51 protein-coding genes, 2 pseudogenes and 1 riboswitch (1 of these 54 only partly in view) are annotated in these 55,871 nt (G+C 72.4%); of the genes and pseudogenes, 27 read left to right on the top strand and 26 right to left on the bottom strand.

From position 1 onward, the window contains the following. Positions 1–444, top strand: the 3' end of a protein-coding gene (locus ACZ56L_RS11930; protein WP_471063845.1) for an agmatine deiminase family protein. 633 nt of this gene lie to the left of the window's left edge; 444 of the gene's 1,077 nt are visible here — the last part of the coding sequence; its start codon lies beyond the left edge, outside the window; its stop codon occupies positions 442–444. 76 nt (positions 445–520) lie between these two features. On the opposite strand, the gene ACZ56L_RS11925 is transcribed toward ACZ56L_RS11930, so the two are convergent. Further along, positions 521–1,159: a nucleotidyltransferase domain-containing protein gene (locus tag ACZ56L_RS11925; protein ID WP_471063487.1), complete on the bottom strand. Its 639-nt coding sequence runs from the start codon at positions 1,157–1,159 to the stop codon at positions 521–523. Between the two features lie 66 nt (positions 1,160–1,225). Here ACZ56L_RS11925 and ACZ56L_RS11920 point away from each other — a divergent pair, with 66 nt between their 5' ends. Next, positions 1,226–1,666, top strand: coding sequence for a hypothetical protein (locus ACZ56L_RS11920; RefSeq protein ID WP_471063485.1), 441 nt, complete (start codon positions 1,226–1,228; stop codon positions 1,664–1,666). A gap of 231 nt (positions 1,667–1,897) precedes the next feature. After that, positions 1,898–2,059: pseudogene (locus ACZ56L_RS11915) on the top strand (IS5/IS1182 family transposase); the annotation flags it as partial. Positions 2,060–2,096: 37 nt separating this feature from the next. On the opposite strand, the gene ACZ56L_RS11910 reads toward ACZ56L_RS11915, so the two are convergent. After that, complete coding sequence (locus ACZ56L_RS11910; protein ID WP_471063483.1) at positions 2,097–2,762, bottom strand: MSMEG_1061 family FMN-dependent PPOX-type flavoprotein; 666 nt, start codon at positions 2,760–2,762, stop codon at positions 2,097–2,099. A 495-nt stretch (positions 2,763–3,257) separates the two neighbouring features. Between ACZ56L_RS11910 and ACZ56L_RS11905 the strand changes: the two genes are divergently transcribed. Beyond that, on the top strand, positions 3,258–3,452 hold the full coding sequence (locus ACZ56L_RS11905; protein ID WP_471063482.1) for a hypothetical protein: 195 nt from the start codon (positions 3,258–3,260) through the stop codon (positions 3,450–3,452). A gap of 2,734 nt (positions 3,453–6,186) precedes the next feature. On the opposite strand, the gene ACZ56L_RS11900 is transcribed toward ACZ56L_RS11905, so the two are convergent. Beyond that, positions 6,187–6,642 (bottom strand): DUF2000 family protein, encoded by a 456-nt coding sequence (locus ACZ56L_RS11900; RefSeq protein ID WP_471063480.1) that lies wholly within the window; start codon positions 6,640–6,642, stop codon positions 6,187–6,189. On the opposite strand from ACZ56L_RS11900, the gene ACZ56L_RS11895 reads away from it, so the two are divergent. The 3 genes from ACZ56L_RS11895 to ACZ56L_RS11885 all read left to right on the top strand — a co-directional run bounded on the left by ACZ56L_RS11895 (position 6,641) and on the right by ACZ56L_RS11885 (position 9,260). Next, positions 6,641–7,624 carry a helix-turn-helix domain-containing protein gene (locus ACZ56L_RS11895; protein WP_471063478.1) on the top strand — a complete coding sequence of 328 codons (984 nt, stop codon included), beginning with the start codon at positions 6,641–6,643 and terminating at the stop codon, positions 7,622–7,624. The two genes, ACZ56L_RS11900 and ACZ56L_RS11895, sit on opposite strands and share 2 nt — an antisense overlap. Positions 7,625–7,688: 64 nt before the next feature. Continuing rightward, complete coding sequence (locus ACZ56L_RS11890) at positions 7,689–8,810, top strand: FAD-dependent oxidoreductase (RefSeq protein WP_471063476.1); 1,122 nt, start codon at positions 7,689–7,691, stop codon at positions 8,808–8,810. Positions 8,811–8,876: 66 nt separating this feature from the next. Next, positions 8,877–9,260: a hypothetical protein gene (locus tag ACZ56L_RS11885; protein WP_471063475.1), complete on the top strand. Its 384-nt coding sequence runs from the start codon at positions 8,877–8,879 to the stop codon at positions 9,258–9,260. A gap of 99 nt (positions 9,261–9,359) precedes the next feature. On the opposite strand, the gene ACZ56L_RS11880 is transcribed toward ACZ56L_RS11885, so the two are convergent. Together ACZ56L_RS11880 and ACZ56L_RS11875 are read right to left on the bottom strand one after the other, a co-directional pair. Beyond that, positions 9,360–14,183: a hypothetical protein gene (locus ACZ56L_RS11880; RefSeq protein ID WP_471063473.1), complete on the bottom strand. Its 4,824-nt coding sequence runs from the start codon at positions 14,181–14,183 to the stop codon at positions 9,360–9,362. 57 nt (positions 14,184–14,240) lie between these two features. After that, entirely contained in the window at positions 14,241–14,825 is a 585-nt protein-coding gene (locus tag ACZ56L_RS11875; protein WP_471063471.1) for an HPP family protein, read from the bottom strand. A gap of 235 nt (positions 14,826–15,060) precedes the next feature. Between ACZ56L_RS11875 and ACZ56L_RS11870 the strand changes: the two genes are divergently transcribed. Then, positions 15,061–15,684: a CGNR zinc finger domain-containing protein gene (locus ACZ56L_RS11870; RefSeq protein WP_345227551.1), complete on the top strand. Its 624-nt coding sequence runs from the start codon at positions 15,061–15,063 to the stop codon at positions 15,682–15,684. A gap of 257 nt (positions 15,685–15,941) precedes the next feature. Here the strand turns inward: ACZ56L_RS11870 and ACZ56L_RS11865 are convergent, their stop codons facing one another. After that, positions 15,942–18,803, bottom strand: a complete 2,862-nt coding sequence (locus ACZ56L_RS11865; protein WP_471063468.1) for an ATP-binding protein — start codon at positions 18,801–18,803, stop codon at positions 15,942–15,944. A 210-nt stretch (positions 18,804–19,013) separates the two neighbouring features. On the opposite strand from ACZ56L_RS11865, the gene ACZ56L_RS11860 reads away from it, so the two are divergent. Both ACZ56L_RS11860 and ACZ56L_RS11855 read left to right on the top strand, forming a co-directional pair. Further along, positions 19,014–19,370: a VOC family protein gene (locus ACZ56L_RS11860; RefSeq protein WP_401766271.1), complete on the top strand. Its 357-nt coding sequence runs from the start codon at positions 19,014–19,016 to the stop codon at positions 19,368–19,370. Positions 19,371–19,485: 115 nt separating this feature from the next. After that, positions 19,486–19,938: a pyridoxamine 5'-phosphate oxidase family protein gene (locus ACZ56L_RS11855; protein ID WP_401766273.1), complete on the top strand. Its 453-nt coding sequence runs from the start codon at positions 19,486–19,488 to the stop codon at positions 19,936–19,938. An 18-nt stretch (positions 19,939–19,956) separates the two neighbouring features. Here ACZ56L_RS11855 and ACZ56L_RS11850 read toward each other — a convergent pair whose 3' ends face one another. The 3 genes from ACZ56L_RS11850 to ACZ56L_RS11840 form a co-directional block, all read right to left on the bottom strand. Beyond that, on the bottom strand, positions 19,957–20,391 hold the full coding sequence (locus ACZ56L_RS11850; RefSeq protein WP_471063466.1) for a VOC family protein: 435 nt from the start codon (positions 20,389–20,391) through the stop codon (positions 19,957–19,959). Between the two features lie 55 nt (positions 20,392–20,446). After that, positions 20,447–22,009, bottom strand: coding sequence for a SulP family inorganic anion transporter (locus ACZ56L_RS11845; protein WP_471063843.1), 1,563 nt, complete (start codon positions 22,007–22,009; stop codon positions 20,447–20,449). A 96-nt stretch (positions 22,010–22,105) separates the two neighbouring features. After that, entirely contained in the window at positions 22,106–22,744 is a 639-nt protein-coding gene (locus ACZ56L_RS11840) for a carbonic anhydrase (RefSeq protein WP_345227578.1), read from the bottom strand. Positions 22,745–23,103: 359 nt separating this feature from the next. Continuing rightward, positions 23,104–23,177: riboswitch (cobalamin riboswitch) on the top strand. A 130-nt stretch (positions 23,178–23,307) separates the two neighbouring features. Between ACZ56L_RS11840 and ACZ56L_RS11835 the strand changes: the two genes are divergently transcribed. Genes ACZ56L_RS11835 through ACZ56L_RS11825 form a run of 3 tightly spaced genes read left to right on the top strand, consistent with a single transcriptional unit; the run spans position 23,308 to position 26,250 of the window. Continuing rightward, positions 23,308–24,417, top strand: a complete 1,110-nt coding sequence (locus tag ACZ56L_RS11835) for a FecCD family ABC transporter permease (RefSeq protein ID WP_401766278.1) — start codon at positions 23,308–23,310, stop codon at positions 24,415–24,417. Further along, entirely contained in the window at positions 24,417–25,196 is a 780-nt protein-coding gene (locus ACZ56L_RS11830) for an ABC transporter ATP-binding protein (protein ID WP_471063464.1), read from the top strand. Before ACZ56L_RS11835 ends, ACZ56L_RS11830 begins: the two co-directional genes overlap by 1 nt. A 13-nt stretch (positions 25,197–25,209) precedes the next feature. After that, complete coding sequence (locus ACZ56L_RS11825; protein ID WP_468687280.1) at positions 25,210–26,250, top strand: ABC transporter substrate-binding protein; 1,041 nt, start codon at positions 25,210–25,212, stop codon at positions 26,248–26,250. 88 nt (positions 26,251–26,338) lie between these two features. Here the strand turns inward: ACZ56L_RS11825 and ACZ56L_RS11820 are convergent, their stop codons facing one another. From ACZ56L_RS11820 to ACZ56L_RS11810, 3 genes are all read right to left on the bottom strand, one after another. Next, complete coding sequence (locus ACZ56L_RS11820; RefSeq protein WP_471063462.1) at positions 26,339–27,808, bottom strand: vWA domain-containing protein; 1,470 nt, start codon at positions 27,806–27,808, stop codon at positions 26,339–26,341. Between the two features lie 35 nt (positions 27,809–27,843). Further along, positions 27,844–29,073 carry an AAA family ATPase gene (locus ACZ56L_RS11815; RefSeq protein ID WP_471063460.1) on the bottom strand — a complete coding sequence of 410 codons (1,230 nt, stop codon included), beginning with the start codon at positions 29,071–29,073 and terminating at the stop codon, positions 27,844–27,846. Between the two features lie 188 nt (positions 29,074–29,261). Beyond that, positions 29,262–30,602: a hypothetical protein gene (locus tag ACZ56L_RS11810; RefSeq protein ID WP_471063841.1), complete on the bottom strand. Its 1,341-nt coding sequence runs from the start codon at positions 30,600–30,602 to the stop codon at positions 29,262–29,264. Positions 30,603–30,895: 293 nt separating this feature from the next. Between ACZ56L_RS11810 and ACZ56L_RS11805 the strand changes: the two genes are divergently transcribed. Further along, the gene (locus ACZ56L_RS11805) at positions 30,896–31,822 is read left to right on the top strand and encodes a LysR family transcriptional regulator (RefSeq protein WP_471063458.1); all 927 of its coding nucleotides are present in this window, start codon (positions 30,896–30,898) and stop codon (positions 31,820–31,822) included. Between the two features lie 16 nt (positions 31,823–31,838). On the opposite strand, the gene ACZ56L_RS11800 is transcribed toward ACZ56L_RS11805, so the two are convergent. Continuing rightward, complete coding sequence (locus ACZ56L_RS11800; RefSeq protein WP_471063456.1) at positions 31,839–32,699, bottom strand: NAD(P)H-binding protein; 861 nt, start codon at positions 32,697–32,699, stop codon at positions 31,839–31,841. A 90-nt stretch (positions 32,700–32,789) separates the two neighbouring features. Between ACZ56L_RS11800 and ACZ56L_RS11795 the strand changes: the two genes are divergently transcribed. Together ACZ56L_RS11795 and ACZ56L_RS11790 are read left to right on the top strand one after the other, a co-directional pair. Continuing rightward, entirely contained in the window at positions 32,790–33,272 is a 483-nt protein-coding gene (locus ACZ56L_RS11795; RefSeq protein ID WP_468687267.1) for a MarR family winged helix-turn-helix transcriptional regulator, read from the top strand. A gap of 134 nt (positions 33,273–33,406) precedes the next feature. Continuing rightward, complete coding sequence (locus tag ACZ56L_RS11790; RefSeq protein ID WP_471063454.1) at positions 33,407–34,153, top strand: GNAT family N-acetyltransferase; 747 nt, start codon at positions 33,407–33,409, stop codon at positions 34,151–34,153. 68 nt (positions 34,154–34,221) lie between these two features. Here ACZ56L_RS11790 and ACZ56L_RS11785 read toward each other — a convergent pair whose 3' ends face one another. After that, positions 34,222–34,749, bottom strand: a complete 528-nt coding sequence (locus ACZ56L_RS11785; protein ID WP_345227598.1) for a GNAT family N-acetyltransferase — start codon at positions 34,747–34,749, stop codon at positions 34,222–34,224. 76 nt (positions 34,750–34,825) lie between these two features. Here ACZ56L_RS11785 and ACZ56L_RS11780 point away from each other — a divergent pair, with 76 nt between their 5' ends. Further along, a complete protein-coding gene (locus ACZ56L_RS11780; protein ID WP_468687262.1) occupies positions 34,826–35,161 on the top strand; it encodes a deoxyxylulose-5-phosphate synthase in 336 nt (111 codons plus the stop codon). Between the two features lie 41 nt (positions 35,162–35,202). Here ACZ56L_RS11780 and ACZ56L_RS11775 read toward each other — a convergent pair whose 3' ends face one another. Beyond that, positions 35,203–37,746 (bottom strand): FtsX-like permease family protein, encoded by a 2,544-nt coding sequence (locus ACZ56L_RS11775; RefSeq protein ID WP_471063452.1) that lies wholly within the window; start codon positions 37,744–37,746, stop codon positions 35,203–35,205. Beyond that, entirely contained in the window at positions 37,743–38,594 is an 852-nt protein-coding gene (locus ACZ56L_RS11770; protein WP_401766307.1) for an ABC transporter ATP-binding protein, read from the bottom strand. The genes ACZ56L_RS11775 and ACZ56L_RS11770 overlap by 4 nt, the downstream gene beginning before the upstream one ends. A 388-nt stretch (positions 38,595–38,982) precedes the next feature. Between ACZ56L_RS11770 and ACZ56L_RS11765 the strand changes: the two genes are divergently transcribed. From ACZ56L_RS11765 to ACZ56L_RS11745, 5 genes and pseudogenes are all read left to right on the top strand, one after another. Next, complete coding sequence (locus ACZ56L_RS11765) at positions 38,983–39,720, top strand: DUF4232 domain-containing protein (protein WP_471063450.1); 738 nt, start codon at positions 38,983–38,985, stop codon at positions 39,718–39,720. Between the two features lie 297 nt (positions 39,721–40,017). After that, positions 40,018–40,857 (top strand): annotated as a pseudogene (locus tag ACZ56L_RS11760) (ATP-grasp domain-containing protein); the annotation flags it as partial. 329 nt (positions 40,858–41,186) lie between these two features. Beyond that, positions 41,187–42,038, top strand: coding sequence for an ATP-grasp domain-containing protein (locus tag ACZ56L_RS11755; RefSeq protein WP_471063448.1), 852 nt, complete (start codon positions 41,187–41,189; stop codon positions 42,036–42,038). Beyond that, positions 41,996–42,835: an inositol monophosphatase family protein gene (locus ACZ56L_RS11750; protein WP_401766335.1), complete on the top strand. Its 840-nt coding sequence runs from the start codon at positions 41,996–41,998 to the stop codon at positions 42,833–42,835. Before ACZ56L_RS11755 ends, ACZ56L_RS11750 begins: the two co-directional genes overlap by 43 nt. A gap of 42 nt (positions 42,836–42,877) precedes the next feature. Beyond that, positions 42,878–43,423, top strand: a complete 546-nt coding sequence (locus ACZ56L_RS11745) for a hypothetical protein (protein ID WP_401766314.1) — start codon at positions 42,878–42,880, stop codon at positions 43,421–43,423. Here ACZ56L_RS11745 and trxA read toward each other — a convergent pair. Beyond that, on the bottom strand, positions 43,389–43,769 hold the full coding sequence (gene trxA / locus ACZ56L_RS11740; protein ID WP_471063839.1) for a thioredoxin: 381 nt from the start codon (positions 43,767–43,769) through the stop codon (positions 43,389–43,391). The two genes, ACZ56L_RS11745 and trxA, sit on opposite strands and share 35 nt — an antisense overlap. A 71-nt stretch (positions 43,770–43,840) precedes the next feature. After that, entirely contained in the window at positions 43,841–44,254 is a 414-nt protein-coding gene (locus ACZ56L_RS11735) for a MerR family transcriptional regulator (protein WP_471063446.1), read from the bottom strand. 103 nt (positions 44,255–44,357) lie between these two features. Between ACZ56L_RS11735 and ACZ56L_RS11730 the strand changes: the two genes are divergently transcribed. Then, a complete protein-coding gene (locus ACZ56L_RS11730) occupies positions 44,358–44,882 on the top strand; it encodes a GNAT family N-acetyltransferase (protein WP_471063443.1) in 525 nt (174 codons plus the stop codon). Between the two features lie 152 nt (positions 44,883–45,034). After that, positions 45,035–45,691, top strand: coding sequence for a leucine efflux protein LeuE (gene leuE / locus ACZ56L_RS11725; protein ID WP_345227620.1), 657 nt, complete (start codon positions 45,035–45,037; stop codon positions 45,689–45,691). A 110-nt stretch (positions 45,692–45,801) separates the two neighbouring features. On the opposite strand, the gene ACZ56L_RS11720 is transcribed toward leuE, so the two are convergent. Next, on the bottom strand, positions 45,802–46,851 hold the full coding sequence (locus tag ACZ56L_RS11720) for a class I SAM-dependent methyltransferase (protein ID WP_471063441.1): 1,050 nt from the start codon (positions 46,849–46,851) through the stop codon (positions 45,802–45,804). An 85-nt stretch (positions 46,852–46,936) separates the two neighbouring features. On the opposite strand from ACZ56L_RS11720, the gene ACZ56L_RS11715 reads away from it, so the two are divergent. Then, positions 46,937–47,515, top strand: a complete 579-nt coding sequence (locus ACZ56L_RS11715) for a helix-turn-helix domain-containing protein (protein WP_401763708.1) — start codon at positions 46,937–46,939, stop codon at positions 47,513–47,515. Positions 47,516–47,663: 148 nt separating this feature from the next. Then, entirely contained in the window at positions 47,664–48,059 is a 396-nt protein-coding gene (locus tag ACZ56L_RS11710; protein ID WP_471063439.1) for a hypothetical protein, read from the top strand. A 15-nt stretch (positions 48,060–48,074) separates the two neighbouring features. Here the strand turns inward: ACZ56L_RS11710 and ACZ56L_RS11705 are convergent, their stop codons facing one another. The 3 genes from ACZ56L_RS11705 to ACZ56L_RS11695 form a co-directional block, all read right to left on the bottom strand. Further along, complete coding sequence (locus ACZ56L_RS11705; RefSeq protein ID WP_471063437.1) at positions 48,075–48,842, bottom strand: N-acetyltransferase; 768 nt, start codon at positions 48,840–48,842, stop codon at positions 48,075–48,077. Positions 48,843–48,983: 141 nt separating this feature from the next. Then, positions 48,984–49,391: a DUF4440 domain-containing protein gene (locus ACZ56L_RS11700; protein ID WP_345227630.1), complete on the bottom strand. Its 408-nt coding sequence runs from the start codon at positions 49,389–49,391 to the stop codon at positions 48,984–48,986. 138 nt (positions 49,392–49,529) lie between these two features. Next, positions 49,530–50,318 (bottom strand): alpha/beta fold hydrolase, encoded by a 789-nt coding sequence (locus ACZ56L_RS11695; RefSeq protein ID WP_471063434.1) that lies wholly within the window; start codon positions 50,316–50,318, stop codon positions 49,530–49,532. 75 nt (positions 50,319–50,393) lie between these two features. Here ACZ56L_RS11695 and ACZ56L_RS11690 point away from each other — a divergent pair, with 75 nt between their 5' ends. Further along, on the top strand, positions 50,394–51,038 hold the full coding sequence (locus ACZ56L_RS11690) for a TetR/AcrR family transcriptional regulator (RefSeq protein ID WP_471063433.1): 645 nt from the start codon (positions 50,394–50,396) through the stop codon (positions 51,036–51,038). 21 nt (positions 51,039–51,059) lie between these two features. On the opposite strand, the gene ACZ56L_RS11685 is transcribed toward ACZ56L_RS11690, so the two are convergent. From ACZ56L_RS11685 to ACZ56L_RS11670, 4 genes are all read right to left on the bottom strand, one after another. Continuing rightward, positions 51,060–51,353 carry a hypothetical protein gene (locus tag ACZ56L_RS11685; RefSeq protein ID WP_471063431.1) on the bottom strand — a complete coding sequence of 98 codons (294 nt, stop codon included), beginning with the start codon at positions 51,351–51,353 and terminating at the stop codon, positions 51,060–51,062. Positions 51,354–51,444: 91 nt separating this feature from the next. Then, on the bottom strand, positions 51,445–51,828 hold the full coding sequence (locus ACZ56L_RS11680; protein WP_189823634.1) for a DUF6009 family protein: 384 nt from the start codon (positions 51,826–51,828) through the stop codon (positions 51,445–51,447). A 157-nt stretch (positions 51,829–51,985) separates the two neighbouring features. Then, on the bottom strand, positions 51,986–53,629 hold the full coding sequence (locus tag ACZ56L_RS11675; RefSeq protein ID WP_401763726.1) for a DNA primase family protein: 1,644 nt from the start codon (positions 53,627–53,629) through the stop codon (positions 51,986–51,988). Continuing rightward, entirely contained in the window at positions 53,626–54,807 is a 1,182-nt protein-coding gene (locus ACZ56L_RS11670; protein WP_471063428.1) for a bifunctional DNA primase/polymerase, read from the bottom strand. Before ACZ56L_RS11670 ends, ACZ56L_RS11675 begins: the two co-directional genes overlap by 4 nt. Between the last annotated feature and the right edge of the window lie 1,064 nt (positions 54,808–55,871).

The following is a 55,871-nucleotide window of genomic DNA, read 5'->3' as shown; positions in this document are numbered from 1 at the left end:
CGCGGCGAGGACATCACCGACGCGCATGTGGACGGTCTCGTACGGTTCACCGCCCCCGGTGTCGTCCTCCTGGACCAGCCCTTCCCGGGCACGCCCCCCGACTCCTGGTCCCAAGCGGCCGACCAGGCCCGCTCGGTCCTGAGCAGAGCCACCGACGCCCGCGGCCGGACATTCGAGATCGTCGACCTTCCGCAGCCCGACCTGGACCGGGTCACCGGCGAGGGCGACGACTTCGTGGCGACGTACGCCAACTTCTACGTCGCCAACGGCTCCGTCTTCCTCCCCCGCTTCGGCGACCGCACGGCCGACGACCGCGCGAAGGGCATCCTGCGGGACCACTTCCCGCAGCGCGAGATCGTGCAGGTCAGGATCGACACCATCGCCGCGGGCGGCGGCGGAATCCACTGCTCCACCCACGACCAGCCGGGCGAGCCCCCCGCCTGACCGCGCCACGCCCGGCACCCCGGGCTTCCGGAAGTAAACGTTCCGCGCACATGACCTCCCACGATCACCGCCGCGCTCACCCCTCCAGTCGCACCAGCCACGGATGCCCGGGATGCACGAGTTCCAGCCACCCGCGCAGGGTCTGCCGCCGCGCCCGTCCCAGCAGGGGCAGCACCCCGTCGAAGTCCGCCTGGTCCTTGGCCCGTACCGCCTTCGCCTTGAAGAGCAGCACCAACTCCGGCACCAGATACGGAATCCCGTCCTCCGTCCGCTCGACGACCGCCTCGTACGGCAGCCGCAGGCGCGCGTCCCGCCGGCAGATCCACGTCCCGCCCTCGTGCGGCTCCCGGAACACGTCGAAGCGGAACCGTCCACTCGCCGGATCCCGAAACCAGGTCTGATGCGTGACCGCCAGCACCTCGGTCCCCGCGCCCTCCCAGACCCGCCCGCTGCCCACCGCGTCGCACGCCAGCTCGGGGAAGCATGCCCGTACCTCCGCGAACCCGGCGGCGGGCACCGCGATCTCCAGGTCCCCGTGCGCCCGCGTCCGCTCTCCCCGGAACAGGTCCAGCGCCCACCCGGCCGCGACGTACCACGGAGTCCCCACCCCGCTCAGCCGCGCCGCGACCTGCCCGGGCCGCCATGCGTCCGCCCACCGGGCATCGATCTCGTCGTCGTCGAACACGGCGCCACCGGGCGGCAGAATCACGCTCATCGCCCCAACCTACGGCCGCCGCACCCCACACGGCCCGGCCCTCCACGACCTGGGAACGTGATGAGAATGCCTCGTACGCAACGCTCGCTCCTGATCCTGAGCCTCCTGCTCGTTTCCACCCAGATCGCGTTCACCGCCGTCTACTTCTTCTGGTTCGTCCCCACGTTCTCCGGTGGAATCGGACCCGCCGAGGAACCTCACCCGTCCATGGCGTCCAGCAACCGGACGACACTGCTCTCGCTGCTGGCAGGCGGCGTCATCGTGGCACTCGACTGGTGGGGCTGCCGGGGAATCCTCCGCTCCCTGCGCCATCACGTCCCGGCCACCCGCCCGCTCACCGCCGCCTGCACGGCCCAACTGCTCCTCACCGCCTGCGCCGTCGCGGCGCAGTGGCTCCTCCCCATGGCCGCCTGCCTGCTGGCCTTCGCCCTGCTGACGGCATGCCTCTGGTACGACCGACGGGGGTGCACACCGGCCACTCCGAACCCGCACGCGGCAAAGAGCTGACCGATTCCAGCAGGCCCCAACCCCGAACCGGCCCCGGTCACGGATGATGCATCCGCGCCCCCCCTTCACCACCTTGTCCACCGCCCTCTTCGGGTGGAGCCCAACAGCCTGCGCTTCGCCTGGTGTGCTGACTCGCCGGTTCCAGAGGTGCTCCGTTCGGAGGGCATGCAACAGTCAGGGCTGCCGCCCGAGTGGGGTGGCAGCCCTGAACTGTTGGCCATGAGTGGCTGGGGCCCAGGCTTACGCGGCTTCGGTGGATGCGGTGCACGCTGGTCCGTAAAGCGTGCGTTCGCCCACCCGCACTGGTTCCGCCGCCTGCGGGTCCGCTGGGAGATCCGCGACGACATCCACGAAGCCTTCCTGGCCCTCGGATGCGCCCTCATCTGCTGGTGACGCCTGAACTCATCACGAGAGGAGTGCCTGTCCGCATTCACTCGTAACGCAGGCGCAGTGACTCCCGTTCGGCCTGCTCGATCTCGTCGAGGGTAAGGCCCGGCAGGTTGAGCTGGGCCTGCGTCACCTCAGCGCTGGTCGGCTGGGCCTCAGGAGGCACCCACCGCTCCGGTTGCCAGGCACTGGCGCGCATCAGCGACTTCGGACAGTGCGGATAGGCTTGCTCGACATGCACCACCATCGCCGTGAGCGGCGGTTTTCCAATGGGCGTGAGGTGGGCCAGCAGTTCCGGGCGCGCCGTGACGCAGGCGCGGCCATTGACGCGCAGCGTGGTCGGGCGGCCGGGAATGAGGAAGATCAGTCCGACGCGCCCGGTCTGCAGCACGTTGTGCATGGTGTCGAGCCGCTTGTTGCCGGTGGCGTCGGGGATGACCAGAGTCCGCTCGTCGAGCACCGAGACGAACCCGGCCGGACCGCCACGCGGCGTCACGTCCGCCCGGCCTTCGAGGTCTGCACTGCCGATGAACACCAGCGAGGAACAGCCGATCAACGCCCGGGCCTCCTCGGTCAGGCAATCGATCTCCTTGCGGAGCGAGTTCGGGTTCGGCTGCGGGTAGAGCTCGCGCAGTTGGTCCGGGCTGGTGAGGGCGTCCGCCTGAAGGGACTCGAAGAGCGAGCCGGCGAACCCAGTGTCGATCATCATATGGATGACCCTAGAAGGCGACCGAGGCAGTGCGCGGGTCGGCGAGGGATCTCGCCCGCGTTGACCGGTCGCCATTGCTCGGCGCAGTCGGAGAACGCGGCAGTGCACTGCCGGCCCGTACCGATGCGGATCTGTCGAGCAGGCACCCGCCAGGACGGTGCGGTGTTCGCCTCGGCTCTCTCTGCCGCGCCGTGCTGAGGACTTCGGCCAGCGCGTGACTGAGGCACGGGTCAGCGCGGACGGACCAGGTCGGTTGTCCGAGCTGTCCATTCTGTGAGGAGTTCTTACTGCTGACCGGTTGGTCGCAGCTCTTCAGACCGAAGGAGTCCGTGTTGTTGAGCGGCCCGGCCGGCATACCCACAACCGGAACGCGTGGGGCCCGTGGTGTCCGACGCACGGGGTGGTGATCCACCACACCGTCACGTCCAGCACGAACAGCGCGGTCAGTATCTGCGAGAACGGCTACTCGGGCTTGCCGGGCCCGCTGTGTCACGTGTGATCGCGAAGGACGACACCGTCTACCTGATCGGCCACTGCCGGGCGAACCATGCAGGCAAGGGCGACAGCCGGGTCCTCCAAGCGCTCATCGGCGAGAAGCCGTTCTCCCGGGCCGCGACGGCCGACAAGGACGGCAACTCGCATTTCTACAGCGGGGAATGCGAGAACCTCGGCGGTGGCCGCGGCCCGTAGACGGCGGCCCAGATGGAGAACATCGAGCGTGTTTCGGCGGCCCTGTGCCGGGCGCACGGCTGGAGGGGGGAGAGCGTGATCGGTCACCTGGATCAGCGAACCGGAGGAGGTCGACCCGAGGGGGTTCACGATGAGCGGGCTCCGTCAGCGCGCGGCGGCACGACTGAGAGGCAGGCCGGGGGCCGCAGGCTCCTTGACGTACACGGGGCGGGGAGGGGCGACACCCTCTCTGGGATCGGTGAACGGCACGGCGTGAACTGGCAGGCCCTCGCGCGCGAGAACGGCATCGTCAAACCGTTCACCGTCCACCCGGGTCAGACCCTCGAGATTTCGCGAAGCAGGAGGCACTCATGTCTGACGCCAACCAGAGGACCCTTCGTACCGGCCTTCAGACCTTCCCGGGTGTCGCGGCCGCACTGCCGCTGATCGTCGACGCGTCCGGGGTTCCTCAGTCCACTGCCGGTACGGCAGTCGCCGTCGCGGTCGCGGCAGGCGTTACCCGCGTCATGGCCCTGCCGGTCGTCCACCAACTGCTCCTGAGCTGCCTGTACCGCAACGAGTCCGTTCACGAGCCCTGCGCCCGACACGTCGAACCGGCACGGCTTTCGCGAAGGGTGGGGTGGCTGACCGGAAGCAGCGATCTCGCCGAATCAACTGAGCACGGTGAGCCGTTGACAACGCGGCGCTCTGAGGACAGAGGCAGCGTGGCCGGCGGCGAAGGCAGCATCAGAAGCGGTATGGCCGACGGGATCGTTGAACCATGCCGAGGTTCGGGCGGCCAGTTGCCGAGATGCGTCGAGGCGGCCAATGCGTATGACAATCGCCGCAAGCTCAAGGATCAAGCCCCAGGCTCTGAGCTGAATCCGGAGGTCAGGGACAGGAACTCGGCCGGACACGGTGCAGCGGGCAAACGGTGCCGATTGCCCGTAGCGGAGCCGGGTACAGGGCGCGCGCTCACCTCAAGGTCTCCGGATGGAGCGTCAGAAGCCTGCAGGCAAGAGGCAAAAGCCATCAAACTTCTGCCGACCGTTTGTGCATTCAGTCACCCACAGGGTGTGTGCGTTAGGTCACACAACTGGGCGAGTGCCGCCAATGAGCAGGCTCCTTGCCATATTTCGCGGTCAAGCCGCGGATCAACATACGGTCAACTGTCGCGCTCTGCCGCTTCATCAAGGCAAGATGGGGACCGTCGCGTCGGGGGGTGCGTGATTACCGTCACACCTGCATCCTTTGGCTTGCTTACGCGACAGTAGTCAGTATCGGGACATGACGAAGGCCCCACCCCTTGCCCGCGAAGCTCAAGGTGGAGCCTTCTGCCACTACACCGACTGCGATGCGGCCCCGACCTTCAGGTCGGGGCTCTTCGCGTCAATGGGCCAGAAACTCTCGCACGATCTTGTAGATCGCGTAGAGCGGCCCCAGCCAGCGGATGCACTTGTAATGCCGATCCCCTGCCTCGTGCTGTCGGCGGTCCTCCGGCTTTGCGGCCATCGGATTCACCCCCTTCTCATGGGGTCCACGACCTTCGTGAACACCGCGGAGAGGTCCACGACGCTCAGGCCCCAGAGGGTGATTGGTAGAGGTACCTTAGCGTCGCGTTGCGTCCGTTGCTGTTCGAGCAACTGTGCATCAGGACAGGGGAAGCGCGGCACTCAGTGCCATAGAAGAGGCGCTCAAGATCGCCGGAGTGCCAATACGGCCGGGGGGCAACGGGCCTACCTGTGCGACGTCCTGACGGACAGTTCGGGGACGGAGTGCCGGTTCCCGTCCCCGGGGTAGCGTAAATCACATTTGGAAGCACGCATTCCGCCACTCTTTTCGGGCCTTGTACACGACAAAGCGCACCGGGGTACGGAATCCGCACCCGCCGGAGCCGACGGAAAGCCTCTTCGTGCACCTGCAACGACCTGCATATATGCGGCACTTGCCAGGTCATCGGCAGGGCCTCCATGGGAACCATCACATTCTTCGCCGTCGGTTCCGGTTCCGACCTGCCGTCCGCCTTCTCAGCCGCCCGCGACCCCGCCGCTCGGCGTCGGCGGCATCGCGCCCCGGGCCGTCTCACCACCAAGACCGAGGCCGTCCTCATCGAACCCGACGTCCACACGTACAGGGCCGCTCTGCTGCGTACCGCTCTGCTGCGTACCGAAAGAACTCCTGGACGCCTTCGCCCCCCCCTGCACCAAGGGCAAGCGGGGCCTGCCGGAGTTTGGAGTACGACCGACGGCGACGCTGGGCGAGGACACTCCTCGCCACCCAGCGACACATCGAGGCCGCCCGCCGCCGCCCTTTCACCACCAGAGGCAAGGACAACTGACGAGGGCCCGCGGCCACATTCACCCCGACCGCCGCCCAGGAACAGCGCCTCCTGGCCCGCCTCCCACCACCTCCCCCGTCGGACCCACCGGACGGTAGCCGCCCACGACGGAGATCACCTCCCGGCCATCGACCACACGGGACGGCTGTTCCTGCTGAGGCGCCGTACCGTAGCCGACGTCCGCGCCCGACTGCTCCTGGCCCCACCGTCTGGCAGGCACCTGCCGTCGGCTGGCACATGATGCGCAACCAGCGGGAACGTTGTGCCGCCGAACTGTCCAACTACGACGCCCATGGGGTGGGAGAGACTATCGGGGCCGATGAGGAGTTCACTGCCCCCCCCCCCCCACGGCCTGTCCGACGTGCTGGCCCGCGGCTACGAGGACGCCTCCGCACGGCTCCGTTGCCCCGCTTTCGGTCACGGGTGCATCCGCGCCCCCTTCACCACCTTGTCCACCGCGTTCTTCGGGCCGTACACCGCGATGCCCACCAGGTCGAGCCCGGATCGGCTCACGGCTCGTACGGCGGCGCGGTTGTCGCGGTCGTTGCCGGTGCGGAACAGGTCCGAGGTGAAGACGGAGAGGGACAACGCCCTCGCCGTGGCCCTCGTGTGCGCGGTGGTCAGGTCTTCCTTCGTTCCTTCGAAGACCAGCACCGGCTGGCGGAACATCGGCAGGTACGCCGTGTCGTCGGCGTCCGTATAGGGTTCGCCGATCACTTCGGGAGCGGCCGCGCCCAGGCCGCTGACCAGGAAGGCCGTGACGTTCAGCCGCTGCCAGGTCTCCAGGTCCTCGCGCAGCAGGACCGCGATCTTGGTGTCGAAGCGGACGGGGGCGGTCGCGGCGGACACGGAGGTGGTGGTCTCGTTTCTCATGCTGCGAGACTCGCTCGTCGGGCAGCGGTCCGTCTTGTACGTTCCTGGCGTGAGCACCCCAGTCCCCCGACGTGCGAAAGCCCCGGAAGTGAAAGCCTGGCAGCCGCGGGTCCCGGGGGTCGTCGAGGTGTTCCACGCCCACTTCACGGAGCACGCGTATCCGATGCACGTCCACGACTCCTGGACGCTGCTCATCGTCGACGACGGGGCCGTACGGTACGACCTGGACCGTTTCCGGCGCGGCACGCCCGGGGACACGGTGAGCCTCCTGCCGCCACACGTCCCGCACAACGGTTCGCCCGCCACCGCGCACGGTTTCCGCAAGCGCGTCCTGTACCTGGACTCCACCCAGCTCGACGACAGCCTGATCGGCGCGGCGGTCGACGGCCCCGACCTGACGGACCCCCGCCTGCGTGCCCGAGTGGGACAGTTGCACGCCGCCCTGGCCCATCCCGGCGACTCCTTCGAGGCGGAGAGCCGACTCGCGTTGGTGCGCGAGCGGCTCCATTTCCATCTGCGGCCCCGCCTCCTGCGCTCCGGCCCCGTTCCCGGCCATCGGGTCGCCCGGGACCTCCGCGAACTCCTCGACGCCCGCCTGCACCAAGGAGTCACCCTGGATGAGGCCGCCGGTCTGGTGCACGCCCATCCGACCCATCTCATCAGGGCGTTCAGCAGTGCGTACGGAATCGCGCCGCACCAGTACCTGGTGTCCCGCCGGGTCGACCACGCCCGCCGACTGCTCCTCGACGGGCGGCCGCCGGGCGAGGTGGCGACGGCAGTCGGCTTCTACGACCAGTCACACCTGACCCGCCACTTCAAGAGGCTCGTGGGCACCACCCCGGGCCGTTACGCGAAGGGCCCCGCGAGAAGGACGACGCCGTGCGCTCCCGGACGACGACGGAGCGGGACGGCCGGCACCGCCACAGACACCGGTGGCTTCACCGCCATCGGCAGCGGCAGCAATGTCGGGGCGATCTGCTGAGCTCCTGCCCCCATTTCGGTGGCGGCGTACGAAAGTCGTGTCGAACGACGTACGTTGGGTCCCCATGAGCCCTCGTACAGCTGTAGTGGGCAGCGGCCCCGGCGGGCTTGCCTGCGCCCGCGTCCTGCACCGGCACGGTCTGCCCGTCACCGTCCTGGAGCGTGATCCGTCCCGCGACGCCCGACCGCCGGGCGGCACGCTCGACCTGCACGCGAACCTGGGGCAACTGGCTTTGGAAAAGGCCGGGTTGCTCGCGGAGTTCCGGAAACTGTCCCGCCCCGAGGGCCAGGCCATGCGTATTTTGGACACGGACGGCACCGTCCTGCGCGACTGGCGGCCCGGCCCCGACGACCTGGCCAATCCCGAGATCGACCGCGGGTTGCTGCGCGACCTGCTGCTGGGTCCACTGGAGGTCCGATGGGGGCGGGAGGTGACGGAAGTGGTCCCGCGGGCCCCCGGCGACGGCACGCTGGTGCGCTTCTCGGACGGGCGGGAGGAGACGTACGACCTCGTGATCGGTGCGGACGGCGCCTGGTCCCGAGTCCGTCGAGCGGTTTCGTCCGTGGCCCCGCGGTACACGGGTGTCACCCTGATCGAGACCTCCCTGGACGACGTAGACGTCCGCCACCCCGAGCTCGCCCGGCTGGTGGGCGACGGTTCGGTGGCGGTGTACGGGGCGAACCGCTCGGTGGTGGCCCAGCGCAACGGCGGGGGCCACGTCAAGGTGTACGCCCAGGTCCGCACCCCGCTCGACGGGCTGAGGGGCCTCGACCTGTCCGACGCGGAGGCGGTACGGTCGCGCCTCCTGACCCTGTTCGACGGCTGGGCCGAGCCCGTCCTCGACCTCCTCCGCCACGGCACGGCCTACGTCCCCCGCGCCCTGCACGCCCTCCCGGTCTCCCACACCTGGGCCCATGTCCCGGGGGTGACGCTCCTGGGCGACGCCGCGCACCTGATGCCGCCGCTGGGGGCGGGCGCGAACCTCGCCCTCCTGGAGGGTGCGGAGCTCGCCGAACTCATCGCCGAGAACCCCGGGGACCTGTTCGAAGCCACCCGCGCCTTCGAACAGCGCATGTGGCCTCGCGCCGAGACCTGGTCGACCATCACCAGCGCGGGCCTTGACCGCCTGGTCGGCCCGGACCCCGCCGAGGCCCTCGCCCTCTTCGACGAGGTCCAGTCCCCCTGAGGTCACCACGGCCCCCTGTGCGGCCGTCCGCGGTGAGGGCCAGCATCACGCCCGGTAGGGAAGGTGGTGAGCGGGATCGAGAAGGCTCCGTACAGTGCCGGCGGTCGGGCCATCGGCTGGGGCGTGTTCCTGGGGTCCGGATACGTCGCGTCCGTCCTCCTGAACAGTACGTGGACCGTGTGCGAGACAGGCGTCAATGCCTCGGCCAATCTCCTGGATCTCGTCGTGGCGTCGACAACGATGGCAGCGGTGTCCACTTCTGTGTGGTGGCTCATGCGCGGCCTCACGGGCCGGCGCGGACTGCTGCTTCCGCTGCTGTTGACCATTCCCGTATGCGCGGTACTGCTGTGGCCCTTGATGGCGATCTGGCACGCGCCCGATGGCTATCCGGTCAGCCACTGCGCGCCCGACAACGTGCCGCCGTGGTGGCCGGACCGGCTTCCGCTGTAGACGGCGGCGCGGGTGGGCCCGGCAGGACCGGCCGGCGTGAGCCCGCCCTTGCCCCTTCCCGCCGCCAGCGCGTGTGGGCCCCGGGGAGGCGGTCGTACGTCATGGGCGGGCCGCCGCCACCCCCTCCCATGCCTGCGCGAACATCTCGTGCAGCGGTGCGGTCGGCAGCACCCGCAGGTACGGGGCCGCGATCCGGTCCCGCCACAGCGGGCGCACCGCGTACGCGTCCAGCTTGGCGGCCTCCAGCGGCAGGTGCGGCGCCTTGAGCTCGGTCCACTCCCCCGGCAGGAACAGGGTCCGCCCGGCCCTGGCCCGCTTCTCCTCCAGCACCGCGCCCGTCGCGAGGAGTTCGGCGCGTGCCTGCGCGTGCTGTTTGGGGTTCCAGCCGTTCCACCGGCGGACGTCGCGGTCGGTGGGCGCGGCGAGCGTGGCGAGCTGGAGGTAGAGCGCCGCCGCGTCCGCACCGGTGCCCAGGTGGGCGGCCGCCCGGGCCACGAGTTCGGGGCAGGACTGCCGGGGGTCCGCCTCGTACGCCCCGTCCGGTACGGCCCCGGAGCGCGACCGGTGCATCATGCGCTCCAGGCCGCCGCCCGCCACCAGCGGTTCCAGCCGGGCGAGTTCCTCGGTGAGGCCGGTCTCCTCGCCCAGTCTGCGCAGCGCCTCGGGGCTCTCGACGAGCGCGGGCCGCAGATAGGCGGCGCCGCCGGGAGCGCACACGACGAGCACTCCGGAGTCGTACGGGACGACGTCGAACGGCCCCTCCTTCTTGCGTGCGTCCATCGCCACCGGCAGCCGGGCCAGCCCGAACCGCCCGGCGATGTCCTCCGGCGTGCCCGCGAGCTTCCCGCGCCGCACCTCCACCAGCATTTCGGGCCGGGCGAGTTCGGCGCGCAGGCGTTCGTGGAGGTCGTACGATCCGGCCGTCGCCGGGTCGCCGACGGGGCGGTCCGTCCACGCCCAGGCCAGTACCGCGGCGATCACTCCGTACGGCAGGCCGACCTGCGTGCGGTGGGGCAGCGGCGGCCCGGCCGGGGGCACGGCCCTGACCTCGACCCCCGAGCCCCACGCGGTGGCCGCCAGTTCCCAGCCGACGGCGGGCACCGTCGTGCCGCCGGCCGCCGCGTAACCGCCCGCGAGGCGGCGGGCCCACACTTCGCCGAGGTCGAGACCGGATTCCAGGGCGTCGGCCGTCGCGTCGTCGACGGCGGGCATGGCCTCCAGGCGTGCACACCAGACCGCCGCCATGCGCTCCGCGGCCGCCTCGACCCCGCCGGGCCGCCACAGTTCGGTGGGGTCCTCGGGCATCGCGGCGGCCAGAAGGGCGCGGCGGCCGTGGTCGCCGAGGCGGCCGCACAGGTCTTCGTACGTTTCGACCGTCTGCGGGGTCGCTCTGTACGGGGCCTTGCGGGCGAGGGCACGGGCGGCGTCGCGGTCGGGCCCGCCGACGAGGCCGGCCACGACCAGTCGGGCCAATGGCCTTCGCACACCCGTCAGTTCGGCGAAGCGCGCGGCCGCCGACTCGGGCAGCGCGACCGGGCCGTCCGCGTCCACGGCGGCGACCAGTGCCCGCAGCCGGGCGGCGTCGTCGCGGGAGACGGTGACGGGACGGGCGCCGGGCAGGGGTTCAGGCGCGTTCTCAGCTTCTGCCTGTCCTTTTGTCTGCTGGTCGGCCGCCGTCACGTACCAGCTCAGTCTGCCGCCGGCCCGCAGTCCCGCCGAGGCCACCGCCGCGCCCGTGCCGCGCAGCGCGTCCAGGGCCTGCGGATCGTCCGTGCGGCCGACCCACCAGCGGCTGCCCGCCCGGGCGAACGGCTGGTCGGCCCAGGTGTCCAGGAGGGCGAGCAGCGCGGCACGGGAGGCGTCCGGGGTCGGGTCCACCGCCGCCCGCCAGGCAGCCGCGTCGATCGTGCCCAGGAGCTGCGACCAGTCGTGCGGCGGCGCGGGCGGCGAGAGGCGGCGCACTTCCTCCCCGACCGTCCCGGCCAGGCAGGCTCCGTCCGTGGCCAGGGCGGTGAGCGTCGCCGGGAGGGCCGCCTCCGGGCCGGGCCGCCGGGCGGCGGTGGAACCGTCCACGACGAGTCCGTGCAGGGCGGGGACCAGATCGGTGTCGGGGGCCGACCGGCGGGGGGAGGCGGGCGGGGCCTGGGCGAGGAGGGCGACGCGGTGGCGCAGGGCGCGGCGGCGCTGCTCGACCCGGGCCGCTCGCCGGGTCACGGCCACGACCGCCTCGACGAGGACCGGATCGGTCACGGCGGGGAGTTCACGGGCCACCACGGGCCGCAGCGTGTCGGCTCCTGCTGCTCCTGCTGCTCCTGCTGCGCGCGAATCGGCCGCCGCGTGCGGGTCGGCCGCCGCCTCCCCTTCGGCGAGCGCCGCCGCGAGCAAGGTCTCCGCCGTCTGCGCGGTGACGGCGCGCAACGCCCGGGAGGCGGCCGGTTCGCGGGTGCGCAGCAGGTACCAGAAGGCGGGCGGGAGGGCCGCACCGTGGGAGACGGTGACCCGGCGGGTGGAGTTCACCGGGCGGGAGTGCTGGGGCGCGGTGTGTCCGTCGAGTTCCCACAGGAGGGTGCCGTCCGCCGTGTAGGCGCGTACTCCCGTACGGGTCTGGGCCTCGGCCAGGACGACGTTCTCCACCGCGCCCCCGGGTGCGGCCCACAGGCCCCACGGCTGCTGGCCCTGCCGGTCGACGTCGAAGCGGGCGCTGCGGCCGTCGATGCTCTCGACCAGGTAGTGGTCGGGGGCGTGGTGGCGGTGGCGGGTGCGGAAGAGGACGCGGGTGCCGACGAGTCCGTCCCTGGCTCCGAGGGGGGAGTCGGTCGTTCCCGCGGGCAGCGGGGCGAGGTGGAGGGCTTCCCGGGCGAGGGACAGGTCGGCCTCGGTGCCGGGGTCGGGGGCGCGGCCGGGGAAGTCGGGCAGGGGGCGTACGCCCTGGCGCTCGCCGGTGACCCGGTGGACGGTCTCCCAGGGCCTGCGGCCGAAGACGGCGTTGGTCCAGACGTGGACGCCGTCGCTGAGCTGGAGTTCGTCGCGGTCGATCCCGGCGGTCTCGCCGGGGCGCAGCACGCGCCCGCCACCGTGCCGTCCGCCGCCGTCGGCGGTCTCGAACTGGAAGCCGTACGCCCCGTGCAGGCTGCCGTCGAACGGGACGAGCCCGCCCGTCTTGTCCGGGGCGAACGGCTCGTCGGGACGGTCGGCCCACACCGCGGTGTCGCAGTGGTACGGCCTCGGTTCGAGGGTCCAGCTGACGAGGAAGGACCCGCCGACGTAGTGGACGGCGTACATGGTCGCGCCGTCCGGGACCGTGAAGCGGCACGAGCCGCGCTCCCCGTCGGGGGCGACGGCGATCGCCCGGTCCCGGCCGAAGACGGTCAGCACCGGCCAGGTGGCGGTCACTCCGGCCACGCCCGGCAGCGGTCCGCCGGTGTCGTGGCCGTCCGCCGCGAGCCGGGCGTACGCCGCTTCCAGGGCGGGCCAGGCCAGTTCCTCGGGCAGGCCGGCCGTCAGCGAGCGCCGCAGGGCGCCCGCCGCGCCCGCCGCGTCGAGGGCTGCCGCGATGCCGTCGAGCGCCGACACCGTGGGCCGGTCCAGTACGGTCTCCAGCTCGGCCATCGCCTCTTCCGCACCGGCCGTGCCACCGCCCGCGACGGTGTCGAGCAGCTTGCCGACCCGGGCGGCGACGCCCTGGGCGATGCCCTCGTTGCCGGGCAGCAGCGTCACCGCGGAGCCGGGGCGGCGGCCGCGCGCCGTACGCCAGTCGGGCAGCAGACCGGCGTGCACGGTGCCTTCGAGGCGGGGTCCGAACACCGGGTCGGCGGCGAGCGCGGCGAGATCGCGGCGGGATCGGGGGCCCCAGAAGTGCATGCTGATCTGCGCGCCGGGATCGACGACCCGCGCTCCGGCCGCGAGGCAGGCGTCCAGCACGTCGGCGTCGAAGCCCTGCCAGCGGAAGCGGTTGGCGTGCAGGGTGACCGGGGTGTCCGCGGCCCGCAGCCGGGGCCCCAACCGGCCGATCAGGTGCAGGAACTCCTCCGGCAGCGGCTGTCGGGACACGCCGCCGCCGGACTGCCGCGCGTACTGGTACATCGCCGTGAAGTGGCCGACCCAGTGGGCCACTCCGCCGTCCGGCACGATCCGGCCGGACTCCATCGCCTCGCCCGCGCCGGAGGCGATGAGCAGCCGCAGCCACGCACCGCCGTCGGTGATGCCGTCCGGGAAGACGTCGAGGAGGCCGGTCGCGACGTCGTCCGTCGGCGGGTGGGCCGCGAGCAGGGGGCGGGCCGCGTTCCACAGGACGTCCGGCACCGCCTTGTCGCGGGCTCCGGCCAGGATCGCGCCGACCGTCCGGGCGGCTTCCGCGTCCCCGTGCCCGGCCGGCTTGGCGGCGGCCCGCACTCGGCGCACCAGATCGCCGGGGAGGTCAGCCGGCGAGCGCGTCCAGGCGATCAGGAACTCCTCCAGCGCCGTGTACGCCTCGGCGGGAGGCAGGGCGGCGGCGAGGAAACCCTGATGGGCGGCGAGTTCCTTGGCGGGCACGGCACCGCACCGGGCGAACAGCAGGGCGTTGGCGATGCCGTACGCGGTGTCGACGGGCAGCCCGTGCTGCGACTCGGCGGCGCGCGCCGCCGCGTAAGCGCGGCCCGCGGCACGGCGGCCGCTGCTGCCGTGGCCGAAGAGGCGGTGACCGACCGTGTCCCAGAACCACGGCAGGTGCGGCGGGGGCAGCCGCCGTGCCTTCACGGCCATCATGTCGACGAACCGGCCCGGCTTGGACCGGGTGGTGGACAGTTCGCCGTACAGGCCGTCGACCAGGTCGCGCGCCGCCGCGGCCGTGCCGGGTGCGTGGGCGGCGGCCCAGTCGGCGTACGTGGTGGAGACGTGCGCCGTTCCGGCGAGGGGCAGAAGTCCGTCGAACGAATCGGTCATGTTCTGGATCGTCGCACGCGCCACTGACAACGCCCCGGGACCCCCTGCTCCCCCCGACTACCACCAGTACGCGGGGTACTTGTGGTCGACCCGGTCCACCTTCCCGACGAGCACTCCCGCGCCGACGACGACGAGCGTGGCCAGCGTCAGCAGCGCCAGGAAGTGCGCCGGCCGGGGGTCGGTCAGCACCACGACGACGGCGGTGGCGGAGGCGGGCGAGTGCGGGGTGCGCGCCCAGGCCATCGCGCCGATGGTGAGTCCGGCCGCGACCGCGGCCGTCCACAGCGAGTTGCCGCCCACCGCGACGGCGGCGAGCCCGAGCGCCGCCGAGACGAGGTGGCCGCCGACGATGCTGCGGGGCTGGGCCAGCGGCAGGGCGGGGGCGGCGAAGACGAGGGCGGCGCTGGCGGCGAGCGGGGGTATCAGCAGGGGTTCGTGCAGGACGACGCCGAGCGCGACGAGCAGCAGCATGACGCCGAGCCCGCAGAAGGTCATGGCCGCGAGGGTCGGCAGGGGCGCCCGGGCGGGGGCCTGTCCGGCGATGGCGGCGGCGCACCGCTGCCAACGGGTGGGACGACGACCGGAGTCCACGGACGCCTGCGCCTGGGAGGTGGCGGTGTTCAGGGTCGTGGCGTCGGGCACGAACGTTCCTTCCGTGGTGTCCGCCGGGCCGCGCGGGGCACCGGTGAGGGACGGGGTGATCACTGCAAGCTAACGGCTCAATATAACGACAGGCATTAACCCGGCTCCTCCGGCGTCCACCCGGCAAGATGGCCGGATGGGCTCCCGCACCGAACCTCCGCCGCACGACCGGCCCTTGCCGGCCGCCCCCGCCGTCCCCGCGCAATCCGCTCCCCCGCCCGCCTCCCCTTCCCCCGTGGACTCCCCCGTCGACTCCCCCGTGGACCGCCTCCCCCTGTCCGGCGAGCCCCTTCCCCTCGACCTGGTCAACACCACCTTCATCAAGGGAGGCGTACGGGGACGGCTCCTCGACGCCCTCGGGCAGACGCGCGACCTGGACCGGTGGCTCGCCCTGCACCGCGAGGGCTTCGGCGCGGAGCTGGCCCGCTTCCTCACCGCCGCCGACCGGCCGCCCGTCGGGGAGGCCCACCTGGCCCGCTTCGTGGAGCTGCGGCACGCGCTGCGCGGGCTGGCGGGGGCCCGGACCCGGCGACGCACCCCTGAAGCCAGGGACGTACAGGTGATCAACACGGCGGCACGGCTGGCAGCCCGCTGGTCGGAACTGGACGCGGGTTCCGCGTTCGCCGCCGTTCCGCGCTGGCCGGAACCCGATCCGCTGCTGGTGGCGCTGGGGGAGGTCGCGGCGCAGGGGGTGCGGCTGTTCACGGGCGAGGACGCGGAGAAGGTACGGGCCTGTCCGGCGCCCGGCTGCGTCCTGTACTTCCTGAAGGTGCCGGCCCGCCGGGAGTGGTGCACGGCGACCTGCGGAAACCGGGTGCGGGTGGCCCGGCACAGCAGGCGGGCGCGGGAGGGTGGCTGAGGGTTCCTGAGCGGGTCGGAGGGGGCCCGGGGGGGGGATTCCCGGCGGCCCCCGAGCGCCCCGCCCCGGCGGCCCGGCGGTCCCCCCTGCCCCGTGTCCGTCACCCAGATCGTCCCGTCCTGGTGCGGGCGGAAACAGGTTGGCCCCCCGTGATCCGTCGGTCGCTGCGCCAAACAGGGCCCGGGCCACGTCCCGGCGGGGCCCCTGCCGGGCCGCCCCCGACAGAACCCATGCCGGGCCGCCCCCCAGCAGCGGCCCTATCCGGCGACCTGCAAGCCCAGTGCCGTCAGCGCCTCCGCTCCCGCCTTCGCGTGCTCGCCCCCGGCCAGGAGCAGTGTCCGTGCCGCCTGGTACCGGCAGCCCGCCGCCGCGAAGTCCCGTGCCGCGCGCAGCAGTCCGGGCACGTCCCCCGTCCGCAGCGCCTGCGCCCGGTCCACCTGCGCCGATGCCGCCGGGTTGCCCGCGACCACCGTGCGCGCGGCGGCGATGCGTGCTTCGGCCTCCGGGTGCCCGGCGAACACGGCCGCCTCCGCGCGCAGCGCGACGTACCAGTGCAGCCAGATCCACGACACCCACTTCCACACCCGTTCCGGTTCCGGCGCGAGCCGCTCCAGCGCCGCGGCCGCCTCTCCCCGGTGCAGCAGCAGCATCGCGTCGAAGACGGCCCCGTACCCGTACCGGTACTCCGCCTCGGTGCCCGCCTCCTCGACCAGCGCCAGCCAGCGTGCCCGGGCCTGCTCGTCACCGCGCAGTCCGTGGATCATCGCGGCGGCCGCGGCGGCGGGCCCGAGCGAGAACGACCGTTGCCGGCCGCTCTGTTCCCACGCGTCGAGGAATCGCGTCCCTCCGGCGAGCACGCCCTGCGCGTCCCCCACGAACGCGTCCGCGACCAGCAGCCAGGAGGTGGCGTAGTGCCCCACCTCGGCCAGCATGGGCAGGTCCGCGAGCTCTTGGCCCCACCGCCTGGCCGCCGCCAGGTCGCCGACGCCGAGGGCCGTTCCGGCGGCCATGGCGAGTGCGTCGGTCAGTTCGTGCGCGCTTCCAGGGGTACGGGGGACTGCCGCCAGGACGTCGATACGCCGTCGGGCCGCGTCGGCGGCCGCGAAGCTCCGGCCCGCCCAGGTGCGGGCTCCGGACAGGGCGTCGAGGGCGGCGGACTCCGCCACCGGGTCGCCCGCCTGCCGGGCGAGAGCGACGGCCCGCTCGGCACGGGCGACCGTCTCCTCGGCGGAGTTGTCCGCGTCGCCCTGCACCGCGCCGAACGCGTCCGCGAGCACCGCCGCCTCGGCGAGCGCGACACCGGCAGCGGCGGCGGGGTCGTCGACCGGTCCGGCCGTCCTCCGGGCCTCCCCGAGCACGCCGGCGACCTCCGCCACGGCAGGCAGCCGCGTGAACTCGCTGGAGAAGCGGTACGCGACGGTGGCGGCGGCCGCGAGGTCCCGGGCGGCACCGGCGGCGTCCCCGCCCCGCCGGGCGGCCTCCCCGGCGGCCAGGTGCAGCCGGTACATGTCGTCGCCGTGCCGCCGGCACCCGGCGACCCCGGCGGCGTGCCGCAGCGCCTCGGCGGCGGGGACGGCGGCCGCCGCGGCTGCGGCAGACACCATGTCGTCGTCCCCCTCGGCCAGCTCCGCCGCCTGCTCGTAGCGCTGCTGGGCCTCGCCGAGCAGGTTCCCGGCGAAGGCCAGTTCGGCCAGGCGCAGCGCCAGCACGTACGCCTCGGGGCGGCGGGACGGCTGCCCGGCGGCCACGGCGAGGGCGGCGCGCAGGTCCCCCGCCAGGGCGTCGAAGCGGGCACGCCAGTCGGCCCCGGTGTCCGTGGCGCCGAGGGCGACGGCCGCCGACAGGCACCACGCCGCGTGCCGGGTCTGGGTGTTCAGCGCCTCGTCCGCTTCCGTGAGGCGTTCCGCACCGTACTGGCGGATGGTCTCCAGGGCGCGGTAGCGGGTGCCGGAGGCGGCGGGGAGGGCCGTCAGCAGGCTCTGTTCGGCGAGCCGGCCGAGTCCGTCGGCGACCGCTGCGGGGGTCAGCGGGGCGTACCCCGCCACTTCGCCCGCCGCCCCGGCCGTGAACGGCGCGACGAAGACGGAGACGCGGCGCAGCAGCGCCCGGTCCGCCGGGCCGAGGAGGTCGTGGCTCCAGTCCAGCACGGCGCGCACCGACCGGTGCCGGTCGGTGGCGCGGGGGCCGCCGGACAGGACGCGCAGTTGGTCGGAGAGGCCCGCGGTGAGCCCGTCGAGGCCGAGCGTCGCCCAGCGGGCCGCCGCGAGTTCGATGGCGAGGGCCATGCCGTCAAGGCGCTCGCACAGGGCGACCACCCTGCCTCGTACGGTCGGATCGGGCGGCAGGCCGGCCGCGGCCGCACGTTCCATGAAGAGGCTGACCGCCTCGGACGCGTCGCCGCCCTCCCGGGACAGCGGCGGCACCGCGTACACCCACTCGAAGGGCGTCAGCAGGCGGGCCCTGCTGGTGGCGAGGACATGCAGGTGCGGGCAGGCGGTGAGGAGCCGTTCCAGGAAGGGGCCGACCCCGTCCCGTACTTGCTCGCAGTTGTCGAGTACGAGCAGGGCGCGGCGTCCGGCGAGCGCGGACAGGAGCGACTCGTCGATGTCACGGCCGGGCTGCTCGCCCACGCCGACGGCTGCGGCCACCGTCGCGCCGAGGCGGGCCGGGTCGGTCACCGGGACCAGGTCGACGAACCACACCCCGTCGGGGAAGTCGCCTTCCGACGCGGCGATCCGGGCGGCGACCGCCAGGGCGAGGCGGGTCTTGCCGACGCCGCCGGGCCCGACCGCGGTCACCTGCCGGCGCGCCGTGACCGCCTCGGCCAGCTCCGCCCGCTCGCGCACCCGGCCGACGAACGCGGTCAGCGGGGTGGGGAGGACGGGGGCGGGCGCGGACGGCTGCGGGCGGGCCTGTTCGGCCGCGTGCCGGGAGAGCGCGCGGCGGTCCGGCACCTCCAGCTTGCGCAGCAGCGAGGAGACGTGCGACTCGACGGTGCGTACGGAGATGAACAGGCGGGCGGCTATCTCGGCGTTGCTGAGGAACTCCCCCAGCAGGGCCAGCACTTCGGCCTCGCGGGCCGATATCGAAGAGGGCGGAGAAACCACGGGTCTGGGCACGGAGCCATTATCCGCAGCAGGTCCACGGGGGCTTTCCGCAGCGGGTCCACAGCGGTTTTCCACAGCGGATCCGCAGCGGCTTTCCGTAGTGGCTTCCGTGGTGGTTTTCCGTGGTGAGCACGGAGGCGGTCGCGGGGCCTTCCGCGGGAGTCTGTGACCACGAAGAACGGACACCGCCCCGCACAGGGGCCGACCTCCCACGGAGAAGCCATGACCACCGGAACCAGGACCACCGGAATCAAGACCGTCCTGCACCCCGTCTCCGACCTCGCCAGGGCACGGGCCGTGTACGCCGCGCTGCTCGGCGTCGAGCCGCAGACCGACGCCCCCTACTACGTCGGCTTCGACGTCGCGGGCCAGCACGTGGGCCTGGTGCCCGGTGGCGGGCCGCAGGGTCTGACCTCCTCCCTGGCGTACTGGCACGTGAGCGACATCGAGGCGAAGGTGGCGGAGCTGACCGCCGCCGGAGCCACGGTGCGGCAGCCCGCGCAGGACGTCGGCGGCGGCCGCCTGGTGGCGACCCTGACCGACCCGGACGGCAACCTCATCGGCGTCCTCCAGGACTGACCCGACGGCAACCTCATCGATGTTCCGCAGGGCTGACGCGCCCTCCACAGCACCGAGGCGCCCGCCCGGGCGGGCCTCTCCCCCGCCCCCGACCGCCGAAGGACGGAACCCCGCCATGAGCCCTGCACCCCGCTCCCCCGCCGAACGCCGCCGCGACACCGAGCACCGGCTCGCCCAGGACATCGACCTCTGGGTGGCCAGCGCCTCGGCGGAGGGAGTGCCGCACCTGGTGCCGCTGTCCTTCGAGTGGGACGGCGAGACCCTGTTGCTGGCCACGCCCGCGGCGAGCCCCACCGGCCGGAACCTGGCCACCGGGCGGACCGCCCGGCTGGGCCTCGGCACCACCCGCGACGTGACCGTGATCGAGGGCGAGGTCGAGGTACTGGCCCTGGACGACCTCCCGAAGGACCGGACCGACCGCTTCCACACGCGGACCGGCTTCGACCCCGGGGCGTTGACCACGGAGTACCGCTGGTTCCGCGTCACCCCGCGCTCCATCCACTCCTGGCGCGAGTCCAACGAGCTCCCGGGCCGAACGCTGATGCGGGAGGGGAACTGGGTGGTCTGACGAGCCCGCCCCGGGGGCTCAGCCGGCCGCCAGCGCCACGCAGAATTCGTTGCCCTCCGGGTCCGCCATGACCACATGCCGCCCCTCCACTTCCGCCAGGACGCTCCCGCCCGCCTCCTTGAGCCGTACGACTTCGGCCGCGAGGCGGGCGTTCCGCTCTGCCGCGCTGCCGTGGCCGGGTATGCGGACGTCGATGTGCAGCCGGTTCTTGGCGGTCTTGGGTTCGGGGACCTTGAGCAGGGAGAGACGGGGCCCGGCTCCTGCGGGGTCGCAGAGCCAGGCCCCGTCCTCCACCGACTCACCCTCCGGCAGGCCGAGGCTCGCGAACCATTCCCCGGTGGTGCGGAAGGGCGCGGGCGGTGGATTGTCGACGTATCCGAGCGCCGTCTTCCAGAAGGCGCGCAGGAGTTGGGCGTCGGCGCAGTCGAGTGTCAGATCGATTCTGGTGACCATGACGAGACCTTAGCGGCCACCACTGACAGCCCCGCCGGCCTGCGGAAACTCCCCCTCACCCCGGCGGAGCCCCCACTTCCGGCTCCGGGACGGGGGACGGGGCCGGGACAGGGGCCGGGGGCGCGGACGCGGACGCGGACGGGGACGGGGACGGGGCCCGGTGTGGGCGGGTTCGCATGCGTACCGCCTCCGTGTCGGCGTCGTTGTGCCGGGTCGCCCAGTTCTCCAGGGTGGTGCGGCACGCGTGGTCGAGGTGGTGGACGGTGGTCAGGTCCAGCTCCATGGGCCGGTCCTGGGGCAGCGCCTCCAGCGTCTCCAGGATGCGCGGCAGCCGCAGGAAGGTGGCGTTGCCGGTGAGGGTGACGACCAGCCGGCCGCCCGTCAGCTCCCGTACGTGGACGTGGACCTGGGAGGTCTCCCAGGCGACCTTGACGATCGCCAGGGCGAGCCCGATGAGCACGCCCTCGAACATGTTGGTCACCACGATCGCGATCGCCGTGGTGACCAGCACCAGCGCCTCTCCCCGGTGCGCCCGCGCCAGCGGCACGAGGTCCTTGGCCGGCAGCAGCTTGCAGCCCGCGTGGATGAGGACGCCCGCGAGCGCGGCCAGCGGGATGACGCCGAGCGCCGCCGGGAACAGCACCGCGAAGAGCAGCAGCCAGCCGCCGTGCGCGACCCGGGAGAGCCGGGTGCGCGCGCCCGCCCGGACATTGGCGGAGCTGCGGACGATGACGGCGGTCATGGGCAGCGCGCCGAGCACGCCGCAGACCGTGTTGCCGACGCCCTGGGCGACGAGTTCCTTGTCGTAGTGGGTGCGCGGGCCGTCGTGCATGCGGTCGACGGCCGCCGCGCTGAAGAGGGATTCGGCGGAGGCGATGAGCGTGAAGGCCAGCACCGTGCCGAGGACGGCGATGCCGCCCAGGTTGGCCAGGTCGCTCGCGCCCGGCGGCTGGACGGCGTGGAAGAGGCCCTGGACGGTGACGTTCTCCAGCTGGACCGGGATCGCGAGTCCGGCCGCCGTGGCCAGGGCGACGGCGGCCAGCGGCGCGGGCACGAGGCGTGCGGCGGCGGGCAGCTTCGGCCACACCACGAGCACGGCGATGGTGCCGAGCCCGACGGCCGCGGCGGTGAGCGCGACCGGAGAGGAGAGCGTGTCGGCGACCAGGCCCGGCAGGCCGGTGAACTTCTCGACGCCCGAGCGGGGCTGGTCCGCGCCGGTCATGCTGTAGAGCTGCCCGAGGATGAGGACGAGACCGATGCCAGCCAGCATGCCCTGGACGACGGACACGGATATCGCGCGGAACCAGCGGCCGCACTTCAGCAGCCCGAGCCCGATCTGGAGCACGCCGGTGAGCAGCACGATCGCGCCGAGCATGCCGAGCCCGAACTCCCGTACCGCTTCGAAGACGAGCACGGTGAGCCCGGCGGCCGGGCCGCTGACCTGGAGTGCGCTGCCCGGCAGCAGGCCGACGACGATGCCGCCGACGATGCCGGTGACCAGGCCGAGTTCGGCGGGGACTCCGGAGGCGACCGCCACCCCGACGCACAGCGGCAGGGCGACCAGGAAGACGACGAGTGAGGCGAGGAGGTCCGCTCGGAGCACGCCCGGTTCACTCAGGGCGGCGAAGGGCGCGCGGAAGGAGGAACTGAGGGTGGACTTCACGGTGGGGGTCCTGTCGTGAGATACGGGCCGGACATCGGGGTTCGGCCGTCCTCACAGCGGGACGAACGCAGGCCGCACACCTGCGGAGGAGGCGTCCGCGCCGGTCGGACGGTGCGCGGTGACCGTCCCCGTGTGGACCTCGTAGTACCAGGCGTGCAGGGTCAGCGAGCCGTCCGCGACCCGCTCCCCCACGCAGGGGTACGCCCGCAGCCGCTCGACCTGCGCGAGCACGTGCGCCTGTACGGCTTCGGCGACGTCCGGGGTGGCGGGGGCGGCGGAGCGCACGGCGGCGTCGGGTGCGACGGAGTGCTCCAGCCAGTCGCGCACGGCGGGCACGGCGGACAGGTCGTCGCCCCGCGCCAGCGCGCCGACGGCGCCGCAGTGCGAGTGCCCGCAGACGACGATGTCGCGGACGCCGAGCACGCCAACCGCGTACTCGATGGTGGCGGCCTCGCCCTGCGGGAGCGGGGCCAGGTACTGCGGTACGACGTTTCCGGCGGTACGGAGTTCGAAGAGCTCGCCCGGGCGGGCCCCGGTGATCAGGGCGGGTACGACGCGCGAGTCGGAGCAGGTGATGAAGAGGGCTTCGGGCGACTGCCCGGCGCGCAGGGCCTCGAAGGCCGCCGCGTTCCGCGGGTCCGCGACATGGGTGGCGGCGAAGGAGCGTGCGTTGTCGATCAGGGACTTCATGGTGGCCTGCCTCCTGCGTCCTCGCCGTGGGGGGCGGACGCGGTGTGGTCGGGTCGATGGTCTTACGGGTGTCAGCCTGGACGGCTCCCGTGACTCTCACTTTGCCATCACATTAACCTTTGATGACAGAGTATTTTCCTGCCAAAAAATGAGTAAATACCGTCCCTGGACTGGAAGTTGGTCAAATTCTCAAGCGTTGGTCAATGTTCGATTGGGTGGAGCCGACGGGAAAGCAAGCGCATTCCGTTTCCTTTCGGCCGACTGCCGGATGAGCGGTTCCCGCTTCCCGAAAATCGAACAGCGGTCGGCCGGATGTGGCCGGTCCCCGCCGACCACCCACTAAGCTGCAGGAACCCACGGGGGAAGCCGGTCGAAGTCCGGCGCTGACCCGCAACGGTGGGCGGACCCGGAAGGTCCGCGAGCCCGATCACCCGTGGCGCGACCCGCACCAGTCGATTCGCCGTGGACTGCGAAAGACGCTGCGCCGAAGGCGTCCCGCACGCCTCGGCCCGCCGCTTCCCTCGCCGTGCCCCCACGGCCCGAGGCGAAAGCAGCCCTGCCCCGTGGCCACCTCCGTCCCCACCGACCGTCACTCCGCCGCGCCTCCCGTCACCGCGCGCACCGGCCCCGCGCCGCCCCGCGGAACGCCCCTGCCGGTCCTCGTCCCCGCCCTCCTCCTCGCCACGCTCCTCTCCCTCGTCTGCGCCGCGGGCCTCGGGGCGTCCGGTCTGACCTGGACGGAAGTCCTCCGCTACCTCTGGGCCGGCCTGAGCGGCGGCGCCATATCCCCGGACGAGATCCCGGCGTACACGATCGTCTGGGAGCTCCGCTTCCCCCGCGCCGTGCTCGCCGCCGTCGTCGGCGCGGGTCTGTCCGCCATCGGCGTCGCGGTGCAGGCCATGGTGCGCAACGCCCTCGCCGACCCGTTCGTCCTCGGCATCTCCTCGGGCGCGGCCGTCGGCGCGAACGCCGTTCTCCTCTTCGGCGCGCTCGGCGCACTCGGCGTCTGGGCGCTGTCGACCGCCGCGTTCCTCTCGGCGCTCGCCGCGATGTCCCTCGTGTACGTCGTCGCGCGCACCCCGCGCGGGCTCACGCCCCTGCGCCTGGTCCTCACCGGCACCGCCCTGTACTACGGCTTCTCGGCCGTCACTACCTTCATGGTGTTCGCCGCCGAACGCGGCGAGGCCGCCCGCTCGGCCATGATGTGGCTCCTGGGCAGCCTGGGCGGCGCGAGCTGGGCCTCCCTGCCGATCGCGGCGGGCGCCGTGCTCGCCGGGCTGGCCCATCTCGCCTGGTCGGCGCGCCGCTTGAACGCCCTCGCGATGGGCGACGAGACCGCCGCCGCGCTCGGCGTCGACGCGGGCCGGTTCCGCAAGGAGCTGTTCGTGGTGTGCGCGGCCGTGACGGGCGCCGTGGTCGCGGTCAGCGGCGCGATCGGCTTCGTGGGGCTGATGGTTCCGCATGCGGTACGGATGCTGGTGGGCGCCGACCACCGGCGACTGCTCGCGGTCGCCCCGCTGCTGGGCGCGCTGCTCCTGATCTGGGTGGACGTGCTGTCCCGTACCGTCCTGGCGCCCGTCGAACTGCCGGTCGGCGTGCTGACGGCGGCCGTCGGGGTGCCCTGCTTCGTGCTGCTGATGCGGCGCAACTCCTACAGCTTCGGGGGCGCGTAATGCGCATCGACGTCACCGGTCTGTCCGTCGAGATCGCCGGGGCGCGGCTGGTCTCGGACCTCGCGCTGCACGCCGGCACCGGCCAGTTCGTCGGCCTGGTCGGACCGAACGGCAGCGGCAAGTCCACCTTCCTGCGCACCGTCTACCGCGCCCTGCGCCCGACCTCCGGAAGCGTCCTCCTGGACGGCGACGACCTGTACGCCATGAGCGCGCGGGAGAGCGCGCGCCGCGTGGCCGCGCTCCCCCAGGAGGCCTCCACGGAGTTCGACTTCACGGTCGCCGAGGTCGTCGCGATGGGCCGCGTCCCGCACCAGCGCTCCCTGGCCCGCGCCACCGGCACGGACTCCGACGCCTGCGCCACCGCCCTCGCCCAGGTGGGCGCGTCGCACCTGGCCGAGCGGGGCTACCTCACCCTCTCCGGCGGCGAGAAGCAGCGCGTCCTGATCGCCCGGGCCCTCGCCCAGCAGCCGCGCGCCCTCATCCTCGACGAGCCCACCAACCACCTCGACATCGCCCAGCAGTTGGAGGTCCTCGCCTTGGTGCGCGGCAGCGGCCTGACCGTCCTCACCGCGCTCCACGACCTGAACCTGGCCGCCCTGCACTGCGATCTGCTGTACGTCATCGAGTCCGGCCGCATCGTCGCCTCCGGGCCGCCGCACGACGTACTGACCCCCGATCTCCTGGCGGACGTCTTCGCCGTACGGGCCCACCGCGTCCGGCATCCGGAGACCGGCGCGGTGCAGCTCCTCTTCGACCGTCTCCTGCCCACCCCTTCCTAAGGACCCCCGTCTCATGCGCCTGCGCGCCCGCTCCCTCCCCCACGCCCTCGCCCTCCCCCTCGCCGCCCTGCTCTCGGCCTCGCTGACCGGCTGCGGCGCCCAGGTCACCGACGACCGGCCCGCCGCGAAGGGCTCGGCCGGCTCCCACTACCCCGTCACCATCACCAACTGCGGTGAGAAACAGACGTACCCGAAGGCCCCGGAGCGCGTGGTCACGAACGACGTCGGCATCACCGAGATCATGTTCGCGCTCGGCCTGGAGAAGCACATGGCCGGTTTCGTGATGCCGGACGACAAGGGCGACCTGACCTCGGTCCCCTGGAAGGACGGTTACACGAAGACGACCTGGATCTCGAAGAAGCAGATCAACAAGGAGATGGCCCTCGACGCCCGCGCCGACCTGGTCTTCGCCGGCTGGAACTACGGCTTCAACGAGGGGGAGGGCTTCACGCCCGCCGACCTGAAGAAGGTCGGCATCGGCTCCTACCTGCTGAGCGAGTCCTGCCGCAACGGGATCGGCGCCCAGTCGCGCGGCGTGATGCCGCCGCTGGACGCCCTCTACACGGACCTGGCCAACCTGGGCCGCGTCTTCGCAGTCGAGGACCGTGCCCAGGCACTGATCACGAAGTTCCGCAAGCAGGTCGCGGACGCCGAGGCCAAGGCCCTCAAGGGCGCGGACCGCCCCCGCGTCTTCCTCTACGACGACGGCAGGGACAAGCCGCTCACCTCGGGCCTGTACGCGGCACCGCACGACATCATCACGCGGGCGGGCGGCGACCACGTGATGAAGGACCTGAAGGACAGTTGGGCGACGGTCGGCTGGGAGACGGTGGTCGAGCGCGACCCCGAGGTCGTCGTGATCAACGACTACGGCGACACGACGGCGGAGCAGAAGCGTGCCTTCCTGATGTCCTACGCCCCGCTGAGGAACGTCTCCGCGATCAAGAACAACCGCGTTGTGGTGCTCGACTACGCGGAACTGGTCGAAAGTCCCCGCAATCCGGAAGCGATCGCGTCCCTGTCGGTGGACCTGCGCAAGCTGATGAAGAAGTAGAAGAAGTGGCGGAGCGCCCGTCCGAAGGGAGTTCCTGGGAGGACCCCGAGAAGCCCTTGGGGCCGTGGGAGGCCCTGGGACGCCTCGGCTATCCGATGTGCACCACCCTCGCCCAGTCCGGCGGCCCCGCCGGCACGTAGTCGGGGTCGTCCTCCTGGTACCGGGAGGAGCGTTCGTACGGGCGGTCGAAGAGGCCGACGACCGTCCGGGCGGCGGGCCGGGCCGACGGCCACGGGGTGTGGCCGTCGGTGAGGGCCACGATGACGTCCGGCCGCGGGCGGGCCCGCTGTGCCGTCGCGAATCCGGTGCGGAGATCGGTCCCGCCCCCGCCCACCAGCGGGATCCCCTCCGCCCGGCACAAGGTGTGCACGGCCTGGGTGGCCGCGTCGCAGGACAGCACGGTCACCAGGTCGCGGCGCCCGCCCACCGCCCGTGCGATCGCGGCGGCTTCGAGCAGGGCGCTGCCCAGTTCCGCGTCGCTGACGGAGCCCGACGTGTCGATGACGACCGTCACCCGGGGCGGCACCCGCCGCAGACTGGGCAGCACCGCGCCGGGCACGCTCGCGGAGCGGCGCGAGGGACGCCCGTACGAGTAGTCGTCCCCGGCGCCCGTTCCCGCGGCCGCCGAGCGGATCGCCGCGCCGAGCAGCTCCCGCCAGGGCTGCGGCGGATGGAAGACCTCCTCGGCCCACCGCTGCCACCCTTCGGGGGCGTTCCCCGGCCGGGACGACAGCCCCTGTGCGACCCGGAACCGTACGGCGTCCCGCTCCTGCGCGTTGAGCCCGTGCGCCCCGTCGGGGCCCAGGTCCCAGGCCCGTTCGCGGCCGTCGGCACCGCTGCCGCAGTCCAGCCAGGTGAGGCCGGCGGTGCGCGGGCCGAGGCGGAACTGACGCAGGTAGTCCTCCATCAGTTCGCCGTCGCGGAGCCCCAGCCGACGCGGCGTGACGGCCCCCTCGGGTTCGACCAGTCCGTCCCCGAACGCGTCGTCGTTGATCTCGCAGTCGGCGGCGATGTTCATGCGCAGGCGGTCTCCGGGTGCGGTCAGCTCGCGGGCGCGGGCGACGCGGTCGCTGCGGCCGTGGTGGTCACGGAGCAGGTGGGAGACCTCGTGCACCCACACCGCGGCCAACTCCTCGACGGGCGTGCGCTCGACGAACGCGGGGGAGGCGTAGCAGCGCCAGTGCCGGTCGACGGCCATGGTGGGAACGGAGCGGGAGGCCACGGGGTGCAGCGCGAAGAGGGCGGTGGCGAGGTAGGGCCGGGCACGAACAGCCTGGAGACGGGCCGCGAGGAGTTTGTCGAGGTCGAGGAGGAGACGGGGACGGTCGTCATCGAGGGGGAGGCGGGGGCGGTCGCCGGGGGACGGGGCCTGCGGGGCGGTGGGCGAGGAGCCCTCGCCGGAAGCGACCCCACCCCCGCGTCCGGTACCGTCGATCCGCTTTCCGGCGCCTCTGGTTCCGCGGGCCGCTCCCCCGTGCCCGGCACCCTCCACCCCGCTTCCGGCACCCGCCGACCCGAGCCCGGCCCGGCCCCTCGGGCCGGGTCCCGGCTTGGGCACGGACTTCGCCCGCGTCCCTGGCTCCTCCCGGCCCCTCATCGACCCGCCTGCGTCAGCGCCGCCACCCGGTCCGCCGCACGGTCCGCCCGGCGGGACAACCGCACGACCCCCGCGAGCTGCTCGATCGACGCCGGAACGTCCCATTCCTCCTGCCGCAACGAGGCCAGCGTCGTCGCCGGTACGACCACCAGATCGGGCGCTCCCGTCTCCATCGCCCGTACGAGCACGTCCCACGCCGCGTCCCACCGCGCCTTCTCCGGGCGCTTGCGGACCGCCGCCACCACCCCGTCCAACACTGCCTGCCGCAGATCTCCCCGCTCGGGAAGCTCCGCGCCGGCCGGATCGGCGAGGACGCTCTCCGGGTCCGGGAGGTCCATCCGGTCCAGGCCCGCCAGGAGTTCGAACCCAGGGCCGTCCCCGACCGTGCCCCTGACCAGCAGTGACAGCGCCTCCCGCGAAGCCCCCGCGGCCGTCGCGAACGCGATCAGGCGCAGCGTCATGTTCCAGCTCCGCGGCGACGGCCACGCCCCGCCACGCCGCGTCTCGCTGCTGGGCAGCCGGTGTACGAGTGCGGGCCTGGCCTCCAGCAGTCCGCACACCGCGCGCCGCGCGTACGCCACCGCGTCCGCGAGTTTCCCCGGGTCGAGCTGCGGCAGGCTCGCACGCGGCCACGTTCCGCCGAGTCCCCGTACGACGACGTCATGGTCATGGGTCCAGTACAGGTGCACGAAACGGTTCGCGAGCGGTGGGCTCAGCTCCCAGCCGTCGGCGGCCGAGGCACGGGGGTTGGCGGCGGCCACGATCCGTACCCCGGGCGGCAACCGCAGCGCGCCGATCCGCCGTTCGAGCACGAGCCGCAGCAGCGCGGCCTGCACGGCGGGCGGCGCGGTCGACAACTCGTCCAGGAACAGCAGCCCCCGCCCCGCCTCCGCGAGCCGCACCGCCCAGTCCGGCGGGGCCATCGGAACGCCCTGCGTGGCGGGGTCGTCGCCGATGACCGGCAGCCCGGAGAAGTCCGACGGCTCGTGGACGCTGGCGATGACCGTGGTCAGCGGCAGGCCGAGCGACTCGGCGAGCTGGGTGAGTGCGGCGGTCTTCCCGATGCCGGGCTCTCCCCACAGGAGTACGGGCAGGTCGGCGGCGACCGAGAGCGTCAGGGCCTCCAGTTGGACGTCGGGGCGGGGCTCGGTGGAGGTGGTCCCCAACAGGGCCAACAGGTCGCTCGCCACGTCGAGCTGACCGGCAGAAGGGGCAGGTACGGACATACGGCATCACCTTGGGGTACGAGAAGGATCCGCCGGGCGAGCGCACGGCGGAGCAGAACGGATGACCGGACGGGCTGGAAACGGAACGCGCTCAGGGACGGGACAGGCGGAACGTCGTAAGGAAGGGGCGGGGCCCGCCAAGCGGCGGGACGCGAGCGGGACGCGAGCGGGACGCGAGCGGGACGACGTCAGCGGCGGCTTCGCGTCCGGCCGGACGGCGTCGGATGCCACTGCCACCTGTGCCAGGAGAGTTCCGTCCAGTCCCGTCCGGGCTCCTCGATCCCGGCGCGGAAGAGCCCGTACGCGACCCGTCGCCGCGCCGCCTCGGCCAGTTCCTCCTGGAGCGCACCGCTGCGCAGCGTCGCCGCCGGTCCGAGCAGGCCCTCGACGACCGCGAGCGCGCCGGCCACGTCCCCGTGGTCGAGGCGTTCCCGCACTCCGGAGAGGCAGTGGGGGTTGCGATGCGCCTCGTCGACGACCCGCAGGCAGGGCAGCGGGGTACCGGTCAGCTCGACCAGCAACTCCTCGCGCCGCAACTCCGCCGGGTCGTGGTCGAGCGGTGCCAGCACCCCGTCGACCAGCCCGATCCGATGCCGGGCCCCACGGCAGTCGACGTACCGGGGCCGCCCGGAACCGGAATCCAACGCCTCCGCGGCGGGCGCCCGCCGGTAGTCCTGCTGACAGTCCGGTACGAGTACGGGCCCGACCAGCGGATGCAGCTCCCCGGCGCCGATCAGCCCGGCACGCAGCAACGCCAGATCGGGCAGCACCCAGGTCGCCGCGTCGGGCAGCACCGGAAGCCCGGGGTCCAAGGGCCCGGGCTCGGCCCGCAACCCGTCGCCGCCTTCGGCGGTGTCCAGCAGCACCCGACGCCGACGCCCGACCCGCACCTGGACGACACCTTCGCCGCTTTCGGAACTCTCGGCTCCTTGAGTCCCTTCAGTCCCTTGAGTCCCTTCGACGCGCCCCTCCTCGCGTAGCAGGAGCCGCGCCTCCTCGCCCCACCGGTCCACCGCGCACCACTCCCGGTGCGGAAGGTCCGGCAGTTGTCCGGGGTGCGGGCCGACTCCCGCCCGTACCGCCAGCTCCCCCGCTCTGCGGGCGTCCCACAGATGCCGGTGGAGGTCGAAGCGGAAACGCCGGTCGGGGCGGGCGGCGGTCCGGGTGCCGTCCCAGAGCGCGAGGCCGACCCGCTGGCCGGCGTCCGCCCAGGCGGGCGGTGTCCGGACCACGAGCCACAGCGTCCCGTTGTACCAGGAAAGCGGAATGGTCAGTCCGGGGCGCAGCAGCCCGTCGGGGGCGATCCGGGGAAGGTGCCAGCGCAGCAGGTCCGGCACCAGGCTCCGCAGATCCTCGCGCACCCGTGCCGCGAGGTCCTTGCCGTAGGTCCGTCGCACGTCCCGCAGCGAGATGTCGACGTCGACACCCGCGGCCGCGCACGCTCCCGCCCAGTCGCCGACGCGACGGCGTTCGGCAGCTTTCTCGATCATGGACGGCGGCACGGCGTACCTGCGCACGCGCAGCCACATGGAGAGCCGGACGTCCGACGGGCCCGGCGAATTCGCCGGATGCGGCGACTGCACGGGAGATGAGGAAGAGAGAAGAGCCCCGGACCCGGGTCCGGACCCAACAGGAGGGCGGGCGTCCACCGCCGCGTACTCAGTGAGCATCAGCACTCACCTTGCGCGGACGGGGCCCCCATTCGGTTTACCGAAGAAGTAGTCATCGCCGGGAGCATAACCACACCCCGCCGACATCGACCACCCTTTTCTCCGCCCTCCCTGCCCACAACCAATGGTTGTGCGCTCCTAAAATGCACGGCGTGGACATCGAAGCCGTGCGCACCTTCGTCGCCGTCGTGGAGTTCGGGCAGTTCCGGGAGGCGGCGGCCGAGCTGCGCGTGACCCAGCAGGCGGTCTCCAAGCGGGTGGCCGGCCTGGAGCGCGCTCTGGGCGTGGCCCTGTTCGTGCGGACGGCGCGCGGGGCGCGGCCCACCCTCGACGGGCAGGCGTTCCTCCCGCACGCCCGGGAGCTGCTGCACACCGTGGAGCGGGCGGCGGCTTCGGTACGTCCCGGCTCACGGGCCCTGCGCGTCGACGTGCTGCACCGGCGCATCGCCCCCGCCCTCGCCCTGCACGGCTTCCGCGCCTCGCATCCCGATACGGACGTGGACGTGGTCGCGCTCGGGGACTCGGACGCGACGTACGCGATGGAGGCGCTGCTCGCGGGCGACATCGACGCGACCTTCCGTGCCGTGCCCGGGTACGACCTGCCCAGGGGCATCCGGGCCGAACGCGTCCTGCACGATCCGCTGGACCTGCTGGTCGGGCCGCGTCATCAGCTCGCGTCCGTACGGTCGTTGACCCCTGCCGACGTGGCGGGCCACCGCATCTGGGTGCGCGGAGACAAGCGGGGCGCCGAGTGGGCCGCGTACTACGACGGGCTCGGCAAGGCCTTCGGGCTGCGGATCGACGCGGTCGGACCGGATTTCGGAACGGAGGCGCTGATGGACGCGATCGCCGAGTCCGACGCGCTGGCCACGCTGGTCGGCTCGCGGGACCGACACGTCTGGCCGGACACGCACGACCTGCGCAGGATCCCGCTGCACGGGCCGACTCCGCTCTACCCGCACTCGTTCCTGTACCGGACGGGCGACCGGCACCCGGGGCTCACGGCGCTGCTCCAGCACCTCGTCCGGACCCGGCCCGCGCCACCGGCGGACGCGTGGACGCCGAGCTGGGCCCGCTGACACGGCGCGGCACGGACTAGGAGGCAGCCGACGCGAAGGTGTGGGCGTTCTCCCGCGCCCACTGCGCGAACGTACGAGCCGGCCGCCCCAGCAGCGAAGCCGTCGTCTCGGCCACGGCTTCCGGTGTGCCGTCGGCGGCCTCCCACCCCTTGAGCAGTGAGGAGACCATCGGCCCGGGCATGAAGGCGGCCATCTGCCGCTCCTGTTCGGCACGGGAGATCCGCTCGACGGCGATCTCGCGGCCGAGCGCGTCCCCGAGGGCGGCGAGCTGCTGCCGGAAGCTGAGCGACTCGGGCCCGGTGAGGGTGATCGAACGGCCGGTGAGGGAGTCACCGGTGAGCGCCGCCACCGCGACATCGGCGACGTCGTCCGGGTGGATGAACGCGAACTCGGCGTCCGGGAAGGCGAGCTGGACCGGCAGCGACTGGCCGATGGTGCGCGCCCAGCCGCGTGCGTTGCTGTCGAAGGCGCCCGGCCGCAGGAAGGTGCAGGCGAGTTCCGAGTCCGCGAGAGCGCGCTCGACCTGAAGGTGGTGGAGGGCGAGCGGTTCGTTCTCGGCGCCCGGCGCGAGGACCGAGGAGGACGACAGCAGTACGACGTGCTCGACCCCGGCGGCGACGGCCGCCTTGATCAGCTCGTCGATGCCTGCGGGGTTCGGATAGAGGAAGACCTGCCGGACGCCGTCGAGCGCGGCGCCGAAGGTCTCCGGCCGGTCGAGCACCACTTCCACGGTGTCGACCCCGTCGGGAACGGACAGTTCGGCGGGGCGGGCACTGGCGGCACGGACGGGAAGACCGGCGGTGTGCAGCCGGTCGACGACGGCGCGGCCGATCTGGCCGCGAGCGCCGGTGATGAGGATGGTCACGAAGAACTCCATTGCTTGTATTCCAACATATGCATGCTCACATGCACACGTTTTCACGTCAACACATGTCTGTGCGAACTTATCCTCTGTACGATGTCGGTCATGACGAAGCGCGCACCGGAATCGGCCGACGACCTGCTCAACGCCGCAGGTCCAGCCCTCGGCAAGTTGCGCCGGTCCTCCCTCCTGGACGTGGAGAACCCCATCTCCGCCAAGGACCTGAGCCGCACGCTGGTGCTCAACATCGTGCTGGAGGCGGAGCAGGAAGAGCCCGAGGAGCCGCGCGAGATCACCGTCGGCGGCATCGCCGCCCATCTCGGCACGGACCCGTCCGTCGCCAGCCGGATGGTCTCGGACTGCATCGCGGCGGGCTACCTGGTCCGCGCCGCCTCCCAGCAGGACGGCCGCCGCACGGTCCTGCACCTCAACGAGGCGGGCCGCGACCTGATGACACGCTTCCGCCGCCACCAGCGCTCCGCCTTCGAGGCCATCACCGCGGACTGGCCCACATCCGAACGCCTCGAATTCGCCCGCCTCCTGCTGAAGTACGTGGCCTCCCAGGACGCGCTGCGCCCCACCCGCTGACGAGGGCCCACTCCCCATGCCCCGCTGACGACGCCCCGCCTCTACGGCTTGCGCCACACCAGCGTGTACCGCCTCACCCAGGGATCCCATCGCCCCAGCCGGACCGTCCTGCACCGCCCGGCGAACATGGGCGTATGCAGCAACGCGACGCCGAGCACCCGCCGGCCCCCCTTCTGGACCGCGCCCGTGCCTTGTGGACCGAACTCGCGGGCGTGCCCGTGTGGTTCGGTTCCACCGGCGACGACCGGGTCGTGGTCGCGCCCGCGTCCCGGTGGTGTTCGCCGTCCTGGTGCGGTTTCGTACGACTGGGCGACGCGGCCCTGGTGACCACACCGGACCGGAGGACTGCCGTCCGCGTGGCCGGGGCGACCCGGGGCCTGCCGGCCGAGGCGCTCCTCGACCCGGCGTGTATCCCCCTGCCCGTCCGCGAAGTCCTCGGCCCCGTCTCGCTGTTCTACGCGGACCGGAGCACCTTCCTCCCCACCCACGAACACGCGGAAGCAGAGAAGCGCCCTGCCTCCGCCCTGGGCGGGCTCCTCGCCCGGGTCGATCCGGCGGACGCCGACGAGAGCGCGCTGGCGGACATCGAGTCACCGGCCTTCTGCCTCAGCACGAACGGCGAGGTCGTGGCGGCGGCGGGTTATCAGGTCTGGCCGGGACGCACCGCGCACCTGAGCGTGCTGGTCGCGTCCGGCTTCCGGGGGCGGGGCCTGGCCCGTACGGTGGCTTCGGCAGCCGTGGCCCACGCCCTGGGCGAGGGACTGCTGGCGCAGTGGAGGGCCGGGCCGCTGCCTTCGCAGCGAGTGGCGCGGGCCCTGGGTTTCCGGGAGTCGGGGGCGCAGGTCAGCATGCGGCTGTGGAGGGATCCGGCGGAGCAGTAGCCCGCGACCCCCGTGGCGTACGGCCGTGGGAGTCTTCGCACACGACCCCGGGTCCGGCGTCGCCCCGCTCACCCCATCCGCATCTCCAGCACCTGGCCCGGCCACTCCCCCACCATGAACGGGTCGGTGCGGACGAACCCGTTCCGCTCGTAGTACGCGACCAGCTCGCCCCCGCCGCCCGCCCAGCAGTCCACCCGGAGCAGGTCCACTTCGGCCTTCCGGGTCAGCTCCACCGCGTGGGCCAGCAGCACCGAGCCCACGCCCTGGCCGGTCCGCTGCCGGTCGGTGATCAGCAGCCGGACGTACCGCTCGGGTTCGGTGACCCGGGGGATCGTCTCGTGGCCGGGGCCGGTGGCGAGCACCACCGCGCCGGCCAACTCGCCGTCCGTCTCGGCGACGTACGCCTCCTGCTCGGTCATGTACCCCTCGATCCGCTGCACGCCGCCGGGCTTCTGCGAGTACGGGGTGGTGCCCCACTGCTGGGTGTTGCCGCGTGCGTTCATCCAGGCCACGGCACCGTCGAGCAGGTCGAGGACGGCGGGCGCGTCATCGATGCCGCCGGGACGTATGCGAACAGCGGGGCTCGTGTGTGTCATGGCGGAAGCCTAGGGACCGGTGCCGCGCCGGTAAACCGTTGGCCGGTCCCCGCCGGGAGTCCCTACGATGCCGCCCATGAGCCATGGGAAGACCTCGTACGTCTGCCTCGCCTGCCGGGTCTCGTACAAGCAGCCGTACGAGGGGAGGTACGAGCGGCAGCGGATCTGTCCGCGCTGCACCGAGCCGCTGATCCACGCCGGGTCGGCCTTCGCCGCACCCAGGCGACGGGACGTCAACGCCTGGCGGACGCTCGGCGTGCTGCTCAACGCCGGGGTCGGATTCCACAAGAGCTGCTGCGGCGGCCCCGGCTTCCGGCCCCGCACCGTACGCGAAGTGCGCGAGCGCCTCACCGTGGGCCGCCGCACGGGCACGCCGGACGCCCGCGCACTCACCTGGCAGAACATGCCGTAAGGGGAGGAGCCGGACCGGCCCCTCCCCTGGTGCGCGGGCGGTTACTGCTTGCCCGCCCCCGCCTCCAGCGGCCGCACCCTGAGCAGCGCCCGGGTCGGGAACGCCGTCGCGGCCACCGTGAGCAGGACCGCCCCCGCCGCCAGCGGCACGGCCACCGCCAACGGGATGTGCGGGCCCGACCCCGTGATGCCCCGGGCGATCGGCAGCAGCGTGATCCAGGCGATGGCGGATCCGAGGATCAGCCCGGTCCCGGCGACCAGCAGCGCTTCCCAGCGCATCATGCCCCTGACCTGGCGGCGCGTCGTGCCGGAGAGCCGCAGCAGACCGACCTCGCGACGGCGCTCCAGGACCGTCATCACGAGGGTGTTGACGGCGGCGATGGCGGCGAATCCGCCCAGGACGGCCGCCATCACGGTGTTCGCCCACGCGCCGAGTTCCTGGGCGATGTCCGCCTGGACGCCGTACCCTGCGGCGTCGGCGACCGACGCGGCGGGGACGAGCCGCTGCAAGTCCTTCGTGAGGGCGACCTGCTCGGCCCCGGGCTTCGCCGCGACGAGGACCTGCGAGTCGTACGGGGCGGTCACATGCGTCGCCACATCGGCACGCGGCATCAGCACCTGCCCGACTCCCAGGCCCCTGCTGTACGTCGCCACCACCTTCGGCGTCACCTTCGTCCCGTCGCCGAGCCGCAGCGGAACGCGGTCACCGGTGCGCACGCCGAGGTTCTCGGCGAGCTTGCCGTCCAGCGCGACGGTGCCCTTGGCCAGGGCGGCGAAGGAACCGTTCTCCAGCCCCAGGTCGAGAACCTTGGGCAGGTCGCCGGGGTTGCCGGAGACGCCGAGGGCGGTGGCCGTCACCAGGTTCTGCAAGGACTCGTAGACCACTCCGGTACGGAGGATTCCGGTGGCGCTCTCGACGCCCGGCAGCGCGGCGGCGTGACCGGCGGTCGCGGCCGGAAGCCCGGAGGGCGACGTCAGGACGCGGTCGGCGACGACGGCCGAGGAGACGTTGCGCGCGGAGGCCTCGCGGATGCTGCTCTGCATGAAGACAAGGGTTCCGCAGAAGGCGATCACCATCACGATGGGCGTGATCGCGGACGCCAGACGCCGCGCATTGGCCCGGGTGTTGTCCGCGGACAACGATCCGGCCGCCCCCAACGCACCCGATTTGAGGGGGAAAGCGAGGAATCCGGTGCCGATTTGCGCGATCATCGGGCCGAGCAGCGCCACTCCGACCAGGAAGCACATGACGACGCCGAGCGCGGTCGTCGCCGCCGCGTCCCCGCCGAGCTGGGAGGCGACGGCAGCCATCGCCGCCCCCGCCGCACAGAAGCCGATGCCGAAGCCGACCCGTGTCCTGCCCAGCGTCGCGGAGGGCACGGCCGCCTGACCGAGCGCGAGTCCCGGCCGCAGGTTCGACGGCTTGCTGGCGGCGAGCCGTCCGGCACCGAGGGCCGCGAGCACGCTGATCAGCACCGCCGCGACGACCGGCAGCACTCCCGTCTCCAGGGAGATCTGCGGAGGGACCGCGCCTCGCTCCACCAGTTCGCCGAACCACCAGTGCGCCAGGCCGTAACCGGGGACCGCCCCCAGGAGTCCGGCCGCCGGGGCCAGCATCATCGCTTCGGTCGCGATGGTCCGCCGGATCTGCTTCGGGGTCGCCCCGATCGCCCTGAGCAGGGCGAACTCACGGGCGCGCTGATTCGTGGCGAGGGCGAGGGTGCCCATGATGACGAAGACGGCGGTCATGGCGGCGATCCCGCCGAAGGAGGCGCCGAGGCCCAGCAGATACGTCTTGCCGGCCGCCAGGGCCGGGAGTTCGGCACCACCCCGGTCCTTGCCGGTCAGCACCTGCGCCGAGTCCCCGACCACCTTTCCGACCTGCGCGGCGAGCGCGTCGGGGGTCGTCCCCTCCTTCGGGGTGACGAGGATCGCGTCGGCCTTTCCGGGGTGGCCGGAGAGCCGGTCGGCGGTCTTCGCGGCGAACCAGGCCTGCGTACCGAGCGGGGAGGGGGCGGCGAGTCCGGAGACGGTGTAGGTCCCCGCGCCGCCGGGCGCGGTGAGGCGGACGCGGTCGCCGGTCTTCAGCCCGGCCGTCGCCGCCGCCTGCCGGTCCAGGACGACCTCACGGGCGGCGGGCGCGCGCCCCGAAGCGAGGGGGCCCGCGGCGGCGATGCTCCCACCGGTCAGCGCCCGGACGCCCTGCTCCTGCGCGGACGAGGGCTTCCGCGCGGAAGAATGCTGCTGCACGGGGAAGGGCGCGTCCGGCACCGCCGAGGCGACACCGGGGCGGGCGGCGATCCGTGCCGCCAGCCCGGCGTCCACCCGGCCCCGTTCGGGCAGCGGGACCGAGATGTCCTGCTCGTCCTCGCCGCCCCGGCCCACGGTCAGGGTGGTGTACGGGTCGGCCGCGACGACGACGGGAGCGTGCGCGTACCGCACCGGATCGACCTTCGCGAGGAGGCCGGTCTGGAGGAGGGCGCCGCAGCCCGCGATGACGGCGGCGCCGAGGAGGAGGGCGACGAAACTGCCCACGAAGGAGGCCGGGCGGAAGCGGACCGCCGCCCGGGCGAGGCCGTTGCTCACGCCGCTGCCCCCGCGAAGGAGACGGGACGGAAGGCGGCGAGGTCGGCCATGCGCGCGGCCACCGACTGCGGGTCGGGGCGGTGGAGTTCGCCCGCGAACGCGCCGTCGGCGAGGAAGAGCACGCGGTCGGCGTGCGAGGCGGCGACCGGGTCGTGGGTGACCATGACGACGGTCGCGCCCATGGAGTCGACGGCCCGGCGCAGCAGTCCCAGCACCTCCTGCGCGGCCTGGGTGTCGAGCGCGCCGGTCGGTTCGTCGGCGAAGACCACCTCGGGGCGGGTGATCAGTGCGCGGGCGATGGCGACGCGCTGCTGCTGGCCGCCGGAGAGCTGGCCGGGACGGCGGTCGCCGTGCGCGGGCAGGCCGACCTCGGTGAGGAGCTGCTGCGCGAGCCGGTGGTCCTGCTTGACGCCCGCGAGGCGCTGCGGCAGCAGGACGTTCTGGGCGACGGTCAGCGAGGGCAGCAGGTTGAAGGACTGGAAGACGAAGCCGATGCGGGAGCGGCGGAGTTCGGTGAGCCGGTCCTCGCGCAGGCCGGAGATGGACTCACCGCCCAGCAGCACGTCCCCGGAGCTGGGCCGGTCGAGGCCCGCCGCGCACTGGAGGAAGGTCGACTTCCCGGAACCGGAGGGGCCCATCACCGCGGTGAAACCGCCGCGCGGCAGGGCCAGGTCGATGCCGCGCAGGGCGTGCACGGTGGCGGAGCCGCGCCCGTACGTACGGACGACGGAACGCAGCTCGACGGCGGCGGGCACGGGCTGGTGGGAAGAGGCCGGGTACGCCGGTGCCTCGCTCCTGGGGCGCTTCGTACGCGTCTCGGTGTGCGTGCGGTGTCGACGCAAGGCCATGACGTCCCTTTCTGCACGGTTCGCTCGCGAAGCGCCGAAGCCGTGGGTGGTGTGGTGCTGTTGGTACGTGATGCCCCCACCGTAGAAATTCGGAGGCCCGGAAGAAATGGGGCCAACCAGGCTCTGTGGGGTGGTGCTAGCCCCCCGTGGGTGCGGGGTTCAAGCCCTCGGTTCCCACTTTTGAGGAAAGAAAGGCAAAGCCTTGCGAGGATGCGGACAGACAGCAAAACCGCAGGTCAGACGGGTAACAGCGAAGCGTTAGCGGAACGTAAGCGGAACGACAGGGCGGGGGCTGAGGCTGAAGGCGAAGCAGGTGCTTGCACCGTGCACCAACCAATTCGCCACACCGCGGACCGACCAGTCCGCCGCATCTCAGGGGGAGCCCCACATGCGTACGTCCACCCGTCGCCCCGCAGTTCTCGCCGCCGCCGCGATCGCCGCTCTGAGCCTCTCGCTCACCGCCTGCGGCGGTGACGACAAGGCCGCCGGCAGCGCCGCCTCGCCGTCCTCCGCCGCGGAGCAGTCCTCCCCCGGCGCGTCCTCCCCCGGCGCGTCCTCGGCCGGCAAGGGCCAGACCGACGGCCAGGGTCAGGGCCAGGGCAAGGACGACGCGGCCCAGGGCAGCACGACCGGCTCCGGCGCGCCCGGCTCCTCCGCCACCCAGACCGGCTCGAAGAAGCCCGGCAAGGGCAAGGTCCCCGCCTGCACCGTCGACGACGTGAAGATGTCCGCCACGACGAACGCCGAGCCGCCCTTCAGCTACCTCGAACTGACCGCGAAGAACACCTCCGGCCGCACGTGCCAGTTGGTCGCCTACCCGCAGGTCACCTTCGGCGACTTCCACACCGCCAAGGTCATCCCGGCCGTCGCCAAGAGCAAGCCGGCGGCTCCGGTCGTGCTGGAGCCGGGCGCGCCCGCCTACGCCAAGATCAAGATCAACTACGGCGGGGTGGACGAGGCGGGCGTCGAGCGCAAGGAGTTCAACGTGCAGGTCTTCGCCGCGGGCGGCGGAGCCCAGGAGGGCGCCGAGATCGTCACCGTGCCGCGTGCCTTCCACGTCGACGAGAAGAACGCCAAGACCGGCTACTGGACGCACGAGTTCCGCAACGGCGCCGACGACTTCTAGCCGCCCCCGGGCGCGACGCCGACGGCCTCTTCGTCGCGCGAGCGCCCTCCCCCGAACAGCCGCCCCGCCGGAATCCCCCATCCCGACGGGGCGGCTCCCTTTTCTCCCGCCCGTGGCCGGCCCACGCGGTCGCCGCTCCCGGCCTCCTCGATGACGCCCGCGCCCCGGAAAAAGCCACCGGAAGATCACTTGCTGACGGGTCATGACATCCTGGGACGTCACGACCCGCCGAAGGGGATCGGCGGGCGTCCGGGAGCTCTGAGGCTCCTGGGGGCTTTGGGGTTACGGGGAACATCGATGAGGCTCTGCTTCCTGGTGGAAGAGCACTACCGGCACGACGGCATGCCCCGTGAGGTGATCGGCCGGCTGACCTCCTGGGGCCACCGGGTGGACGTGGTGCGGCCGGGCGGCTCCCTGCTGGAGATGGGCGAGGCGGTGCGCGCGGGGGTCCACGACGCCTGGGTCCTGAAGACCGTCTCCGGCGGACCCGGGCTCACCCTCCTGGAGGCCGCCGCCGAGGCCGGACTCACCACCGTCAACGACGCCCGCGCGATACGCCGCGTGCGCGACAAGGCCCTGGCCGCGGCGATCGGCCGCAGCCACGGCCTGCCCCTCCCGCCGACCTACGCGGCGGCCTCCCCGGAACTCCTCGCCGCGATCCCCGAATCCGCGTATCCGCTGGTCGTCAAGCCTGCCGACGGCAGCGCGGGCCGCTCGGTCCACCTCGTTCCCACGCCCGGTCGGCTCGCCGCCCTGCTCCCCGAACTCGCCGGCGAGGGCATGCTGATCGCCCAGCCGTACGTGCCCAACGCGGGCGTCGACCTCAAGGTCTACAGCGTCGGCGGCGAGCTGTACGCGACCGAACGCCGCTCACCGCTCCATCCCGACCACCCGGCGCGCGAACGCCGTGTGGCGCTCCCGGCCGAGGTCGCGCGGACCGTCGTACGGGTCGGAGAGGTGTACGGACTCGATCTGTACGGAGTGGACGTGCTGCTGGGCCCGGACGGGCCGGTGGTCGTGGACGTGAACGACTTCCCCAGCTTCCGCCGGGTTCCGGACGCGGCGGGGCAGGTGGCGCGGGCGGTACTGGAACTCGCCCGGCGGGGACCGGTGTCGCCGGAGCCCGGCGACACCGGGGTTCCGAGAGTTCAGTCCCTTCAGTCCCTTTCGGGCGCGAATCGACATATTTCAGGCGCGGAAAAGGTCGTTTCCGGCCCCGAACGGCTTCATTCGGCCCGCCCCGGACAGATTCGGTCCCTCCCCGGCGCCTCCCGGTCCCTTTCCGGCAGTACGCAGTCCCCGGGCGCCGCCCAGCCCCTCCCCGACATTCCCCGGCCCCTCCCCGGCGCCGGCCAGTCCCTCCCGGACCCTGGCGAGTCCCTGGCGCGATCCGCATCCCTCGGCGTGCCCGTGCCCGTGCCCGTACCCGTGCCTGTGCCCGTGCCGGCCGTCGCGGGTGAGGGCGCATGAGGGTCGGTCTGATCACCCCCCGGCCGGACCATCCGCTCCTGGCCGCAACCGCCGTGCTGCTCACCGACGCCGGTCACCAGGTGCTCGTACACGATCCGTCGTCGGCACACACGGAATCGGAACAACCGGACACCGGGCCGGTGGCGGACGTCTACCTCCTCAAGGCCCGGACGCCGCGCGCACTCGCCCTCGCCCGTGTGCTGGAGCGGCGCGGTGCACGCGTGCTGAATTCCGCCGCCTCCACCACGCTCCTCCAGGACCGTGCGGTCATGGCGGACGTGGCCCGGAGTGCCGGACTCCCCTTCGCCCGCACCACCGCCTTCGCCACGCTCACCGAACTCGCGGCGGGCCCCGCGCCCGCCGGGCCCGTGGTGGTCAAGAGCCGTCACAGCCGCAAGGACGACCTCGTCGTACGCGTCGACAACCCGGCTGAACTGCGACGACTCGCCGAACAGCACCCGCACGAGCCCGTCGTGGTGCAGGAGTTCGTCCCCAACGACGGCTGGGACGAGAAGCTGTGGGCGGTCGGCCGACAGGTCTTCGCCGCACGCCGCCGCTCCGAACTGGCCCGCGAGGACCTCGGCTCGCCGCCTCCGCCCCTCGACCGCACGGACCTGGTGCGCCGGGTGGGCGAGGTGTTCGCGCTCCAGGTGTACGGGGTCGATGTCGTCGGCGCGCGGGAGGGCACCCCGCTGATCGTGGACATCAACGCCTTCCCCGGCGTCCGGGGGCAGGCGGGAGCCCCCGAGGCACTGGCGGCGCTGGTGCTCGACGCCTGCGGGAAGGCCCCGGCTACCCTTCCCGCATGCCGACCACGAGCCCGGCCGACGACGCCCGACTCGCCCTGACGGCCGCCCAGTCGGGGGCCGCGGTGGTCCGGGAGCTGTACGGCGCCCCGCTGGCCCGGGTCGAGAAGTCCGCCGGGGACTTCGCCACCGAGGCGGACCTCGCGGCGGAGCGCACCATGCTGGACCTGTTGCGCGCCGCTCGTCCCGAGGACGCCGTGACGGGTGAGGAGAGCGGGGCCACGGGGGCGGCCGGCACACGACGCCGCTGGTTGGTCGATCCGCTGTGCGGCACCCTGAACTACGCCGTGCGGAACATGCTGGTCGGCGTGAACGTCGCCCTGCGCGAGACCGGGTCGGGCATCACGGCGGCAGCGACGGCCGACCCGTTCCACGACGAGGTGTTCTGGACGGACGGCACCCGGGCCCTGCTCCGCAGAAACGGTTCGGACACCGTCCTCCGACCGTCCCCCGACTCCCGCCTGGTCGACCTGAACCTGGACCCGCCGTTCCCCGCCTTCCCGCCCGCCCGTCTGCTCACCGCCCCCGGATTCGCCGCGCGCTTCCGTCCACGGGTGGTCTCCACCTCCCTGGCACTGGCCTGGGTGGCGGCCGGCCGGCGCGCCGCGTACGTCACCGACGGCGGCGATCTGCGCGAAAGCGTGCACTTCGCGGCGGGGATCGCCCTGTGCGAGGCGGCGGGGTGCACGGTGACGGGCCTCGACGGCCTGCCGCCGGCGGCGAGCGCGGGGGGCCTGGTGGCGGCGGCGGACGCCCGGACGCATGCGGTACTGATGCGGCTGATCGAAGAGCAACGCCACGTGCCCAGCAGCGGCCCCGGCCTGCCCCGCACGGAGTGACTCCGGACGGCCGACGGTCCGGCGTCGCGCAGGATGTTCCTCATGCACCGCTTCGAGTTCCTCAGCCACTCCGCGAGCAGAGAAGCCCCCGAGTACGTCCTGTGCGGCTTCCGCATCGACGGCGTCGACCTGCGTACGTACGTCATCGAGGCCACCCGCGAACACTGGCACCGCGAGCACGAGGCCGACGGCCTGGACCCGGCCGAACGGGAACGGTCCCTGCTCGCGCAGCACCGGGGACTGCCACTCAGCCGACTCGAGGACCCCGTACGGCACTTCCTCGGCGAGCCGGCCGGGGACTTCTCCCGTGCGGCCGTGGCGGAACTGATCGGTGACTCCACCGGCCTGCCGCCCGGAACCACCCCGCTGCTCGGCTGCTCGTGCAGTGTCTGGGAGTGCTGGCACCTGCTGGGCACCGTCACCCTCGCCCCGCAGACCGTCACCTGGTCCGGCCTCCGCGAGGGGCGCCGACCGGAATGGGGCGACCTCGCCATCGGCCCGTTCGTCTTCGACCGGCCCTCCTACGAGCACGCGCTCGCGCACCCGGTCCGCCTCATGGACGACCCGTCGGCCCACCTGTACGAGTGACCGCCGCCCCCTCTCGGCGCACGTCCGCCAACTCCTCCAGCAGCCGTCGCTTCGGGCGTGCGCCCACCATCGACTTCACCGGTTCACCGCCGCGGAAGAGCATCAGCGTCGGCATCGACAGCACCCCGTAGGCCACAGCCGTCTGCGGGTTGGCGTCGACATCGATCTGCACGACCTTCAGCCGGCCGCATTCCTCGTCCGCGATCGCACGCAGCACCGGAGCCAACTGGCGGCACGGCCCGCACCAGTCGGCGGTGAATTCCACCAGTACCGGAAGCTCCGCCTCCAGCACCTCGTGCCCGAAGGTCGCGTCCGTGACCTCGTCCACTCCTGCTGCCTTGATCATCCCGATCCCCTTCTCGACGCACTTCTTCTCGACGCACTTCTTCTCGGCGCTCTTCTTCGGCGTTCTTCGCGTCAGCCCGGTTCGTCCTGCCACGCCCGGCCCAGCTCGCAGAGCGGTTCGGGACCTCGCGGAAGTTCCGCCTCCGCCCGGACGAGCTGTGCGCCGACCTGTTCCCGCACCGCCTGCAACTCCCCGATCAGCACATCGAGTTCCGCCAGCTTGCGCCGGTAGACGTCGAGCGAGGCCGCGCAGGAGTCTCCCGCCGGGTGCCCTGCCTGCAGGCACTCCACGAACGGACGGGTCTCCTCCAACCCGAATCCGACGCCCTGCAAGGTACGGATCTGCTCCACCAGCCGCAGGTCGTCGTCCCCGTACACGCGGTACCCGTTGACCGAGCGGCGCGCGGGCAGCAGCCCGCGCGCCTCGTAGTACCGCAGGGTCCGGGTGCTGACCCCGGCCCGCTCCGCCAGCTCACCGATGCGCATGAGGACGACGCTAAACGTTGACCCCGGCGTCAAGGCAACGGCCAACGGCACCGGAGAAGCCCCGGAACCTCCCCGAAACATGTCCCGGGCACAATGCACGCCCATGACGACCACGAAGCCCCTGACGCCGACGGGGCCCGCGAAGCCCACAAGGCCCACACGGATCGAGCAAGTCGGCTGGGACGACCCCGACGCCACCGCCCTCCGCGCCCGGCAGCGCGCGGAGATCGCCGAACGCTACGGAACCCCGGACAGCGAACCGGGCACGCCTCCGTCGGCGGACGACATCGCGGTCTTCGTCGTCGCCCGCACCGAGGACGGCACCGCCGTCGGCTGCGGCGGGCTGCGCGACATCGGCGCCTGCACCGGCGAGGTCAAGCGCATGTACGTGACCCCGGACCAGCGCGGCGCGGGTGTCGCGCCCCTGGTCCTGGCGGCGCTGGAGGACTGGGCGCGGGCCCGGGGCTGGACGCGTTTGCGGCTGGAGACCGGCCTCGCCCAGCCGGACGCCGTCCGCTTCTACACCCGTCGCGGATACCGCCGGATCCCGAACTTCGGAGCGTACGAGGGTCTGAGCACTTCCCTTTGTTACGAGCGCGAACTGACGCCCTCACCCGCCTCCGCCTGACACCGCTGCCGGTGCACCGCCAGGCCGAAGCCCTCCGGAGCCTCGGACGGGCGCGTACCGGCCCAGGGCGTCCAGACGGCCCCCGGACCGGCCCGCTTCCGGTATGCGAAAAGGCGGAGCAGGACAGGGCGTGCGCATGTGACACTCCCCCCATGCTGGGTGTAACCGATCTCCCGACCTACCTCATGGGTCTCGTCCTGATAGTTCTGCTGCCGGGACCGAATTCGCTGTACGTACTGTCCGTCGCGGCTCGCCGGGGCGTCCGCTCCGGGTACAGAGCCGCCGCGGGCGTCTGGTGCGGCGACGCCGTACTGATGGTGCTCTCCGCCGCCGGCGTCGCGTCCCTGCTCCAGGCGAACGCGCTCCTGTTCGGCATCGTGAAATACGCGGGAGCGGCCTACCTGACCTGGCTCGCGATCGGCATGATGCGGGCCGCGTGGTCGATGTGGCGCACCCGGCACGAGAACACCGACGCCGTGGCCCCGGCGGCCGAGGCCCCGACCGCGGTCGAGCGCCCGTACCGGCGCGCTCTCGTGATCAGCCTCCTCAACCCGAAGGCGATCCTCTTCTTCATCTCGTTCTTCGTGCAGTTCGTGGACCCGTCCTACGCCTATCCCGCGCTCTCCTTCATCCTGCTCGGCGTGCTCGCCCAACTGGCGAGCTTCCTCTACCTCACCGCGCTGATCTTCAGCGGCACCCGGCTCGCCACGGCCTTCCGCCGCCGCAAGCGGCTGTCGGCGGGGGCGACCACGGGTGCCGGGGTGCTGTTCCTCGGATTCGCCGTGAAGCTGACGCTGGCCGGCGCCTGACCTGGGCCGACACCGCCCTCGTACCGCACCGAAGTCCCCCCGTGCAACGACCGGACGCCCGCGGCGCCATGACGCTGCGGGCGTTCGCCGTCCTTCCGGCGCCGGGGCCGTTACCGCTGTTCCGGCCTGCGGGCCACCCACAGCGTCCGCGACGTGACGACCGTGAGGTCGTCGCGGCGCAGGATGCTCTGCGGACCGTCCTCGTCGAGGAGCACGGCGAGCGCGGCCCGGTCCTCGGCACCCAGCAGGTCCACGAGGCGGTCCCGCAGCCGCCGCAAGGTGGCCTGCGCGTACCGCCCCGTCGCGTCGGGCAGCGGTGCGGTCAGGCGGATGTCGAAGCGCCGCTCCGACTCGACGGCGAACCCGGCGGCCACCAGCCGCGCACCCCAGTCGGTGCCGAGGTGCGGTACGGCCTCGGCGTGTTCCCCGGCGACGGCGGTGTACAGCCGTTCCTCCAGCCCCGGCCGCCCGAGCGCGACCTCCGCCGCCGCGGAGAGGAAGCGCGGGAACGGCGACGCGTCCATCTCCGCCACCGCCAGCAGCCCGCCGGGCCGCAGCACGGCCAGCAGTTCGGCGAGGGCACGGTCGGGGTCGGCCATGTGGTGGAAGGACGCGGAGGCCCACACCAGATCGACGGGTCCGAGGCCGCCCGGCCAGTCCGCGTCCAGATCGGCTTGTACGGTACGGAGCCGGTCCCCGGCGATCCCGGCCGCGCCCACCTTGGCGGTGACGCGCCGCAGCATCTCCTCGGAGAGGTCGACGGCGGTGACTTCGGCACCCGTGAACTGCTGGAGCAGCGCGAGGGTGCCGGTGCCGGTGCCGCTGCCCAGGTCCAGGATGCGGCGCGGCGGCGTGGCCGCGGTCAGGCCGGCCAGCAGGGCCATGACCTCGGCGAGGTAGGAGTGCAGGACCTCGGCGTCGAGGTCGAGGACCTCGGCGAGCCCGGCCTCGTCCGCCGCGGAATGCCCGCCGTGTCCGTGCTCATGGCCGTGCCCGGCAGAGTGACCGTGACTGTGCCCGGCAGAGTGACCGTGACTGTGCCCGGCCGAGTGCCCGTGTCCGGCCGAGTGCCCGTGCCCCGCACCGTGGCTCGGCAGCCCACCGGGCCCGTGCCCCGCCCCCTGCCCGTGGTGGTCCGGAACCTCGTTCTGCTGCGCCATCGTCCTGCTCCCGACTCTCGTTCCAGCTCCTCTTCCGACTTCCGACCGTACGCCGCCCTTGCGCACTGGACATACAATCTTGCGCATGACGCAAGACGGAGAGCTCGACAACCTGGTCCGCAAGAGAATCCGGGGCCTGCGCGTGGCCAAGGGCTGGTCCCTGGACGAACTCGCCGCCCGCTGCTATCTGAGCCCGTCCACCCTGAGCCGCATCGAGACGGGCCACCGCCGGATCGCCCTCGACCAGCTCGCCCCGATCGCCCGTGCGCTGGGCACCTCCCTGGACCAGCTCGTGGAAACGGTCTCGGACGACGACGTGGTGATCCGCCCGCAGCGCGACGAGGCTCGCGGCCGGACGACGTGGATCCTGAGCCGGGAACCGGGCCCCCAGGGCATGAGCGTGGCCAGGATGCGGCTCACGCAGCCGGCCCCGCGCGGCAGCGCGGACTCCCAGCGGGTCCACCCGGGCAAGGACTGGTTCACCGTGCTGTCCGGCACCGTCGAGCTCCTGCTCGGCGAGCGGACGATTCTGGTCGAGGCCGGCGAGGCCGCCGAGTTCTCGACGATGATTCCGCACGCGTTCGGCGCGTACGACGGCCCGGCGGAGATGCTCTGCATCCTCGACCACGACGGCGAACGCACCCACCTGCGCCCGAAGCCCTGATCCGAGCCCTCCCTCCGCGCCCTGGCCGAATCGCGTCCCCGCGCCACCCGGCCCCATGACACCCTCGGCATACCGCCCGCCACACCTCCCCGCACCCGAAGGAGCAGCCGCGTTGGCCTCCCGCCCGGCAGTCCCCCGGAAAAGACCCGTGCTGCTCCTCCTGCCGCTGGGGCTGGTCCTCTGGCTCGCCGCGGTCTGCGTCGCCATCGCGCACGAGCCCCCGGAGGGCTCCCCGTCGGCCACGGCGCTGAGCACCGACGTCACACGGGCCGTCCGCGACCAGGACGCCGATCGCCTCCAGCGTCTCTTCGCCCCGGACACGGTCGGGGACGACTACGCGGCGACCCTCCTGGCACGTCTCACCGGTGCGGGCCCGACGAGTCCCCCGGCCACTGTGCGAACCGCCGACGGCGGACAGTTCCTCCACCTGGGGACCACTGCTGCCGACGGCCGCCCCACCTGTCTGACCTGGCAGATCACGCAGACGGACGACCGGTGGTACGCCGACGGCATCCCGCCCCTCGCCCCTCCGGCCTGCCCGTGACGCCCGCCAGCGCTCCTACGCGACCGGCGGCGTCACCCGGTGCCGTACCCATACGTTCGGTTCGACGTACACCGCCCGGTCGTGTTCCAGCGAGCACCGCACGGGCACGAGCGCCCCGGGAACCTCCACGTCCCCGTCCTCCTCGAAGGGCAGCCCGGTCCACTCCCGCCACTGGGCCAACGAGCCGCTCACGGTCATCGACGCGGGCGCGACCCTGTGCACCGTGCCGCCCGCCTTGACGTGCACCCTGAGCCACGGGTCGGCCGGCAGTCCGTCCTCGCGGAGGTCCTGGACGTACGAGGACAGGGGCACCGTCGGCCGCAGGTGCTTGGCATTGGGACGCACCGGTGCGAGCAGGGTGTCGTGCCCCTGCCGGCCGACCGCCCCGCGCATCGCGTCCAGCATGCGGTACGACAGCCCGCAGCCGAGGTGGTCGGCGTCGATCGTGATCTCCAGCGCGCTGGCGACCGTCGGCCGGTTCCCGGACCGCCGGTCCTCGGACGCCCACAGCAGCACCTGGTCCCAGCCCCGGTCCGGCATCTCCTCGCGGCCGTCGAGCACCGCGCTGAACGGCACGCTGAGGCCGCGCGCGACGACGCGGTCCCCGTCCGTCGCGACCACGCAGTACTCCGGGAACTCCTCGACCACCCGGCCGAGCAGCGCGTTGACGACCGGTTCGTGCGCGGTGAACTCGGGCCAGGTGTCGGCGATTTCATACGCCCGCCCGATCAGTTCGGGGCGCTCGGCGAACGAAGTGATGCGAATGCTGTCGTTCTCTTTCACGGAACGGCATTCTGCCCCGCTCGTACCGCCCGTGACCAGCGATATCGGCACGCCGTGCCCCCGTCCGCACGCCCCGGAGGCCCCCGGTGCGCGGACGGCGACACCCCCACCGGCGCCGAAGCGCCGCCCGTTCCGGCGCGCCTACCGCACGTCGTCCCACGCCATCGAGCTCATCCGCCAGCCGTCCGGCGTCCTGAGGAACTGGGTCGTCTTGCGGCCCGCCCCCTCGAACCACTCCCCGTCGCGGAAGCCGGACTTGCCGTACTCGCTGAACCGGTGGGCGACCGTCCCGAAGATCTCGGTCCGTTCGGCGACCTCCCACTCCGAGAACTCCGTCAGCGTCCCGTCGCTGAGGATCCTCTCCCGGGGCGCCACGAAGCCGTCCAGGTCGTAGATCACGGTCTGCCCAGCAACGTTGCTGATGATCATCCCTTCCGGAATGAACACCTCCCGTACGACGCCGACGTTCGCGTGCCGTCCGCCCCGGTTGTCGAAAGCGCCGAGGAAGACCTCCATCAACCGGTCGAGCTCCGCCTTCACTCCGGTCACGCCCTGCTCCGACGTCCCCGGGTCCAGGGAACCCGCCGGTTCGGTTCCCGTTTGCCCCGCACCTGACTCCACCACGCCGTCTCCCCGTCCGAGGGCCGCGTCCACCACGCGCCCACCGCGCCCGATGTTCGCCCACCGTCACCCCGCGAACAAGCCCCGGTGCTGTCGCGCGCCGGGTCCCTGCCCGGCCGCGCACTCCCGGTGCTCCACGACGGCCGCCAGATCCTGCACGGTACGGGCGACCGCCTGCGGGTCGGACAGGGTCGAGAGGTGTCCGAGGCCCGGCCACACCGCGAGGCGGCCGTCGCGGCAGGCGGCCAGGAAGGCGCGTTCGTCACCGCGGAAGGGGTCCCGGGAGCCGTTGACCAGCCAGACGGGGCCGGGGTAGTCGGCGAGCAGGGCGACCGGATCCGTGGCGGTGACGGCGTCCGCCACGTCGCCCATGGCCTCGCAGGACAGCCCGCCCGCGCTCATGGCGGCGGCCGCGGGCGCGGACAGCACGCGCCGGAAGCCCCGGACGCTGAGCCGCTCGGCCGTCTCGGGGTGGCGGGCCCCGAGGTGGAACTGCCGACGCAAGAGGGAGGCGTATACGCCCCGAGGTCTTGCCGTACAGCCGAGAGCCAGGACGCCCGCCACCTTCTCGGGATGCCGGGCCGCCGTGGCGATGGAGACGTACCCACCGGTCGAGAGCCCCACGAGCAGGGCCCGGCCGCCGAGTTCGTCGATGGCCGCGGCCGCCGCGCCGACGGCGCCGTCCATGGTGAAGCGTTCCCCGCTCCGTCGGCCGTGACCGGGCAGGTCGGGAGCGGCCGTCCGGCGGCGCGCGGGGTCCGCGTCGACGGCCCGCATGACGGGATGCCACATCGTGCCGCTGACGCGGACACCGTGCAGGAAGACGACGGGCAGCACTGAGCCGATGGAGGTCATGGCGGCAAGCTAACACCAAAATCAACGCTACGTTGCGTTGTTTTTGGACTTCCCGCCTTGCTAGTGTCGGCAGCCATGAATACCCAACAGCCGCCGCCCGCCTCCGGGGTGGGGAGCGCGCCCGTGAAGCGGACCAGCGGTCCCCGCAAGTCCCAGGAGATCTTCGACGCCACCCTCGACCTCCTTCAGGACAAGGGGTACGAGGGCCTGACCGTCGAGGGCGTCGCCGAGCGCGCCGGCGTCAACAAGACGACCCTCTACCGCTGGTGGCCCTCCAAGGGCGCGCTGCTCGGGGCGGCTCTCGTCAACAGCACCCGGCTCGGCTTCCCGCTTCCCGACACGGGCTCGCTCCAGGGCGACCTGGAGACGGTCCTGAACTCCGTCGTCACCCTGCTCACCACCCGGCCGACCGCCAGCATCGCGATCGCCTCGCTCGGCGCCGTCGCCCAGAGCCCCGAACTCGCTCTCCACGCCCGGAACTTCTTCGCCGACCGGTTGGCCAGGGAACAGCCGATCCTCGATCGCGCGATCGCGCGCGGGGAGCTCGCCCCGGACACCGATCCGGCTCTTCTGATGCACCTCATGGACATGCTCGCCGGGGCCGCGTGGCTGCGTGTCGCCTTCCGCCAGCTCCCGCTGGACGCGGAATTTGTCACGCGCACGGTCCGCACCGCCCTGCACGGCGCACTCGAACAGCCCCGGCCGCTGGGACATCCCTAGCCGCCCGGACCGCCACGCCCCTCAGGAGGAGGCGGCGTCCATCGCTTCCCGCAGCTTCGCCACCGTCGCCGCGGCCGCCGCCCGTTCCGTCGCATCGTCGCTGATCCGCGAGCGCTCCTCCAGCAGCACGACCGCCGCCTCCAGCACTCCGACGTGCACCGGTACCGTCCGCACACCCGCGAGAGCCGCCCGCGCGCGGTCCGCAGCGGAGTCCACGGCCGTTCCGGGGCCGGACGGGATCAGGGTGGAGACGCCGCGCCCGAGCGCGGGACGGTCTCGGTCACGGAACGGCGGCTGCACCGGAGCTGAGGTCACGCGGCCAGTTTCACCCATCGGGGACCGTCCGCGTCCCGCGCTGCCGGCTCCCGGGACACGACGCACCGGACCGTCGCGCCATGCTCGCGTATCAGGGCATCGCTATGGCCGCGGCCGACGCGCCCTGCTGCGAGCGCGGCGTCTTCTCGCCGACCTTCTGCGGATCGATCGTGCGCGGATCGACGGCCTCACCGGGCGCGCCCTCCGCGTAGTACCCGCCGGGGGCGGTGTCGCGGTCGTGCGGCAGCAGGAAGAAGACCCGTCGCTTGTGCAGTCCGCTGTCGGGGTCGGCCTCGGCGTGTTCGTCGAGCTCGGTGTAGCCGACGAGGCGGCCGTCCCGGGCATAACGCGGCTTGCCGCGGCGGCGCGGCGTCTTGTCGAGAGCCTGACGCACATAGTCGAGGTCGTCGGGGCTCTCCAGCCACACCACCGCATTCTCGTGGGCGAGATCGCTCTCGTTCAGTAGCGAGCTCATGGCTGAAGCCCCTCCTCGTTGTGTCCGGCCACGCACCGGCCTCTGTTTTCTCGCTCCGGGCCGGGTCCGGTCTTCGGGTCCCGTGAGTGCGTCTGCCCGGAGGCTCGGTACCCATCGTAAGGCTGCCCGCTGTCACGGCACAGTGCACGAATGGGCGTCATGTGATTGCCAAGCCGTTCGAAGTACCGGAAACGGCCCCCGCGACCGCCGGATCTTCCTCGTCCGTGAGCAGGCCCAGACCCGGGTAGTACTTCTTTCCGCTGGACTTCATCATGTCGTTCGGCGACGCGAGGCCGAGTTCCTGGCGGATGCGGCTGGCGAAAGAACGCGAGGTCGCGGGCCGGATTCCCTCACTGGCGTTGCACCAGGTGCCGTAAGCCGCGTACAGCACACCCTGCTCGACCCGGAGGTCGGAGGAGCGGTCGGGCCCGTTGGCGGTGGGCGGACTCTTGACGCAGCACTCCTTGAGGAATCGGCCGATGTGGTCCTCGGTCGACTCGTACGCCTCGGTGGCCATACGTACGGAATCAGGACCCGTGAGCGGGTCCCGGGTCTCCAGGTAGCTCATCGCACCCTCGATGAGCCAGTGCAGGATGCCGGGCCCCTCGTCGCGCACGAGCTCGAAGGCCAGGTTGTCGATCTTGTGCTTGTTGGGCACGACGCGCTCGAACGGGATGAGCCGGATGCGCCGCCAGAAGGCGTGGCCGCCGGTGCCGACCTCGGGGCGGTGGTTGCCGAGCAGCCACAGCTTGTGGGTGGGTGCGAACGAGAAGTAGTCCTGGCGCATCCGGCGGGCCTTGATGCGGTCGCCGCCGGTCAGCAGCTTGACCCGGGACTCGTCGAACTTGTCGTTGGGCTTGAGCTCGGAACAGACCATGATGCGCCGGCCGTGCAGTTCGGTGAGCTCGGTGGAGTGCTCGGAGAACTTGCCCTTCTCCATCAGGAAGCCGGGCGGGGCGGCGTCCGCGTAGTCGCCGAGGATCTGGATCATCACGTCGAGGAGCACGGACTTGCCGTTGGCGCCCGCGCCGAAGAGGAACGGCAGGACCTGCGCGCCGACGTCCCCGGTGATCGAGTAGCCGAGCAGCAGGTGCAGGAACCGGATGGTCTCCAGTCCCTTCTCGTCGTCGCCGAAGGTGTCGTGGAGGAACTTGTGCCAGCGCGGCGTCGGCATGTTCTGCGGGCCGACGCTGGTGGCCCGCGAGTGCATGTCCTTGACCGGGTCGGGCTTGTGCATGTCGCCGGTGTGGAGGTCCACGACCCCTTCCGGGGTGCACAGCGCGTACGCGTCGCCGTCCAGGACGTCCGGGTCGAGGGTCAGCGCGGGAGACGCCTTGGCCTGGGTGAGCAGGGCCTTCATGCCGGGCGTCGACATGGTGCGCTTGCGGTGGGCGTAGAGCTCGCGGTCGCTGAAGAAGCCGCGCGGGTCCTGCGCGGGCATCTGTTCGGCCATGTCTCCGGCAGCCCACAGGGCGGCCTTCTCGCCGCCGGTGCGCTTCCAGCGGTACTGGTCCCAGGAGTACCAGCCGAGGCCCTCGACGTGGCGGAACTGGTCGCCGTACAACTGGGCGAACAGCTTGGCGTTGCCCCGGTCGGTCAGCATGTGCGGCAACTGTCCGAGTGTGTCGTACGACTCGTTCACGGCGAGCGGCCCGGGCGCGCCGGCGGGGCCCGACGCCGGCTGGCCGGGGAGGGGCGTGCTGGCGGTCGCGGTGTCCGAATCCGGTTCGGGAACCGGGAATTCGAGCATCTGCTGAGCGGCGGCAGTGGCGTCGAAGCTCATGCTCTCGGCGCTGCTCATGGGCGTCCTTGGGGGTGGAGCGGTCGGATGGCACCTGCGGCAAGGCCGGAGTCGATGATGGTGGAGTTGCGCTGCGGCTGGTGCGGGCGGGCCGTCTGGGCCGCCTGGGTCAGGAGTTCACGTGCCTGCGGTTCCGCGAAGTGGCCGCCGGCCACCAGACCGCCCGCGGTGTACGCGGCCCTGTTGAGCTTTTCGGAGAAGCTCGCGCCCTCCGGAATCGCCGCACAGGCCGCCACCTCGGCCAGGAGAGGGTCCAGAAGCCTCTGTGCCGTCCTGGGGGCGGTGGGGGCACGTAGACCGCGCAGATGGGCCCCAAAGGCCGCAGAAGGCGCCTGAGGGGGCTTCAGAGCTTCGAGGGGCTGCTGCTGCCCGGGGGTTTCGCGCGCCGGTACGTCGCCGGGGACGCGCGTGGCGACAGGGGTCTGGGCGCGCACCTGGACGACGTGCCCGGTGCGGGTCAGCTCGTCGGCGAGCCAGTCCGGCAGCGGGGCCGGCATCCGGGCGTCGCCGACCGGGGCGTAGGTCCCCTGCGGGATCCGGTTGGTCGGCGCGACGATGTATCCGTTGTCCGCCCGGATGTCGACCTGCCAGGCCAGCGCCACCTTGGGGCTCGAACCGGTGGAGGAGCGGAAACGGGTCTCGGGACGGGTGTTTCGGTACCAGATGTGCAGACCTCCCGAGGGAGTGCGCACACGCAGGGTCGTCTCGTCCTTCGCCGGATCCTGGTGGCCCCGGTAGGCGGCGAGCAGGGCGAGCGTGTCGAACCCGGAGGCCAGTCCCGTCAGGTCGACGCGCGGGTCGATGTGAATGCCCGGCAGGAGCCGGTCCCGGTGCGGCACTTCGGCACTGTGCGCGTCCACGTCGAGCACGACCAGTCCTGCGGGGCCACAGGCGACGCCCACACCCATCGTGGGGTGCGCGCCCCACCAGTCGTCGATCCGGGCCGCGTTGGTCGTGGCGGCCCGGAAACCGTGGCACCACCGTCCTGCGGGGATACAGAGGCAGTCCCGGGTCTGGTGGCCGACTTCCCGGCACGCGTTGCAGTTGGCAGCAGGCGTCTTCCGGCCCGGAGCCAACGGGTGCACCGGCCAGCCGTTGCCTGCGCACCAGCGGGCAACGTCGTGTGCCCGCACAGTCCCTGGAGGGACTGGGGTACTGGTCTCACCGTGGCGCGGCACGCGGTCGTCCTTGTCGGGGTCAGAGGTCGTGCGTTCTGGTGCTTTTCAGTCCCTGTCAATGAAGGCGCTGGTCAGCGCCCTATTGGTTCCTGTATGAGGGACTGAAGGGACTGAACTTTCCTATGAGCTCCTGAGCCTAGCGCAAGGGTGGGCATTCTCCGCGGGGAACTGCCGTTGTATCAGTTCTTCAGTCCCTTGAGTCCCTTTGAGCCCTCGGCGGGTGGGCGGTCTTCCTCCCGAGCCCGTTCACGTGGGCGCCGGGCGGCTCCTGCGGGGCGGGCGGGTGCCCCGAGACCGCATGTCGCACACGTGTCCGAGTGTCGGTCATTTCTGCGCCTCCGTGAAGCCAGGGACCGAACGGGCGGGGACGGACCAGTTCAGTCCCCGCCCTTCAGTCCCTCGGTAAACCTGCAGGTCAGCGGGTTGCGCCCGCCGCTGGCAGGGACTGAAAGGGACTGAAGGGACTGAAAATCCTAGTTATGAGCGCTTCAGGCTTATACCTGTCTACTACACGCGTCCGCATACACGCGCGCACACAATTGGGGTGGATACTGCGAAGTTGAGTCCCTTCAGTCCCTCAGTCCCTTGATCAGAACTGGGCTGACTGCTCTGACCTGCACTTTTACGAAGGGACTGAACGGAGGGACTGAACTTGTCCGTCCCTCCGGGTTCAGTCCCGAGCACCCCGCCGACCAGTCGGGAATGAGCCGCACGACCGAAGAGGGCACGGGTGTTCCCCACTGGGTCGTTCCGTCCCTTCGGACCCTCCTCGCGGTCTTCAGTCCCTCGGCCGGCTCCGATCGTGGCTGGCGGGTCGACCGGATGGACCTCCGGTGCCCGCGCGGCCGGGAGGAAATTTCGTACGCAGCAGCAACCGAGGATCAGGAAGCACAGCGGCTGGTAAGGGCCACCGCCCCAGGCAGGAAAGCCAGGGTACATTTCCGGCCACGGTTCGGATGACTTCCTCAGGGGCAGCTCAGTCGGCGTCCGGGCAGGACAGCGTGAGATCCTGTCTGGCCGGGAGACGTCCGTGGCGCTGAGAAGCGGTTTTCTCTTTGTACGGG

The organism is Streptomyces sp. NPDC039736, assembly GCF_055596485.1.
Note: the sequence above shows the minus strand (reverse complement) of the source record. Positions and strands in the feature narration are given on the sequence as shown.

Coding starts and splice junctions, on each gene's coding strand:
- ACZ56L_RS11675 (WP_401763726.1), bottom strand. CDS start 53,629: ATGAGCAGCGCCGAGAGCATGAGCTTCGACGCCACTGCCGCCGCTCAG.
- ACZ56L_RS11920 (WP_471063485.1), top strand. CDS start 1,226: ATGCCTCGTACGCAACGCTCGCTCCTGATCCTGAGCCTCCTGCTCGTT.
- ACZ56L_RS11800 (WP_471063456.1), bottom strand. CDS start 32,699: ATGGAGTTCTTCGTGACCATCCTCATCACCGGCGCTCGCGGCCAGATC.
- ACZ56L_RS11840 (WP_345227578.1), bottom strand. CDS start 22,744: ATGAAGTCCCTGATCGACAACGCACGCTCCTTCGCCGCCACCCATGTC.
- ACZ56L_RS11720 (WP_471063441.1), bottom strand. CDS start 46,851: ATGGCGCAGCAGAACGAGGTTCCGGACCACCACGGGCAGGGGGCGGGG.
- ACZ56L_RS11695 (WP_471063434.1), bottom strand. CDS start 50,318: ATGACCTCCATCGGCTCAGTGCTGCCCGTCGTCTTCCTGCACGGTGTC.
- ACZ56L_RS11790 (WP_471063454.1), top strand. CDS start 33,407: ATGCAGCAACGCGACGCCGAGCACCCGCCGGCCCCCCTTCTGGACCGC.
- ACZ56L_RS11825 (WP_468687280.1), top strand. CDS start 25,210: ATGCGCCTGCGCGCCCGCTCCCTCCCCCACGCCCTCGCCCTCCCCCTC.
- ACZ56L_RS11855 (WP_401766273.1), top strand. CDS start 19,486: ATGAGCCCTGCACCCCGCTCCCCCGCCGAACGCCGCCGCGACACCGAG.
- ACZ56L_RS11900 (WP_471063480.1), bottom strand. CDS start 6,642: ATGAGAAACGAGACCACCACCTCCGTGTCCGCCGCGACCGCCCCCGTC.
- ACZ56L_RS11815 (WP_471063460.1), bottom strand. CDS start 29,073: ATGTCCGTACCTGCCCCTTCTGCCGGTCAGCTCGACGTGGCGAGCGAC.
- ACZ56L_RS11730 (WP_471063443.1), top strand. CDS start 44,358: ATGACGACCACGAAGCCCCTGACGCCGACGGGGCCCGCGAAGCCCACA.
- ACZ56L_RS11785 (WP_345227598.1), bottom strand. CDS start 34,749: ATGACACACACGAGCCCCGCTGTTCGCATACGTCCCGGCGGCATCGAT.
- ACZ56L_RS11745 (WP_401766314.1), top strand. CDS start 42,878: ATGCACCGCTTCGAGTTCCTCAGCCACTCCGCGAGCAGAGAAGCCCCC.
- ACZ56L_RS11765 (WP_471063450.1), top strand. CDS start 38,983: ATGCGTACGTCCACCCGTCGCCCCGCAGTTCTCGCCGCCGCCGCGATC.
- ACZ56L_RS11715 (WP_401763708.1), top strand. CDS start 46,937: ATGACGCAAGACGGAGAGCTCGACAACCTGGTCCGCAAGAGAATCCGG.
- ACZ56L_RS11795 (WP_468687267.1), top strand. CDS start 32,790: ATGACGAAGCGCGCACCGGAATCGGCCGACGACCTGCTCAACGCCGCA.
- trxA (WP_471063839.1), bottom strand. CDS start 43,769: ATGATCAAGGCAGCAGGAGTGGACGAGGTCACGGACGCGACCTTCGGG.
- ACZ56L_RS11860 (WP_401766271.1), top strand. CDS start 19,014: ATGACCACCGGAACCAGGACCACCGGAATCAAGACCGTCCTGCACCCC.
- ACZ56L_RS11750 (WP_401766335.1), top strand. CDS start 41,996: ATGCCGACCACGAGCCCGGCCGACGACGCCCGACTCGCCCTGACGGCC.
- ACZ56L_RS11690 (WP_471063433.1), top strand. CDS start 50,394: ATGAATACCCAACAGCCGCCGCCCGCCTCCGGGGTGGGGAGCGCGCCC.
- ACZ56L_RS11680 (WP_189823634.1), bottom strand. CDS start 51,828: ATGAGCTCGCTACTGAACGAGAGCGATCTCGCCCACGAGAATGCGGTG.
- ACZ56L_RS11780 (WP_468687262.1), top strand. CDS start 34,826: ATGAGCCATGGGAAGACCTCGTACGTCTGCCTCGCCTGCCGGGTCTCG.
- ACZ56L_RS11850 (WP_471063466.1), bottom strand. CDS start 20,391: ATGGTCACCAGAATCGATCTGACACTCGACTGCGCCGACGCCCAACTC.
- ACZ56L_RS11810 (WP_471063841.1), bottom strand. CDS start 30,602: ATGTGGCTGCGCGTGCGCAGGTACGCCGTGCCGCCGTCCATGATCGAG.
- ACZ56L_RS11735 (WP_471063446.1), bottom strand. CDS start 44,254: ATGCGCATCGGTGAGCTGGCGGAGCGGGCCGGGGTCAGCACCCGGACC.
- ACZ56L_RS11755 (WP_471063448.1), top strand. CDS start 41,187: ATGAGGGTCGGTCTGATCACCCCCCGGCCGGACCATCCGCTCCTGGCC.
- ACZ56L_RS11925 (WP_471063487.1), bottom strand. CDS start 1,159: ATGAGCGTGATTCTGCCGCCCGGTGGCGCCGTGTTCGACGACGACGAG.
- leuE (WP_345227620.1), top strand. CDS start 45,035: ATGCTGGGTGTAACCGATCTCCCGACCTACCTCATGGGTCTCGTCCTG.
- ACZ56L_RS11910 (WP_471063483.1), bottom strand. CDS start 2,762: ATGATGATCGACACTGGGTTCGCCGGCTCGCTCTTCGAGTCCCTTCAG.
- ACZ56L_RS11895 (WP_471063478.1), top strand. CDS start 6,641: ATGCTGCGAGACTCGCTCGTCGGGCAGCGGTCCGTCTTGTACGTTCCT.
- ACZ56L_RS11770 (WP_401766307.1), bottom strand. CDS start 38,594: ATGGCCTTGCGTCGACACCGCACGCACACCGAGACGCGTACGAAGCGC.
- ACZ56L_RS11880 (WP_471063473.1), bottom strand. CDS start 14,183: ATGACCGATTCGTTCGACGGACTTCTGCCCCTCGCCGGAACGGCGCAC.
- ACZ56L_RS11830 (WP_471063464.1), top strand. CDS start 24,417: ATGCGCATCGACGTCACCGGTCTGTCCGTCGAGATCGCCGGGGCGCGG.
- ACZ56L_RS11890 (WP_471063476.1), top strand. CDS start 7,689: ATGAGCCCTCGTACAGCTGTAGTGGGCAGCGGCCCCGGCGGGCTTGCC.